Raw genomic sequence first — 56658 nt, forward strand, 5'->3', positions numbered from 1 at the left:
GAAGATGTTATCCAGGATCTTGGCGTTGTTCGGCTCCTGCTCGAACTTCACCAGCTGATTGTCGACAGTGTCCAGGCTCTCGCTGGTCTCCGTCAAAAACTCCCGCAACAGATCATCCATGAAAACAGGCCTTCATACAGGAGGGGCGCGCACGTGACGTGATGCGCCATTTCGGAATGAGGCCAGCTTCACCGCAAAGCGTTTAATAATGGTTGAGTATGTGCAAAAGAACGGAACCAACAAAGAGATAAGGCGCTCCGGACAAGCCGAAGCGCCTCGTAAAGGATAGATTAACGTTTGCGAGCGGCCGCGCGTTTACGAAGCGGTAACGGTGATGGCTTCGCCTTCGTGCGCGAGCCTCACGGTGAGCCCGCAAGCCTCTGCCAACAGCCGCGTATAATAAGGCTGGATCGCGTGCGCATCAGCGGCAGGGCCCCGCTCGCCGCTCAGAAGCTCGGAGATGTTCTGCGGCAGCCGCGCATTGTGTCCGGTCGCGGTGATGCGAAAGCTCATCGTCTCGCCCTCGCCGATCGGATCGACCGTCAGCATGCCGCCGCGCGGGATCGTGTGCTGGGAAACGACCAACATGTTGAGCAGCAGCTTGACGCGGTTCTTCGGCAGCAAGAGCCGCGGCAGATTCCACGTGATCGAGCACTTGCCGTCCTCAATGTGGCCGCGCGCCATGGTCTGGGCATCGCCGACATCGATCTGCGCGCCCGACGAGCCGGCCGCGCCAAAGGCGAGGCGGCAGAACTGGAGGCGGGCGGAGGCCGTCTTGGCGCTCTTGCGAATCAGGTCGAGCGCAAACTCGCGGTCGTCGGGCTTGGGATCGTCGTCGAGCACTTCGAGCCCATTGACGATGGCGCCGACAGGGCTGATGAGATCGTGGCAGACCCGCGAGCACAGGAGCGCAGCGAGTTCGAGCGCATCTGGAGCGGTAGCGGTAGCGGGTGACGAAGCGTCAGACATAAAGGGGTCCTGGAGGGTTCCTGGAATTGCTCGGCGCGGACGCGGCGAATCACGCATGCTTGACGAATGCCGCGGGTTCTAACATTCGCAAGCCCGTGGCAGCTAGCTTGCGATCGGTTCGAAGCGGCCATAAAGCCGCGGCGAATCACTCGGGGAGGGATGGAATTGCCGATGAATGAGGCATGCAGGTGAAGCGGATCATCGACGACGCGGCCGCATTCGGCCTGATGGAGCCGCTCACCGCGCTGGTGGTGAGAGCGGGCGAAGCCATCCTCGGCGTCAACCGCTCGGCGATGCGGGTCGACGGCAAGCAGGACGGCTCGCCGGTAACCGAGGCCGACCTTGCCGCCGACCGCATCATCGCGGACGGGCTGGCGCAGCTTGCGGGCGACGTCCCGACGCTCTCGGAAGAGCGGACTGAGCTCGCCTCGCCGCCGTTTCGCGACAGCTTCTTCCTGATCGACCCGCTCGACGGCACCAAGGAGTTCGTCGCCGGGCGCGACGAATTCACCGTCAACCTCGCCATCGTGACATCAGGCGTGCCGCTGCTGGGCATCGTCAGCGCCCCGGCGCTTGGGCTGCTCTGGCGCGGCATCGTCGGCCGCGGCGCCGAGCGTGTGAGGTTTGACGGCGCTACCATCGGCGCTGTCGAGCCGATCCAGACCCGCAAGCTGCCGGCGCCGGGCGAGCCCTGGATCGCGGCGGTGAGCCGCTCGCATGGCGATCCCAAAAGCGAGGCGTTCATCGATAACAGGCCCAATGCTGTCAGAAAGACGGTCGGCTCGGCCGTGAAATTCGGCCGGATCGCAGAAGGCAGTGCCGACATCTATCCCCGCTTCGGGCCAACCTCGGAATGGGACGTCGGGGCCGGCTGCGCGGTCGTCACCGCGGCCGGCGGCAGGGTCACCGACGGCAAGGGCGGCGAGCTCCGCTTCGGCGCGCGGCACGAGAGCGGCTTCATCATCCCGGAGTTCATCGCCTGGGGCGACCCGCAGGCGGTGGTTACTGGCTGAGCTTGTCCTGGAGGGCCGGCCAGCGCTTGCCCACTTCATAGAGGAAGCGCTCGGGATTGGCGGCGAAGGCGTCGCGATTGGCTTCCCGGCTGAACAAATAGAGCCGCTGGTCCGCGATCACATAGAAGCGGGGATTGGCGGCATTGGTCACGCCGCGGGCGATGTCGACCGGGTCGTAGCCGCCGAACTGCGGCCCGTAGACCTCGGGATGGGCGATGAAAGAGGCCCGGTTGCCCTCGTTCCGAAAGCGCCACACTGCGCCCCAGAGATTCGCCTCGAACTCCGCCGTGCCCTGTTCGGCGCCGCCATCGACGAAATAGGCCACGGGATCGAAACCCTCGATCGCCACGCCGCTGAAACGGTTGACGACGATCCGCTCGGTGGTGGCCGCCTCTGCCGGCAAGCAGATGATCCAAATGCCCGACAGCAGGCAGACCAGAAGGCCGATCAAGGCAATTCCGGGGCGCAAAGGGCTGGCTTCCTGCCGTTGTGCCGTCATAGTTGCTGCGGATAACATCCGAGTCGAGGGGACATCCGGCGCAACCTAGAGCCGTGCCTGTTGGCGCCAGGTTAAGGAAGCGACCGGATTCGATACCAGGGGTTCTTTTATGACTTTCGCATCACGCCTTGCTGCGTTCGCGCTTGCCGCGATGGTCGGCTTGATCGTGCCGGCTTCCGCCCAGCAGCCGCCGCCGCCCGATTTGCCGCCGCCGCAGCGGACGCCGACGCCCAGCACCTATGGGCCGGACGAACTCGTGGGCGCCGGTCACCGCTTCTTCGGCAACGTCTCGCGCGGGCTTGCCTCGATCATCGAGAAGGCGGTCAGCCAATGGGGCCTGCCGAACGGCTATATCCTGGGCGAGGAAGGCTCCGGCGCCTTCGTTGCCGGCCTGCGCTACGGCGAAGGCACCCTCTACACCAAGAATGCCGGCGACCTGCGCGTCTACTGGCAGGGCCCCTCGCTCGGCTTCGACTGGGGCGGCGACGGCGCGCGCACCATGACGCTCGTCTATAATTTGCCCGCCACCAACGCGATCTACCAGCGCTTCGCCGGCCTCGACGGCTCGGCCTACATCATCGGCGGCTTCGGCATGACGGCGCTCACCGCCAACAACATCGTGCTGGTGCCGATCCGCTCGGGCCTCGGCCTGCGGCTGGGAGCCAATATCGGCTATTTGAAATTCACCCCGCGCGCGACCTGGAACCCGTTCTAGGACTCGCTGTTCCGATCCAGTTTCCGGATTCACGTTAACAACAGGGCGGGGCTGGCTTTTTGCCGGCCGCCATGCATTGTCATTGGTAAATTTTTCCTTAGCTCTCGGAGTTCTGGCCGATGGTCGAACCGATCATGTACCTGGCGATCGGTTTCCTGCTCTCGATGCTGTGCGGGCTTGCGATCGTGCCGCTGGTGCATAACCGCGCGGTCCGCCTGACCACGCGCCGGCTCGAGGCTGCCACCCCCTTGTCGATGGCCGAGATCCAGGCCGACAAGGACCAGCTCCGCGCCGAATTCGCCATGTCGGCGCGACGGCTCGAGATGAGCGTCGACCAGCTCAAGAACAAGACCACGAGCCAGCTCGCCGAGCTCGGCAAGAAGAGCGACGCCATCAACCGCATGAAGATCGAGCTCGGCGAGAAGAATGCCACGATCTTCGCTCTCGAAGCGCGCGAGAAGGCGGTGAAGGAGCAGCTCCGCGCGACGGAAGAGGAATTCAACACCAAGACCGAGGCGCTGCGCGCCGCCGAGCATGCGCTGACCGACAAGCAGGGCGAGCTCGCAAAGATCAACTCCGAGCTCTCCGACCGCTCGATGATGGCGGAGAGCCGTCAGGTCGAGCTGGTCGCGGTCCGTGCGCAGATCGAAGAGCTGAAGAACCGCGTCGGCGATGCCGAGAAGGAATTTGCCGCGACACAGGCGCGGCTGGCGCAGGAGCGTACCGACTCCGAGACCGCCTCGCGCGAGCTCGGCGATGCGCGCGGCCGCGTCGAGAATCTGAGCCAGCGCGTCACCGAGCTCGATCGACAGCTGATGCTGCAGGTGAAGGAGGCCGAGATGCTGTCGAGCCGCCTCGCCGACCTCGAAGGCCGCCTTGCCACGCAGGGCAAGCTGCTGGCCGAGCGCGACTACGAGAACAACCAGCTCCGCCAGGCCAACGAGGGCAATGAGCGTACCGTCAAGGAGCTGCGCGTCGAGATCGCGGCCCTGAGCGGGGGCAAATCGTCGGCCGCAATGGAATCGCTCCGCGCCGAAAAGACCGCTTTGGAGGAGCAGCTCCGCAGCGCCCGCGACGAGCGCGCAAAACTCCAGCGCGACATCAACGCGATCCAGCAGCAGGCCGAGGGTTCCTGGGCGACCGAGCGGATGGAGAACGCGCTGCTGCGCGAGCGCATCAACGACATCGCCGCCGACGTGGCAAAGCTCGCAATGCAGCTCGAAGGCCCGAACTCGCCGATCGAGGCCCTGCTTGCGGCCGAGGCCGGCCAGCCGCCGAGGCCGGCGCCCCGCCCGGCCAATGACGCCGCGACCAACGGCGCGGCCGCAGCCACCCTGCCCGAGGGCGGCGGAACGCTTGCCGAGCGCATCCGCGCACTCCAGGCCCACGCCTCCCGCGCCCGCCAGCAGGGCGCCTAAGCGGCCCCAAAGCGGTCTCACCGCCGAATTGCGTGGCCGGGTGCGGTTTTCGGGCCGCTTTTAACGTCTTGGGGCGCCTCGAAACTTGACACCTTCGGCCCGCACTTCTAAATCGCGGGCTCCAATGCGCCGGCCGGCCGAAAGTCCAGCCTGCATGATGGTCTCGGGTGCATAGCTCAGCGGGAGAGCGTTCCCTTCACACGGGAGAGGTCCAAGGTTCGATCCCTTGTGCGCCCACCATTCAGCTTTCCAACCAACAGCTAAACGGCTTCTTCCCTTGAAGTGCGTCCCGACAAAGCTGGGGCTCACGGGGCGCTGACGGGCGCCAGCGAGGCTCACCCCCTTCCTTGTTGGCTGGTCCGAGGCCAAGCTCATTCCCGCCGCCGGCCCGACGATAGCGAAAAACCCATGACCTTCCGCCATTGATGCCGATCAGCAGGCAGAGCCCGCCACCGTCACTGTGCCGTCCAGCCGCCTTGATCTTCTTCGACTTCCTCCGCGGCGCCGAGCTTACGCAACCAGAAGGTGCGGAATTCTGCCCCCGGCTCAAGAATCCCGCTTGCACAGCATCCTCTGCTTGCTAGTGTCAGATAACGCACTTTAAAAGGGAATGGCGATTGGCCGACTTCCCCCGCTGGGCAATCTTGAGAGGACGTCCAAGCGGAAGTCACGTCTGCCGATGCCTCCTGAAGTTTGTCTTTCGCGGCTCTCCTGATTTCTGGAATTTCGTGGATATGAAAAGGGCTGAACCGCTGTGAATTGCGATAATTCGGCCAACCGCGATGGCGGCTCGGTGACACCGATCGCCAACTTGATCGTCGCAATGGCGGTGACTCCCCCAGATGAGACCTGCGCCAGCACAGGCACAACGCTGAGGCATCTCCCTGCATTGCTGGATGCCGCCGGGCAACTTCGCGGCCTGCTCGCCGCGCGGTGCGTTTCGCCGGTCCGCCGCGGCTTCTTGCAGAAGGCGAGACCCCGATTCAAGCAAGAGGACGTCAAGCTCCATTGGAGCGGTTGGCTGGGGATGCGCTAGGTCTGCGGGATGGTGAAGCGGATGATCAAGACCAATAGCAGCGCGCCGCGCATCGCGGTCATAGGCGCCGGGATGGCAGGACTCGAATCCGCGCTACAGGCGGCCAATCGTGGATGTCACGTCGAGATCTTCGAGGTTGGCCCGCGGACGCGCGCGCACCACGTCAATTGGGACACGAGCTTCCATCCGGGTGACGAGAAATCGCGGAGTTGGATCTGTGAGGGATGGGGGCCTGGCGGCGGCCTGTCCGAGCGTTTCGGTGGACGCACGCTGTGTTATCACGGCGTGCTGCTTGAGCTCGAGCCTGATGAACTGGCGGATTGGGGACCAGTATGGCAGCGCCGACTAGGCGCCGAAGGCGGACTTTATGCATCCGTCCTGTCCCGCTTGAGACGAGACTATGCTGATCTTCATTCTGACGGTTTCAACGGTGCCGCGAGTGGCTATGGGCTCCGCAAAGTGCCGCAGGCCGCGCGCGTCGATGCGGCTGGACGGTTCGAGGCATACAGCCCGGTTGCATCGATCAATGCAATGATTGAATCTGGAAAGATTGTGCTCAGGCGGGGACGCGTGCTGGCCGTATCTCCCGGGACCGACAAAAGCTGGGATGTCCAGACGTCGCAGAACGGCGGGCACGAGCGCATCGTGTGCGCGGGCTTTGACGCCTGCATCCTAGCGGCTTCCGCGATCGGCAACATCCAAATTCTGGCTCGCTCGCTTGCGCGCAACATCAGGACCACTATCACCGACCATTTCTGCGCCGGCGCCTTTTTGCGCCTTCCGGCGGGGAGTGGCCTTGCTCCATTCAGGCATTCCATGTTGTGGAGCGGGTTCGCGACCATGCCGGAACTCAACACCAATATTTTCTTCCTGGAATGCCCCTCGCTGGCAAATGGAGACCGCCTTGTCGAACTCTATGCCGTCGCGGAGCAGCAGGGCGGCGCGAACGCTTACAGTGAGCTGTTCGTCGAGCTCGCGGGAGAGGACTCGCTACGTACGCATATCAGAGCGAAAATTTCCGCGCGCGACGAAGCGCGGCTGAACGACGTGCATCGAAGAACCTCGGATTGGGCGGCGCTGTTGGCAGGCTCCAGCCTGGAGGAACTACATTCGCGGCACGACACGGCTACGGAGGCGCATAGCGACAAGCATGACGGTTCGGACATACGATGGTTCAAACACGACGCGGCGCAGATCGCAGTTCGGCAGAGCGATCGCTGCAACGCCTATTCCCGCTTCGAACTGCCCTATGGGGCCTTCGAACATGAAGCCTGCACCCATCCGATCGGCGATAAGGGGCCGGTTCCCATCTCAACAGACCTGGAGGTGATGGAGCTTCCACGCGTCTACGTTGCCGGGCCTGGAATTTTTCCGCGACTCGGGGCCGCCAACCCCGCTCTCAGCATCATTGCCACTTCGCACTGGCTTGGCAACCACGTGGCAGAGGATTTAGGCGCATGACCCGGGAGTCGAGGGCGGCGAACCTGATGCGCATCCTCGCCCCGGCGAAACGGCTAATTGCGGCGTAGGGCTGTCGTTGCGCGAGACCGAAGGATCTCCGGCCTCTCAGCGCTAAGCGTTCATGCCAAGCCGGACGCCCCATCCGCGAGCCGTCGCCGAACAGTTCGGCTCCTTCGGGCTGTTGCGCCTCTTTCCGCGCACGGCGTTCGTGCTCGTGCTTATAAAGCGGCGCCACCGCGCCATTGGATACGCTCGACAGCAAGACGCTGCCTATGCATCGCATGGCCGTCAAGGACATTGGCGGCATTGGCGCGGAACGCGCGTACGGAACGCAGTTCCGCCGTTAAGTATAAGAAGACATAGCGAAGCAGCGCAACAATACATCTACAGGTTGACTTCGACGAGCCGCACATGCGATACATATTTTCGACCAACCCGGCGTAGCGTCAGGGGACGCATATGAGCAAAGGCCAATCTTACGCAGTATCGGCGCTGCTCCTCGCCATGCTTCTCAATGCGACAATGGATGTGTTGACGAAATGGTTGGCGAGCAATCATTCCGTTCTTGAGATCATATTCTTCAGAAATCTCTTTAGTCTTCTTCCGGTCGCGGTGATTGTTGCACGTGATGGCGGCATTCCAGCTTTGCGAAGCAACCGGGTCCCCCTCAACGTACTCAGAGCTCTGTGCGGGCTCGCTGCGATGGCGCTGTATTTCATTGCTTACACTTTGATGCCGCTCGCGAATGTCATCGCGATCGGGTTCGTTGCTCCCCTGATTGTCGTCGCATTGTGCCGCCTGTTCTTGGACGAGCCGGTTTCCCTTGAGCAGTGGACGGCCGTTGTCCTTGGCTTTTGTAGCGCTCTGGTTATTCTTCAGCCCGACTACATCGTCCTGCAATGGCGGGCGCTGTTGCCCATCGCCGGCGCATTCTTTCTGGCAGGATACGTGCTGCTGCTGCGCGTTCTGTCCAAGACAGAAACGCGGAGCTCGATGGCCTTCTACTTTCCGATCGTCAGCGTTGTCTGTACCGGTGCCACGCTTCCCTGGGTTGCAAGCTCCAGCAGCCTGATGGATCTTGGCCTGCTGCTGGTCACAGGTTGCCTCGGGGGCATCTCGCTCTATCTACGCAATGAGGCCTACACTGCCGCACCCGCAAGTGTTCTTGCACCCTGTGAGTATACAGGCCTGCTCTGGGTCGCCCTGTTCGGCGTGATGATTCTTGGTGAGCACCTCTCTATGCAGCTTCTGATCGGCGCCTCAATGTTGATTGGAACCAATTTGTTCGTGCTTGTGCGAGCCTCTAGGGCAGGCAAACGCGCTGCGGCTTAATCGTTTGAGCCAGACGAAGAACGGAGGCAGTGGTGAATCCAATCTCTATGTACTTCAGCTGGATCACGGTAAAGGAAGAGGGCGCCTATTTCCCGCACGGTGAAAGCTTCCTTGACTGGCTGATCGCAGAAGGCCCGTCAGTGCCGAAGGTGCGCGAAGTGCTGTACACTTGCCGCTCCGTGTATGGCGTCGATCTGTTTGAGTTGCTGCGCGCCAAATACGATTCGAGCGTCACCTTCGCGGGCCGACCGTTCCAGGCGGCTCTCTTTGTCGCGGTGGCTCACTTCTTCGAAGAGGTCGAGCGCTCGGAAATAGGGGCGGTCGGCTTCTGGTCCGCCGGTGCGGGTCCTGCATATGTCTATTCGGACGTGTTTTCTCTTGCGACCTATTTTGAAAAGGTAATGCCGTTTCTGCGCGAGGTCCGACGCGCATTCGAGGACACCGCCAAGCGGATTCCGCTTTCCGAGGTGATGATCGAAGGCGAAGAGGGCGAACAGATAGAGGCGTATGTATCGACAATCGTGCAGGACACCGGCTTATCCGAGCGAGTGTTTCTCAAGGACCGGCGCCGGAGCAACACTGTGCATCTTGCAGGAGTTACCGACGGTGTTGCTGCTGTCCGAAAGATGATCTGGGCTCGATTTCCTGGCTCCAGACAATCAGGCTTGACCCTTCATCCAACCGTTGCGGCACATTTGCCGCTTTACGATCGACAACCAATTGACAGCATCCTGGACGGCCTCGCATTCGAGCCGCCAAGATTTCAGCTGGTGACCACGACAGGAGAGATCATAGCCCGAGGATCGTCGGATCAAGATATCCTGAGACGTCACTTTACGAATGCGTGTCAGGGACCATTGGATACCGCGGCAGCGTTCGACACTCTGGCGGCGGCAGGACGGAGTATGCTCGTGGTAGGGACGCCATTCGGCGCGAAAGTCTTGCGAAGACTTGAGCAGGGTACCTACCCGCAGCCAAAGCTGATCACCGATGCGATGCTCCAAAGACGTGGGGCTTCGCAGACAGTCTAGGGTGCTCACCTGTGCGAACTGCAGCCGTCCCGAGACTGGTGGTAATCTGACCGGGAAGAAAGCCAGCTTCTATGAGATAGATCGGCCCGATCGTGTAAAACACGTGATGCCCCTCAAAATTAGGCTGGCAGTTTTGCCGTGAAGATTGAACTCACGCGATGGAAAACAGCACGGCGGATGCGTCGTCCTTGAGCTTTAGCCGAGGATATTGTTCTGCATTTGGATCGCTATCCTCCACAGAACGAATACGGCTTATTATGCCGCCAACGCCCTCCGTCTCAACGAGCTCGAAAATATTGTCCAGGGTCGATATCCCATATAGGCTGAATGCTCTCGCAAAGCCATCAGACATGGCAAGCAACCGACCCATGGCTGAGATTGGAAGCAAGACCCGCTCGAACTGAATTCGCTCACGATCCGTCGGCTCAACGACGTTGTAGCCGAATTGGACATTGCGTTTCGCGCGATTTTTATCGAGCTTCGGCTTGAGCATGTCGAAAGCCGCAGCATAAGAAACCGTCGGATCGCGTAGTTTGCGGAATGCCGAGATCACCTCGTGATCCAGGTCAGTGACCGTGCTGTAGCCGAAGCTCGCAACGCGACCATCAATTTCATACAACAACGAACAGTCACCCATGTTTACCAGCTCGATCGACTTCTCGAAAATGCGAGCCAAACCAAGACAAGAAAATGGCTTGTCGAGCGGCTTCGCCGGCGCTTGTGCTACCAAGGCTTCATATTCGCGATGAAGTTTCTGCTGAGCAGCGACGATTGCCGTATCCGACGGCACGGAAGCGTCCAGGTGATCCATGAGAACTTGGGCGAATCGCCGGACAAACCATGTCGCGTCGTTCGCGCACGATGAAACACGTGTCGAGCCGAATGGCGTCGCACCATCCATCCAAATGATGCAATCCGGTCGAGTTGTGATCCAATCGGCATTTACTTCGCCATTTGGATCGGTGCCCTGATCCAGGATCCGGAAGTACGCCATCAGGAGCAAACTCTCCACTTGATTCAAAGGCAACTGAAGGAAGTATGAGGCGAGACGCGCCATAGCGTCAAGCGGTCAGCGATTCTTGTCGGATGTCACCAGCACGTTCGTGTGCGAATGCTGGCTAGACTTCGCGAAGGGACATCGCGCGCACGAATATCTCGCATCTCAATCGGGTCTGCCATATCCGTTTACGGCATCGACATAGGCAAGCTGCAGCCCATCGCGGGAATGGCGATCGCTTCGGAAGCGCGGGTTTCAATCCTCGGCCATCGTCCTCGTCGACGATCCTGTCGGCGCCGGCGTCTGACATCACGCCATTGACAAAGCCGGGAGCTGGCGAGGTAATGCCCGACCGTCAAGGTTAGCGTGACAAGCGCAGAGATTGGAATTCGTGGTGGATGCCGGCAATGCTCGTAGACCTTGAAAGCGGCGCCTCTCGCGCCTGCGTAGATCTTCGTGGCGGTGAACTGCGCAGCTGGTCCGCCGGCGGCAACGAACTGCTCTGGCATGGAGATCCCGTCTGGTGGGATCAATCGGCGCCGATATTGTTTCCGATTGTCGGTTGGGCCGGCGGAAGTCAGATTCTTGTCGATGGCAGCCGAAGGCCGATGGCCGTTCACGGTTTCGCACGGCAGCACGAGTTCGCCCTGTCGGGCCGCGATCGCGCCAGCGTAACGCTCACGCTGACAAGCAATCGGGAGACCCGGAAGGTCTATCCGTTCTGGTTCCAGCTCTCGGTGACCTATGCACTCGCCGGTTCGACCTTGATGGTCAACTTTTCCGTCGAGAATTTGGATCGCCGGAACATGCCTTATGCACTCGGCTTTCATCCAGCGTTCCACTGGCCTTTCAACGACGTTCCCAGGCACGAATACAAGATCCGGTTCGAAGCAGAAGAAAGCCCGCTGGTTCCCGAAGTCACACCCGACGGACTGATATCGGCACGGAGAAGGCTCCTGCCGATCAAAGGCCGGATTCTCGATCTCGCCGACGAACTCTTCGCGTCCGATGCCATGTGCTTTCTGGATGCCAAGAGCGGTTCGTTCAGTCTTGACGCAGGGAGTAGCGGCTCGAGCATCACGCTGCAAACGACGGCTTTCCGGCATCTGGCGCTGTGGTCACGCCCCGGTGCGCCCTTTGTCTCCATGGAGACATGGACGGGTCATAGCGATCCCGAAGGGTTCACCGGAGACTTGTTCGAAAAGCCCTCGATGCGCATCCTCGCTCCCGGCGAAACTGCTGATCATTGCGTGCGTTTGTCGTTTCGCCGCGCCGATTGATCGCGGGCCTCTCGGCGTCAGGCATTCATGTCCAGCCGAACGGCGCTGCCTGTGCTGTTCGAGATCGCGGCCGCCGCCAGCATCCGGTCGACCAAAATTCCGCCGCTCAAATCGCAGGCCGGCGCGTGTTGATTGCGAACCGCGAGCTCGAAGTCGCGGACCAGCGGCTCATGCAGGTTTGGAGACCCCGGCAGCTCCAGCCAATCCGTCCGACCGTCTCTCCAAGAGATCTGAGCCGTCCCTCCGTCGAGCGGGTCCAGCACCAGTCCCGCGCTCTCGAACTCGATCTCCAATCGGTCTTGGTGGTGCGCTCGCCAGGCTACATCGAGCTGTGCGACAAGGCCATCTTGCCAAGCCAAAGAAACTTGTGCGGCACGTTCGCATCCTCCGGCTGTCACGTCCAGAAACCTGGCAATCAAACTGACGGGCGGACCGAATAGAATCGACAGAATATCCAGTCGATGCGAACCGGCGTCGGCAAGAACGCCGCCGCCTGCGATCATACGGTCGTAACGCCACACCATTGGATCATTCGGCGAGGGCGTGTAGGGCATCGAGAACTGAACCAGAGCCGATCGTGATCTGCCGAATCGCCCCGAACGAATTTCTTCCCCTAGCCACCGAACGGCTGGCAGAAGACGCCGATAATACGCAACGCCGATACACAGCGATTTCGAACGAGCAAGCTGTGCCAACGGCGAGACCTGCCCAAGCCCGGCGCTGAGCGGCTTCTCAATCAGAACGTGGCAACCGGCGCCAGCCGCCAAGGTGGCTAATTCCATGTGGCTGCTGACCGGCGTTGCGACATACAGCGCATCGATACTGTCGCACAACGGGGCGATGGCATCGGTTGCGACCGTGCCGAAGCGCACGGCGGTCTCGCTTGCGCGAGCAAGTGTTCGTCCCCAAATACCCGCGAGCACGACGTTCTCTCCCGCCAGGATCGCAGGAGCGACACGCCGTTGAACAACGTCTCCGTAACCAGCGATCGCCCATCGGAATGGCTGCCGCGATGCGTCGATGCTCCGATTGCGAAGGGAGCTAGTAAACGCCTTCGACATTGCGGCTGCGCTCGTCATTTACATTCGTATAGGGACCCACGTCGGCCACGCCGCGGAATGGAAACCAGGGGTGTGGCGCCACCGACTTGGCCACGTCACGCTCCAGCAGATTTGGGATGAACAGGTCCCGATGGAGCGTCTGCAACAGCACCCGCCCGCATGCGCCCAGGTCACGCTCTGAACGCCAGTTCTCCGGATCGACGATCTTAATGAAAGCCTGCGGAGACGGTAGATAATAGGCACGTCGCCTATCGCCAGGCCGAGGATCGGCCTGGAGCGCGTGCCCCATGAGCGTATTGCCGTAGGTATCGATCCACTGGACCTCCTGGAGGAAGTTCTCGCGAAGGTATCGCTGCTCCTCGCTCGAGCAACTGGTGCCGCCCGTGCATACCGCCTTGATTCCGTAACTGGAGAGCGGCCGGTCCAGAGCGGCAACGAGAGCTATCAGAAGTTTGGACGTCGTGAACAGCAGCGCGGGCTTCTGGCTATGCAAGAGCTCGATAGTCTGACGCAACAGGTGATCGACATACGGATCGGCATCCCGCCCTTCTCGGATCAGCTCCTTGATCCAGCGCGGATCGAAATCGATGTAACAGACGTTTCCGCCCCAGGTGTCGGCCAGCCGACCGACAAAGGTCCCATAGGCATGCGGGCCGCTCGGCGTCATGGCGAGGATGTCTCCGCCCTCCAATCCACGCACCTCGAGCATCACCCGATAGAGTGCCACGTTGTAGGTCCCCATGGTCACGTCCACGACACGACAGGGTGGGCCGGATGTTCCACCCGTTTCGAAGATGCGGCGGGGTTTTCCGTCAAAGGCCTTCGGGACGAGTTCGACGACATCGATGCTGCGAAGCACTTCCTTGTCGAACAGATCGAAGAGCAACAGGTCGTCGACACGGCGAACATCCCCGATTGGGTCGAAGCCGAGGCCGCGCCGCCGCTGAACCCAGTATTGCGACCCCGTGTCATCGGAGAAATGCCAACGCATCATCATGCGGACCCATTCGTCGGGATCGACCGCAAGTTCGGGGACGCGACGACACATCTCGCCGAAGACATCCTGAGACAGGAGACTGCTCATGGTTGATCCGTAGCCGGGTCGATCGTGGTGACGGACACATGGCCCGGAAGATTCAACGTGCCGGGTCCGGAACGATCGCCTATGAGGTAGACAAAGCCGGCATCGCCGCAGAGGGATGATTGCCGTGCCTCCGGCACCTCCGCGATGCAGGCCACCGGAAATGGCAGCTCCATCCCAATCAAGGGGTGCCCTTCGGCCCTTCCAAGCTTGATCAATGTCGGCGCGAGGTACACGGCATCCCCCTCCGCGACCAGGATCGGACGCGACGTCAATTGCACGTCATCGTCGCGGATGCGCGAGTTCAGCCAATCCGCATGGCCCTGGCCTTCGTCCCGGCTCGTATGCATCGCTTGCGGATACGAGCGATCGGGCACAGGTCCCACGACGATCCGGTCCAAGGCTGTGGCGATCGAGCGGCCGAGAAGGTCCACATTGCCGGCGCACAGGATCGTGCCGACGTTGGTGCAGAACCGACCCGACTGGCTCGCAATCTGCCTGACGAGAATACGGCTCACCCGTTCGAGATCAAATGTCTCGCCGACCAACGCTCGCGTTCGGCCTGGGCCGCGGACGTCGACGTCGTTCCTGCGGTACAGGGAGCTTGGGAGCTCACTTCCGCCGAACACGATGGCACGGTCCGCGATGGCGACGCTGGCGACAAGTCCTTCGCGCCGGGTCGGGTACAGCCCCAGCCGTTCCGCCGGCCAGCCAGCTTCGAGCAGACAGGTGAGGAGACGTTGCGCGCAAAACGGCTCCCGCCGGCTCGGCCGGATCCAGACGGCATCGGAGCGCATCAATGCGGCAAGCCAGGCTTCCAGACAGACGAACGTATTTGCAGGCAGCGAGATAAGTTCGATCCCGCCGCGATTTCCGTCCGGCAGCCGATTGAGGCTGCCCTCCAGAAGATCGATCCAGTCGTCGACAAGCTGCCCGGGCAGCCCGCAGGCTCGACGCAGAAGCTCACGGAACGGATCCGCCGTTTGCGCAGAAGAACCGATCTGCACCTGCGCAGGCCGGAAGCGTTCGAGCGCCACCCTGATCAACTCGCGCCGGTCTGCGGGCGGAGGCAAAGGAGGAAGCCGTGGTAGCTCTCGCCGCAGCCATCGTGCATCATCCCCGAGCATCAAAGAAGGGGCGAGTCCGATATCGACCGATACTTTTCCGATGTCGATCACGTCGCGATCACGGGAATGATAGACTTTTCCCCGCCGAAAGATCTCGACCTGCATTGAGCCAGCCGGATCGTCGAACTCATGACGCGCAAGCACGTTCATGGACAAATCGCTACTTTCAGCGTTTCCGGCGGCGGTCCGGGATACCGCGCAGGGCCCTTCTCCGGATCGAGGACCGAGCTTTCCGATAGTTTCGCGATCGCTTTCGGCAACTCTTCGAGCGGCATGACGTGGGTCAGCATATCGGGCAGACGGATGCGGCCGGCATCGACCAGTCGCTGCGCCTGCCTCATCGCAGCCCGCCGTTCCTCGTCGGTCGCCTCCGCGGAGCTGTGCACGCGAAGACCCTTATGCTCCCACTGCACGAGATCGACGGTGACCCTTGTGTCGACGTGATGGGTACCTAGCATGACGACAAGCCCGTGATGACGCACGAGATTCACGCAACTGTTCAACGTGCTCGGCGTGCCGACCGCATCGATGGCAACGTCGATCTCGGCAACCACGTCGGCCCAAGCGGCCAGATCGGCGGCAGGCGCCTTGATCGTGTCGTCCGCACCCAGCGCAGTCGAACGCTTGAGCCGCCAATCGTCCAGATCGGCGACGATGATGTGGGAGGCCCCTCTCAGGCGCGCCACTTGCAACGCCATCAGGCCGACCGGCCCCTGACCGACGATCAGAACACGGTCGCCGAGCCTGACGCCGCGCGTGGCATTGATCGCAAGCGGAAGCAGTTGAAGGATCGCCCCCTGCTCGAACGGAATTGCGGCCGGCAGTCTTCCCAACGCGACCTCGCGGGCGGCTGCATATTCGGCATAACCTGTCGTCCGCGGCGTCCGGATGAAGACACGTTCGCCGAGCCAGCCGCGACCGACCTGCCGCCCTACCTCCACCACCGTTCCCGCGATCTCGTGGCCGAAGCATCCCTTGCCGCAATGATCCCGCTCACCCAAATAGTGATAATAGGTCAGGTCGCTTCGACCACATATCGTGCAGGCCTTCACCTGCACGAGCACTTCGTCTTCGGCAGGAGACGGTACGGCGGCGCAGGCGTTGAAATCGAGCTTCCTGCGAGCAACCAGTTCAAACCGACGCATGGACTTTTACCCCTGGCGATCTGATCGACCCGGCGCTCAGTTGAACGTCAAGCTCCTGTTGCAATCCGTGTGCGACGCGGTCCTGCTGGGCGCGCGTCATTCCGGCAAAGATCGGCAGGCAAATGTGTCGAGCGGCAAACCCGAGCGCGACCGGAAAGTCCTTTGCTTCAAATCTACCTTCAAGTGCTGGCTGCAAGCAGCAAAGAGTATCGTAAACCTCGCCCGACAGAGACACGCCGTGCCGCTCGCGCAGAGCCGACTTCAATTGGTTGCGGTCGACGCCTTCGTCGAGCAGTGCCATGTATTTGTAGTAGTTGCTGCTGGATCCAGCGGGTTCGCGCACCACGGTCAGCCCGCGCATCCCACCCAGGAGCTCGTCGTAGCAGCGCGCGGCAGTACGCCTTTCGGCGACGAAGGCCGCCAAACTTTCCATATGCGCCAACCCGATCGCTGCGTGGACCTCGCTCATGCGCCAATTGCTGCCAATGCGATCATGGACATTGGCCAAGAAGCCACGCTTGCCATGGTCCCTGAGCGAGCGCGCCACGGCGGCGTCGGCCGAATTGCGCGTTGCTATGAGGCCTCCCTCGCCGCTTGTGATGATCTTGGTCGGATAGAGCGAGAACGCCGCCATGCGGCCGAATCCGCCCGCCTTCCCACCATCGAGCAGGCTCCCCAATGCATGGGCGGCGTCTTCGATCAGCGGAATACCGTGCTCGGCGCACAGAGCGATCAATTCACCTATCCGGGGCGAGATGATGCCGCCGATATGCACCGTGATCACGGCGGCCACATCGTCCCGCCGTTCGAGTTCCTGCCGGACGCCGTCCGGGTCGATCCCGAGGCCGAGGGGCTCGGTATCGACAAAGCCGACCTCGGCTCCTGCCGCGAGGGCCGCCGACGCCGTCGCAAAGAACGTATTCGCGGGAAGTAGAACGCGCCGCCCGCGCACCCCGACAACCCTCAATGCGGTTTCGATCGCCGAGGTGCCCGAGTTGACGGCGACGGCTTCGGGAGTCCCCATCCACATCGCGGCCGCCCGCTCGAATTCAATCCCGCAAGAGCCGAGCGTCAACTCGCCCGTCACGAGCGAACGATCTATCCGCTCAAGTATCTGCCGGCGCGCGGCCGCCGAAAATTCGATGCGCACGGGCGGGACCAGCGGCCTTTGCGTCATCGCCGGCACGGAAAATGCTCGTTCAAAGAACGCAGCCGCGACATCAGAATTCGTGCCATGGCTCATCGTCAGAATGCTGGACTCGAACCGCTCCGGGACGTTGTGCCGCGCATAGATCTGTGCGGCCCGCTCGATTGCGATGCCGGCGTCCGCCATCGGCAGAAATGGATCGCGATCGCCGTGCTGAACCTGCAGGAAAGCGGGCGCCAGCGCACCCATGAGATCGGGCAAATCAGCATATTGCAGGATTCCCGGAAGCGCGTGCGCTCCTCCGGCCACCGCATCTCGCTCGAACATGCTTCGGTAAAGACCGGCACAACTTGCCAGGACAATTGGAACCGGCTGGTTGTATGCAAGGGCGGCATACAAGGCCATGTAACCGCCGAGGCTGTGGCCGATAATGCCGAGACTGGACTTGTCGACCCACGGCTCGGCGGCGAGCCAGCGGAGGGCAGCAACGGCATCGGAGGCGAGCAGAGCAGCCAGCGAGCGCCCCTTGAGCGCCATTGCATGCGCGATCAGGCTGGTCTCGTCGCGGCCGGCACGCTTTTCGTCGGAGTAGGCATCGCGCAGGCCAAAATCAATCGTCAGCGTGGCAAAGCCTGCCCGAGCCAGACGCTCTGCGACGTTGCGATCGGGGAAATCGGGAGGCTCGAGCCCAATCACCTGTTCATGCCGCCCGTTTCGGCCCGGCAGCACGAGAACGGCCCGCGACGGCCTCGACACAGAGGGATAGAGCAAAGATGCGCGAAAATGACCGTCGGGACCGGCGCCAAATGCAAGACGCTGAAGCGTGAGATCGCCAATGCGACGCTCTTCAAGCTTCGAGACCTCAGGCACGCTCTCCGTCGAATAGTCCAGAAGCCGCCGTACCGCCAGACGAACGCTTCGATTCCATTCAGCGATGACCGCGTCATCGGCTCCGTCAGGGAAGGCAAGACGCGGCGTGCCGTCAAGCATTCCGGCCAAACGATCTCCGAGAGCCGTATCCATCTCAGACGAAATCCGCGTGCAGCGTATCCGGCACCGCCAGTTGATAGCCTCGCAGCGCTTCCTCCAGCTGAATGTCGCCGCGCTTCAGGAGTTCGAGTAGCTCATTCTGCGGACGGTAGAAGCAGGTCTTGCAGAGATCGGTCCGCATCGGATTGGACGCCTCCCATACTTCTCGCGGGCCGCCGGACAGTACCGTCTCGTAGCCGAGATCCACGACATCACCGATCCTGTAGCGCTCGTTAAGATGAACCTGCGGACATGGATAGAGGTGGCCATCCGCTCCGACGGCCGTGACAAAGCGACTGTAGTGACAATGCTTGAAATCGCCTTCCACATTGTCGCTCTGATCCATGGGGCCGCGGACCAGCTTGGGGATAGAGACCTCGAACTCGGTCGTCTGGTACTCGGCCGCGCGCCGCAGGCGCTCGGCGATTTCATCCATCCGCTGTTCGATGGTTTCGTGCCCGAGGGCCGAGTAGAACTCCGGCTCGAATCGGACATAGTGTGCACCCGACTCGCCGGCCAAGCGCGCAGCCTCGGTAACTTCGGCGTAATTTTCGAGCGTGATCACGTAGTTCAGCCCGATCCTGAATTCTGGATCCGCGGCGTTGACCCGCAGGTCCCTGATTGCCCCCAACAAGCGCCCGAACGATTCAGGCCGATGATGGGTGATCCGCGCGAACGTCTCGGGCGTGCCGGCATTCATGCCGATACGGACCCACGTATGAGTCTGCTTGATGCAGTCCGCAACGTCCGACTTGTGCAACCGCGTTCCGTTCGTGATCAACCCCAGGCGGAGGCCTTTTCCGAAAGCTTGTTGGCAAATCTCGACATAGCCGGGATGAGTCGTGCACTCGCCGCTTCCGCAAAAGGTGACCGCGCGCCCGCCGTTCAACGCAAACTGGCGCATCAGGACGACGGCCTTGTCGGTCGCGATGGAGTCCTTGTAGGAGAAGCGATCGTAGAACTGGGTTTCGTAGGACGAATGGAAGTTGCAGAAATTGCAGCGCATGTTGCAAGCACCGGTGATGCCGATCCGCATATGCACTGGGTTAAAGCTCTCTCCCTCGACGAATTTCCGGAGAAGATCCGAATGCGCCAGTACCTTGAGCGGCGAATGGCTCTCATCCAACGATACGCCGGGCAGGTGATCGGGGTTTTCCGGCAAAGCAGCTGTGAATGTCTCGTCGTTCAGCCTGAGCATCGCGCACCTCCAACACAACCCGTAATAGAATTTAGCATCCTCCCCCGAGTTCGTCTAGAGGTTGTGGAGATATAAATGCACATGTCGTGACATGCCGCGCATCGCGGTTCATGCAAACGAGTTACCTGCTGCGGCAAAGATCTCATACCAATCCTGCCGGTCGAGATCGAGGAAGCATCCGCGCGCGGCTTGCGTCAGCCGTTCGGGGTCGATCGTTCCGAGCACCGGCGTAATTTTGGCGGGCAGCCGCAATATCCAGGCAATCGCGACAGCTGTAATCGTGGCACCGTACCGATGCGCAACGCTTGCCATGACGTTGATGAGCTGTTCGTTCGCGGGATCGGTGAACAAACGCCCTCCTCCCAAAGGAGACCACGCCATCGCGACAATGCCACGCAATCGAATGTCGTCGAGAACGCCGTTGCCCAGGGCATCCGTCTTGAGAACGGACAACTCGATTTGATTGGTAACGAGTGGAAACGGAAGCGCTGCCTGCAGGACAGCGAATTGCGAGGAGGAAAAATTGGATACGCCAAAGCTCCTGACCTTCCCCTGCTCCGAAAGCTGCGTGAATGCCTCGGCAACCTCTTCACATTGCATCAAGACATCCGGCCGGTGGAGCAGGAAAACATCGAGATGGTCGGTACACAGCGCTCGCAGCGATCTCTCCGCCGACGCAACAATGTGCTCCCTGCTCCCATCGAGATGCAGGACGCGATGCTGCGGACTGAGCACGGAGGCCGGGGCGATCCCGCATTTTGATATCAGCTGGATCGAGTTCCGCCGGCCGGGGCGTGCGCGCAACGCGGCACCAAACATCTCTTGTGCCTCTCCACGCCCGTAAACATCTGCATGGTCGAAAGCGGAGATGCCGCATTCGACGCTGCTCTCTATGAATGCTTCGACCCGTTTGAGTTCGCCCCGCGATTGCTGCACGATTCGCCAGCAGCCCGCCACCAGGCGCGAAATGATCACGTCGGCCGCAATCTCCATTCTTGGGACGCTGGTTGCAGCCGGCATTGAGGGCCCCATGGATCAGATCGGTTGCGAAACGTTTCGGCACAGCAGCATCGCATCGGTTGCGAATTGCGCGGCGGGATATGAGTTTCGCTCCAGCCTGCGCAAGACTTTGGCTCCAAGGGGCGTCCCGACAACGAGGCTGCTCTTCGCCGATGCCGCGAGCCACTCGAAAGCCGTTCCGGTGTCCGTCGGAGTGTGGCTTGCATCGGCGCAATATCTCCCGAGCAGACCTGCAAGATGTGCGGCATTGCGCCGACGGCGGTCCTTTAGGAACACCCGTTGGGTTAGCCCCTCTCCCCGCACAATGGTCAAGAAATGGTCTTCAATCTCCTCGCTCTCGTCGCCCTCGATCATGACTTCATCCGACGGGACATAATAGGCCACGTAGCAGCAGCAGTAACGGGATGGCTTGGGAAAACGACGACCACCATGGCGAACCGTCGGAGCGCCCCACTGTCAGACCGCACGGATGAAGCGAATGTACCGGCTCTCCGGCTCACTAGCCGGACCCTGACGCTGCGCTTTCCTACTGAACGTATTGCAGGCTTGCATCTTCGTCAACTTAAAGATCCATTCCGAAGTTTCTCTACTTTACAGTGTGGTAGCAGGTAGTCGGCTCAGGAGGAACTGCCGAGAATCTCTCGAATGCGGCCCCGCGCCCACTCCGGATCGATGTCAGGACGCGCCCGTCCAAGGCGAATCCGCTCCGCCGCCTTGATGTCACTCAGAAGGCGGCTGGACATTGGTCTCGCAACCTTGGCAATGCTTTCCATCTCGGCCATGTCGCCATTGCAGTGAAGCGCCAAGTCACAACCGGCCGCCAGCGCCTGCGTCACGCGAGCGCTCACCTCGCCCGTCAACGCGTTCATCGACAAATCGTCCGTGATCAAGATGCCCTTGAATCCGATGCGTTGCCGGATGACGTCATTGATCACGAAGGGCGACAGGGTTGCGGGGTGATCCGGATCAACCACTCGAACGAGCGCGTGGGCCGTCATGCCCCACGGCATGGAAGCGAGCGCTCTGAATGGCACAAAATCTGTCGCATCGAGCTGATCGAGACCTTCCGCAATGACCGGCAGCGCCAGATGGCTGTCGACCATCGCGCGGCCGTATCCAGGCAAATGCTTGATCACGGGAAGAACGTTGGCATCGAACAGGCCCTCGCAGACGGCCCGCCCCATCTCGCTCACCAGAACAGGATCCGGTCCATAGGCGCGACTTCCGATCATTTCGTGCGCACTGGGGATGGGGACGTCGATCGTCGGCGCGCAGTTGACTGAAATTCCGACCGAATTCAGATCGAGGCCGATCAGCATGCTGTTCAACCGGACCGCCTCGAGCGCCGCCGCGCGGTCGGCACGTGCTGCATCGCCGAATGCGCGCGCAGCCGGATAGGCAGGCCAGTGGGGCGGCTTAAGGCGAGAAACCCGCCCCCCCTCCTGATCGATCAGCACCGGCGCATCGCCACGGCCAATCGAACTTCGCAAATCGTCAACCAGCGTTTTTATCTGATCCGGGGCGACGCAATTGCGTCCGAACAAAATAAAGCCGAGCGGATTGGCCTCCCGGAAGAAGCGGACCTCAGCGTCGCTGAGCACCGGGCCGGCGCAGCCGAATACAACCGGCAAGGGGTTATTCGTCATCGTCATTTCTCCCAGCGAGTTTTCATCGCAGCACGCGATGTAATGCCCTCGATCATAATCCTTCGTCCAGCCGAACTGAAGATTGCCGCGCGAGCTTTTCGCGCATCCGGACAACTCGCCACAGGTTTTAGGTACTGTACAACCCCAATTTATGGTTGTACGCTATCTACGGTTGTTTTTTCTTAGAGAGACACAATGACCGGGACGCTGACATCCAATTCCGCCAAGATCCCGTTCAACGATCGATACTTTGGCGATCTCCGCGCAACGCCGTGGACCAACCGATCTCCCGAAAGCCTGCGGCAGGCGTTCCGTGATCAAGGCTACCTGTTCCTGAAACGCTATCTCGATCGCGGAGAGGTACTCGATCAGCGCAGCAAGTATTTTGCGGGCTTCCCATCGTCGCTTTTCAAGCCGGGAACCAGGCAAGAGGACGGCATCTTCTCCGGCGCATTCCCGACCGATCTGCCACCGCACGGCGCATCCGATCATCCGGCGCATCCCTTCGTGCGCACCAGAGAGTTCGAGCGCTTTGTCGACTCCGAGCGACTGCAATTCCTTTCGCAAATCCTGCTGGAGCACTCGGTGACGCGCCTGCGGCGCACACCGCTTCGCCATTTTGTTCGCGGGCGCAGCGTCGCGTCGCGTGCGCATATCGACTTTTCCTATCTCGATTGCGGCACGTCCGAGCTTGTCACCATCTGGATTCCAATCGGCGATTGTCCGCTGCGCGCAGGCGGACTGATCTATCTTGAGGATTCTCAGCAAATCGAATTCGCGTCGGTGCGAACGGCACTCTCGTCGGATCGCGCGCATGATCACAGACCCCTCACACACGAGTTGCAGGAGCTCGCCGACCTCACCGGCCGACGTTGGCTCTGGGCGGATTTCGAGGCGGGCGATATCGTCGTCCATTCGCCCTTCATGGCGCACGCTTCGGTGAACAGCGAGACCGACTTGATGAGGGTGTCTACCGACGTCCGATATGCACGCAGCGATGCGCCGGTCGACCCCAGATGGAGAAGTGACTGGAGCGCGACCGATGGTTTCTGAGTCGGGCTGGCGATAATGACCGTGCTGGTCACGGGTGGCGCAGGCTATATCGGTAGCCATACCGTATTGGCCTTGCTGGACGCCGGAGAGCCCGTCGTCGTGGTCGACAACCTGTCTACCGGCTCTCCCGACGCATTGCCTCGACACGTCCCCTTGCTCGTGCAGGACATCGGGGACGAGGCAATGATGGCGGGGATCATACGATCGTACGGCGTCGATGTTATCATCCACCTCGCCGGATCCGTCGTCGTGCAGGACTCGGTTCGCGATCCCCTCGCCTACTACCGCAACAACACGGTGGCGGCTCATGGTCTGCTAAGTGCGGCAGTCCGGTGCAAGGTCAAGCACTTCGTCTTCTCCTCGACAGCGGCTGTCTACGGAAACCCCGCCCAGCTGCCTGTCCCGGAAACAGCGGCGACGGATCCGCAATCGCCCTACGGTGCATCAAAGTTGATCGTCGAGCGAATGTTGCAGGACGTCGCGGCTGCGCACAGCATGCGATACGTAATTCTGCGATACTTCAATGTGGCGGGGGCAGACCCGGACGGTCGAGCCGGTCTTTCGGCTGCAAACGCGACACATTTGATCAAGATCGCAGTCGAACTCGCGACCGGACAGCGCTCGCAAATGGATATATTCGGGACCGACTATCCGACTCCGGATGGCACTTGCATCCGAGACTTCGTCCATGTGAGCGATCTCGCCCAAGTTCATCGCATCGCCGTGTCGCATCTTGCCCGGGGTGGCCGATCCGCGATCCTAAACTGCGGGTATGGACGAGGATACTCCGTCCTTGAGGTACTCGCTTGCGTTCGCAAGCTGTCTCGGAAGGATTTCACCATAAGACACGCTGAGCGCCGCCCCGGGGACATCGTCGCGATGGTTGCCGACGTCAGACGGATCCGGAGCGAACTCGGATGGGTGCCGCAACATGACGATCTCAACGCCATGATCGCCGACGCGCTTGCATGGGAAAACAAACTGGTTGCGCTCCGCAACCTCCGCAAGGATAGCGCTGCCTCCGCTTGAAATGACGACAGACATGTCACTTCGCCCCGCTCTCCAGCCGAATGCCTCTCGCGATGGCGCCATGCCTTCTCCTGGCGCCGCACCGCCATGAGAGAGCCCCGCTGCACAGAACCGCAGGTCATCGTGCCCAACTTGCACTGGCACTACTCCGGGGTGACAGCAACGAGCCAGGCGTTGCTGCCGATCATCGGCCGCATGATCAACACCGCTTGGTTCGGGCCGGACGCCCCGGCTGGTGCCAGCCGGCTAGGCCTCGCAGCCCTCCTCAGGCTTCGGGCCAAACGCGGGCTCGTCGTTTGGCACGCCCGGCGCAACAACGACATGATCGTCGGTGTGCTCTTGAAATCGCTGGGTTGGCCACTCAGACTGGTCTTTACCTCGGCCGCGCAGCGAAAACATAGCAGGATGACCCGCTGGCTCATTTCGCGCATGGATGCCGTCATATCTACCAGCCAGATATCGGCATCGTACCTCGCCCGACAGTGTACAGTGATTCATCATGGCGTGGATCCGGAGAATTACAAGCCGGCCGACGATCGCGCCGTTGCCTACGCGGAGACAGGTCTGCCGGGTCGCTACGCGATCGGCTGCTTTGGGCGCGTACGAAAGCAAAAAGGCACCGACATCTTCGTGGATGCCATGTGCAGCCTTCTGCCGCGCTACCCCGAGTTCAGCGCCGTCGTTGTCGGCGCGATTGCAGCCGATGAAGCCGGATTCGCGGCCGAGCTCAAGGCGCGGATAGCGGACGCGCATCTCCAGTCACGCATCGTTCTTTGCGGCAATCTCTCCACCGAGGAAGTTCGGCGCTGGTATCAGAGAATTGTGATATTTGCCTTCACCTCACGGAACGACGGATTCGGGATAACCCTGATCGAGGCGATGGCGGCAGGTGCCGCAGTGGTGGCTTCGAGAGCCGGCGCGGCGGAGATCGTCATAGAGAACGGCAGCCTCGGGATTTTGGTGCCCGCAGGCGACGCGCAGGCGCTCGGCTCGGCAATCGAAACGCTCATGCAAGACCCCGTTGCACGGGCAGCCATGGGAGCCCGGGGAAGAACGCATGTCGTCTCAAAATTCAGCCTCGACGCCGAGGCCAGCAGGATTGTGGAGGTCTATCGCTTGCTGCTCGCATCCCCAGGCGTATGCGAGGCCGAAGGCTACGCGGAGAGCAGCCGATGACCGTCATATCGCCTCGATCGACAGGACTTCTGCGCGCCGCGAACGTGGCAACGTATGTGCGGCTGTTCCTGCTCGCTCTGGTATGGCTTCTCGCTCACAACGGGCTGATGGCCTCCGCCGGGGCCGTGGCGGCGGCGTGCCTCGCCTTGGGCCTTCTGACCGGATTCATTTCCCGACGTGACGGGCGAAGGGAGACGAGCGAGGCGCGACTTACCGCTGCACCTGACGTCGTCATGCTGATATCCGCGCCGGTGTGGCTCTATTGGCTGGATCCGAAAGCGGTCAGCGAACACGCCGGCCATTTCGCACTGTTCTGCAGCTATCCCATTTCGGCCTGCGTGCTCGTGCTCATCAGGCGCCGCCGCAATATCAGCGGATACTCCTATCTCGGAAAGCTCGGAACGTTCGTCGTGTGGGTCTTCATGATCTACATATTCGAGACGGGATTGAGCTGGCCGATCATGATCGGCGCGGTGATTCTGTCCCATATCTACCTGGCGGAAGACCTGATGCTCCTCGCGCTGAATGACGATCTCGATGACGAGTCCAAGCAGATCATGTTCGGACGGGTGGTGCTTTCACGCCTATTTCAGAAGAAATCCGACGGGAGGGAGCTGGAAAGCTAGCCGGGCCAGCCCGGGTTGTCCGACTCGAATTTGTTGACTGATAGAATCCTTGTCGCAATAGTTACGCCGGTTGTACAAGAGCAGGGCTGGGTCAATGAGCGGACCGATGATCGGCATCGACATCGGCGGCAGCAAGATACTTATTTGCGTCATTTCGCCGTCCGGTGACATCTGCGTCAAGTTCAGTGGACCAACCACATTGGGGACATCCAGCGAAGACCTCGCCGGGGTTATCAATGATGTTATCGGTCAGCTGCCCAATCCGCCGGTGGCGATCGGCATTGCCGTGCCGGGGCTTGTTCAAGACGGCAGAATCGTCGTTTCCGACGTCTTGCCGAAGCTATCCGGCTGGAGTCCCGCCAGATCGGTTGCCTTCAAATGTCCGATAGTCGTCCTAAACGATGCCGAAGCAGCGCTCGTGGAAGCTGCGACCGGTCTTCCTCAAGGATCCACTGCAGCGATGGTGATGGTCGGCACCGGAATCGGTGTCGCTCTCCAGATTGAAGGGCGTATTTTTCGCGGAGCGCGCGGTTGGGCCGGTGAGCTCGGCAGCGTTCCGACGTCTCCAGAGGGACCGCTTGTCACGCTCGACAGTGTTGCCGCCGGAGGGCCACTCCTTTGTGAACTCGGAATCGAAACCGCTGGTACGCCGTTCGGTCCCGATCGCGTTACCCAGTCCGACCGGACCAAGATCGAGCGCGCCGGCAGAGCGCTTGGTTTCGGCCTTGCTACGCTGATCAATATTCTCAACCCGGACCGGATCATCCTGGGGGGCGGCACGTTTCGCTTTCCCGGATATCTCGACAGCGCACTCGAAGCCACCAGGATTCGCTCGCTTCCACAGCTATGGGATGCATGCGTCATCGAGATGTCGAGTGAAAGTGAAGCGCTCGTTGCGCGAGGGGCAGCCAAGCACGCACGCAGCCTGCTTTGACGCGGCGTTTTCGACCTAAAGTGCAGCCCCATGTTTCGGGAAGCCACGTGCGGCACGTTGATGGCTGGCGACCTTCGGAACAGAGGCCCGTCCAAGCCATGAAAATTTGCGGTGGCCATTTGGCGGACGTTTACATCAGGTAGTAATAGGAGCACATCACAACCGAGCGCGTTTTTGCTCAATCATTCGCTCTTGATGGAGACCTTCGATGGCAGACAAGATCGGAATGAACGACCTGGCCGAACTCTATGCCAAGGCGGCAAAAGAGAGGCACGAAAATCTTCAAGCGATCATCATCGAAACCGCGCAACAGCTTAGCGCTGCCGAAGGTGCGGAAGCTTTCGTCGCGGAGGCAAGAACCTTGATCGACCGCGAGATCGCGGTGGGAGAGACTGCCGCGGTCGAAGCGGGCGAAGCTGCCGCAGCCGAAGCGTTGGCGATAGAGGCTGGCGACATGAAGGCCGCCGAAACCGCCGGCGCCAAGGCGAGTGAATTTGCATTTGCAGAGTCGATCGCTATCGAAGCCGCCGAAGCAATTGGAGCCGAGGCTGCCGTTGCGGAAGCGACCTTTGCCGAGGCTTCGGAAGCAACTGAAGCAATCGGCTCATTCCTGAAGCAAATCTAGACTGCGCGGTATATTGGTGACACCTTCCGGCCGAAGGCCGGAGGTGTTCCCTGATCCTCTCACGGTGCCTGGGTGAGCGAGCGTCAATCCTCTTCCATTTCGAACTTTCGTGACGCGCTTTTGCGCGACACGTTTCAATGGTGCGTCGAGCACTCTGCATTCTACCGCCGGAGATTTTCAGCCATTTCCCAATTCGGCGGCCTCTGCGATCTGCAGCGGCTGCCGATCTTGCGTCGGGACGAGATTATCGCCGAGCATTCGGACTTCCTTTGCGATGCCGGCCCACCTGCCTATGTGCAGTATACGACCGGCACAACTGGCACGTTCCTTCCACTCTTTCGCAGCTACGCGGAAGCAGCCTTCATCAGCGAATTCTACAATGCGCGTGCCATGGGGCATCCGGGAATCACGCGCTCCAAACGCCCGCTCCACTTAACGTTGACCAGCGCCTACCATGGCGCAGGAACTCCGATTCCGGGCGTCGCGTATGTTCTTAGCGCGGGTGTGTATGATCGCACCCAGGCAGTTCAGGCAAGGAACCTGCTCGAAAGCACGTATCGGTTTCCCGGGGTTGAGGAACGTGTCTCCGCTATCGTCGGCGGGGATATTCTGATTCGCGCGCTGACGGCCTTCTTGATGGACGAAGGCATCGATCCCTCCTGTTTCTCGGTCAAGACGCTGATATTGACGGGCGGGTACACTTCGACCCGCACCAAGTCGCTGCTCGGCAACCTGTGGAACGCGACGGTGATCGATCGCTACAGCTTGTCAGAGATATTTGGAGGCGCAGTCCAGGCCTATCCCGGCGGTCCCTGGATCTTCGACGTGGAGATCATTCCGGAATTGGTAAATCCCGTGACGCTTCAGCCCGTTGCTGCGGGAATTGGTGTGCTGGTCCTCACGAGCTTGTTTCCGTTCTCACAGATGATGCCGATGGTTCGGTACTACACGGGCGACCTCGCCGAGATCGTCGCGGGGAGGAGCGCCGGCGACGATTTTGCGATACGCCTGCTCGGCCGAGAGAGGCGGTCGGCAATCGAGAGCAGGTGCAGCACCGTGAGTCCGCTGGTGCTGTCCGCGGATCTTCACGACATCCTCGAATCCCTTCCGGACGTCGCCGCGACGCCGCGCTTCGCAGGCGTCGCATCGGACGCGGCGATGGAGTTTGCAGGCAAGCACCATTATAATTTGGATGTTCATAAGGATGCGCACGGCCTGATCGACAAGATCCGCATCGATGTTGGCCTGCGCTATTCGCCATGGCTCCACAGGGATCGTGCGGATCTCATCGCAACCCAAGTCAGGGATGCGCTTTACGAAAAATCGCCGCGGTTGCGCGAGAGAGTCCTGACCGACGACCTCGAATTCACGGTCAATCTCCTGCATGGCGGAAAGGTCGCTCCTTTCTCGATGAAATAGGTTCGCTCCTCATGCTGCGGATGCATCTCATTCGTCACGCCATCTACGAGGGCTATTGTCCAGGTTCGGCGCGCTACATCGGACGTACTGACCCGCCATTGTCCGCGGAAGGCCGCACGCAGGCTATGCAGCTCGGACAATCCATGCCGGAACTCCCGAACGTGCAGGTCTTCGCGAGTACCGCACGGCGGGCCAGCGAGACCGCCGCGCTGGCGTTTCCCCGGGCCAACATCCGGAGGATTAGCAACGCAATGGAAATCGACTATGGAAGGATCGAAGGCCTCAGTGTGCCGGAAGCCGCGCGTCTCTATCCCGAACTATTCTTGCCAGCTCCTGGGCGCGACAGCCCGATCGATTTCAGGTCGGTTGGCGGCGAAGCGATAGGCGATCTGATCGTCCGCGTCAGGCAAGTGGCCGCCGACGCGGAGCCATTCGACGAGGTAGTCCTGGTCAGCCACGCCATCTTCCTTTCAGCGATGTGCCACCATCTCCTAGGCGGCATCCCCACAGACATCGCGTTCGGCTTCTGCACCCGGGTAACACTGGACAAAAAGGGAGGCGAATGGTCGCGCGCACGCTAGCGGCTTCCACAACGTCGCATGAGACGGCTGGGTTGGCCCCGGGCCATCCGCGCAGCCGTGCCACTTCCGCATAGTGCCCGTTTCGACATTGATACGCTGATTGAGACTATCCCAAGCCGTGGCCGTCTCAGGCGATATGGCTCTGGGTCCGTGCGTGTCGACGTCGACATCGCCCAGATGCAACTCCATTTTGGAAGAAGAGGCCAGGCGCCGCAATTGGATCGGCCCCGGTCGTCTTCCACGATCTGACTTCCGCACCGTCTGCCACAAGGCAAAGGTGCGGCAACTTTTCCGGTCTCGTCTCCCGCGCCACGCCCTCCGGATGGCCGTCGAAGGGCCGGCACCTCGCGGATGCCGAAGTGCGACGACAGGGAACGCACGGGATGCAGCCACGGCGGACGGCTGTCCGGACCCGTCCGATTAAAAATCGAAAAACAACCCCATGCACAGTAGCCGGGGCGAGCGAAAACAATGGGTTACGCATTTTCCGAACTGAATTTGACCCGTCGGGCAAAACAGGGGCAGGATGCGATCATCTGCAATGATTGAAGGCTGCTTCGCGCCTGCCCGAAACAGGAGGCCGACTTGATGGCTTTGACGCCAAACGCGTGTGCAAAGCGCTCCGGTGGGCTTGCAAACGTCGTGTCCGAAGATTCCGGGCTGATCGCGTTTGCTCTGGATCGAATGGCCGATGGCGTGGATTTTGCCGACGCACTCCACTTGGGCGAGCTGCTTCCTGCGATGCCTTCCTGACGTTTGATCAGCGCTTCGTCAGATCAGCGAAGGCACTTGGCTTGGCCAAGGTCCGGTTGCCGTAATCGCGTTCTGCGCGCCAGAGGCTGCGACATCTCCAACGGCCTTCCACCATCAGAGACCTCGCGAGCGGCGCCGCGAACGAGATCAATCCCGCCGCCATGCCGCGTAGAGACCGACGAGAGTCCCGATGGCGACCAGCCCTGCCGCAAGCAGCACCTGCAACTGCCCATCGTCGGTGGCGCCTACGGAGGACACCAGTCTGGTCGCGACGACGAACAGAATGCCCACAGCGGCCGCTGCACCCACGCTGAGATAGGCGAGCTCTCGCGCCAGGTTGCGGCCGAGAAGTCCGAGTGCCGTGAAATACATCGCGCAAGCGTTGGGATGAACGAACAAGGCAATTCGCGCGTAAGGACCGTAGGCGTCGAGGAAGGACTCACATCGGCTCAGTCCCGCTTTAGAGGCAACCCGCTGCAACAACGGTCTGAAAAAACGAGCCTGTCCATAACTCAGGACGGCGCCCACAATGATGGCCAGCCACGCCATCATGAAAACAGAGACATCCGCAGGTTTCGGATTGAGCGCCACGGACATCAGGATGAGGGCGGTTCCGGGAAAATAGCCAAAATACGGGAAGACCGACTCCAGGAGCACGCAGACGAACATGAAGACCGGAAACCATGGTGAACCGGTCGCACCCTGGACGATGGCGTTCAAGTCGAAGAGATCAGTCTTGTACAAGACGATGTACATGCACATGGCCAATCCGGCCAGCGCGTAAAACGGCAAGGCTCCCGACAGAAACCCTCTCATCCAACGGGGCTTTGCTTCGCGGACACAGCGGGGATCATCGATATCAGCCCGACGTGATCGAGAGAATCTCGATCTCCTGCGCACCTGAGCCCACGACGTCGCCAACCGCTTTTCCCATCAGCGACTTCGCGACTGGTGCTACGAACGAAATCGAGCCCTCCTTCGGATCGGCTTCGTCCTCACCGACGATGCGATAGGTCTGCACGCGGCCGTCGGCGCGGCTGAAGGTCACCGTGCTGCCGAAGGCGACGATATCGGTCGAGGCGGGGGTGGCAATGACCTGCGCCGTGCGCAGTCTTTCCGTCAGATAGCGGGCGTCCCGCAAGGGCACCGCCGACTGCCGGCGCTTTTCGTTGACGTCCTCGATTCGTTGCGCGGCTTCATAGGCCTCGCGCGCGGCTTGAAGCTGCGTCTGCAACGCCTGCAAGCCTGCTTCCGTCACGAGGTTGGGATGAGGCGAGACCGGCCGATCGGGCAACAGCGTCTCGGCGGCGGTCTCTGCGCTCTCTTCTTTGGTAAAGGCGACGCTCAACTGATATCCCATCGAACTGTATCGAGTGAAGGCTTTGTCCCTCGGTTTCCAGCAACCGAAGCGATTAATGAGCGCGAGAAACCGGGGCAATCCCGTCGTTCTGCCACAGCATAACGCTCAGAATTTGACGCCCGGTCGTGCAATTGGCGTTCAAAAAACCGGCTTGCCTTCCTGGTTCCATTGTTTCATATTGCAATGCAATATTTCTGTGCTTTTGTGCTGAATTTCGGTAGGTTTTGATGTCTGGCGTGACGATTGCGGCTCGTATCGACGAGGTTAACGGGCGTTCCAGCGGCTTCGATTATCTGCGCATCCTTCTCGCGTTCGGGGTGGTTGTCTATCACACCCTTCTCACGACCTATGGGCTGGACGCCGAGGACGAATTTGTTTCCGGCGTTTTTCATCCGCTTATCGCGCTGATCCTGCCCTGTTTTTTCGCGTTGAGCGGCTTCCTCGTCGCGGGAAGCCTGGAACGATCAAGGAATCTGGCGGAATTCCTGGCATTGCGCGTGCTGCGGATTTTTCCGGCGCTATCTGCCGAGATCTTGCTGTCGGCTCTCTTGGTCGGTCCCGCGGTCACGAGCCTGGCTTGGAAGGATTATTTCTCCGATCCACTCTTCTTCAGATACTTTTTCAACATTGTCGGTCACGTCCAGTTCAAGCTTCCGGGCGCCTTCGATAGCAATCCATTTCCGCAGATCGTGAACGGCCAACTCTGGACAGTGCCATTCGAGCTCGAGTGCTACATCGCGCTCAGCGTCATGACCCTGATCGGCGCGGTCAGATACAGATATGTTCTGCTGCTGCTCGTTGCCGGCCTGAATTTGGCGTTCGTTGCGAAAAATATCATCTCTCCGCCGATTGTCGGCGTTCATGGCGTTCTCACCGGACGTCAACTCGTCATGACATTCTTCTACGGCGTCATGATCTACCGCTTCAAGGACAAGCTGGTCTGGAGCAGCTGGGCCTTCGCGATTTGCGCGCTCGCGTCAGTCGCCCTTCTTTGGCGGCAATCCACTGCCTGTGACTACCTGGCCCTTCCGTTCATCGCGTATGTCACGGCATATTTGGGGCTCACTGATCCGAAGCGCCTCCTGATCGTCAAAATTGGCGATCTGAGCTATGGCGTCTTCCTGTACAGCTTTACGATACAGCAGTTGGTGGTTCACCTTGGGGCAAAGCAATGGTGGACAAATCTGTTGGCAACCATTCCGCTTTGCCTGCTGTTCGCTCTGTTTTCGTGGACATGCGTTGAAAAGCCGTTCCTCGGATTCCGCAAGCATCTGGTCAAGCTAGATCCGCTCGTGGATTTTTGCACCACCACGTTTGGCAGGTTCATCGATCTCGTCACGAAGAAGCGTACGTCCTTACCGCCCGGCGGCGAACGCCTGGCAGACGGTTAGTTCTGACTGCGTGCTGAGCGAAATTCAGTCCGAACAAACCCGGTGTCGCTCGCGTTAAGGAACGCGCCCGGAGATTTCCGGATCATATCTCAAGTTCGACGAAACGGCGCAGCTTGAAGACGAGGTCCGGCATGGTCTGGCGGAACCGCGTTGCATTCTGAAAACTGGTCGAGAACGGCGCGAAGGTGATCATCGCGTTCCAGTGCCTGTAACCGTAGACCGTGACGGACGCACCCGTCGCCGGAAAATTCTCCATCTTGCGCAGCTCGCTCAGCACGAGATCGGCGATCGCTTCAGCAGGGAGCAATTGCTTGCCATCAGGCGTCGTGGCGATCTTCGCTGGCGGCTCGACCGGCTTGGTGACAGCCGGCGCGGCGTCGGACGTGTTCTTGGGCGTGGCCGGCGCTGCATCGGCGATGGGCGGCTCGACCGGCTCAAATCCGTTCGCGGGCGCTATCGGCGGAACATCGAAGAGCGGCGGCGGAGCAACGAGGTCTGCGCGCTTGCTGCCTCCCAGGATGCTGCTGATCATGGCCACAAGGCCAGCATCCTTCACGTCGTCGCTCATTACTCCCCCCAAGCTTCGGCCTACTCTAGCACCGCTCGCGCCGACCGCCACCGGGGATGTATGGCAGGATTCCGCCCGGCCAAGGCGCTATCTTAAAAGCCGTCACGCGATGGCACCGGCGGCGCAACGCCTGATCACGACGCGCCGCCTGCGATCCGCTACTGCTTATCGAACGGAACATATTGCTGGTACTGCTTGGGCACCGAGCTGCGGTAGCGCGCGGGCACAGTGCCGCTGTCGACCGAGTGATCGATCTCCTGCTGCCGCGTCATCTTCTTCTTCGCCGGCTTCTTCGACGCGCTCTTCTTGGAGTCGGTCGGCTGGCTGGAAGCGTCGTTGGTGACAGCCGGCGCTGTCGTCGTCGCTGTTGGCGCGGTGGTTGTCGTCGCAGGCGCTGCGGCTCCGCCGGCGGCTGGTGCGCCCTGGGCCTGCGCGAACGATGTTTGAATGAGAAGCGCCAGCGCTGCTGTCGCAGCCAGCAAGTATGACCTTTGCATTAGTACCTCCAAAATACCTGATCCGAATGAGACAAGCGTAGTTCTCCGGGAACGACGCGTGCAACTCTAGTCACGTGAAGCCTGTCCACGTGAAGTCTGCTCACGATAGGCCGGAACCCCATCGTGAACTGTGGCCGAGATCACATTGCCGGCTGCCGGCTGCGTCATGATGTACCTCGTCGCGAACGCAAGCCATTCCGCCGACACCAAGACAGGCAAGACCATGCATCAGACGAGCTCTTGAGGCGAGATCCTGAAGCATAGAACTTGGCTGATCGTCCTATCCACCCGCTCTCGAAGGAGACTGAAATGCGTCGCACCATCCTCACTCTCGCATCGCTCGCGGCCCTGATGGCCGTAGCATCTCCGGCCGCCCAGGCACATCCTGCGAACGATCGATATTGCCTGCAGGGGCGCATGTGGGGCTTCCCCGGCAACTGCCAGTTCTCGAGCTATCAGCAGTGCCTCGCCACCGCCTCCGGCACGTCGGCTTATTGCGGCGTCAATCCGCGCTACGCGTTCTCGCAGCAGCGCGACTACTGACGACGTGGCGGCGTGCGCGCGCATGACGCGCACGCCGCCACGATTTTTAGGTGAAGACTTCTTCCTTAAACTTGCCGCTTCGCCGACGGTCCGGCGAATTGACACGGCACGAACTGCTCGCGCCGGTCGATGACGAGAATGTTATCCGTCATCCTTCCGGGAAAATCTGCAAGGCGCGCCCGCAGCTTGTTCGCAATGCCCTCCTCCAAAACAGCACGATGCCGCGCGTTGTGTGAAGCAGTTCGCTTGTGGCGTCGCGTCCCCTGATCTAGCCTGAACTGCATATTATGCTGAAAACAACTTTAGCTTTATTGGCACCGTCGTGACTTTTCAGGGAGGTTTTTCAAATGAGCAGCCGCCACGCAATTGTTCCGCGCGGACTGAACGCAACGCGTTCACCGCTTTCCCAAGGCCGCTTCGGCCGCATGTTCCGCATCAAAGCCGCGACGTTCGGCCAGAATGATGCCGACAATGTCGCAAACCTGTCGGCCCTGGCCGACAAGATGGTCGCCAGCTTCGACGTACCGAAGAACGGGCCGGACGCGGAGGAGAGCGGCATTCCCGCGCTCTACACCTATTTCGGACAGTTCATCGACCACGACATTACCTTCGATCCGGTAAGCTCGCTGACCAAACAGCAGGATCCTGACGGGCTCGTCGACTTCCGCACGCCGTCGCTGGACCTGGACAATCTTTATGGCCGCGGTCCGAACGACCAACCCTATATGTATGACGGCATCAAGTTCCGCCTCGGCGAGACGTTGAGCGGCGCCGGGGTGCCGGATGCCATCGACCTGCCCCGCTTCAAGGGTCGTGCGCTGATCGGCGATCCCCGCAATGACGAGAACACCATCGTCTCGCAGTTCCAGGCCTTGATGCTGCGCTTTCACAACCGCATGGTCGACGATAACGACAGCCTGTCGTTCGAGGACGTGCAGCGGCGCGTCCGCTTCCACTATCAATACGTGGTTCTGAACGACTTCCTGCCGCGCATCGTCCACGCCAGCGTGCTCGACGCGCTGAAGACCGGGGGCAGATACGACCGCAGCAAGCTCGCCCACTACCACTGGAAGACCTATCCGTTCATGCCGGTCGAGTTCTCGGTCGCGGCCTACCGGCTCGGGCACTCCATGATCCGTCCGGGCTACCGGCTGAACGACGCGGACAACATGCTGCTGCAGATCTTCCCGGACCCCAACAATCCCGACAAGAACGCACTGACCGGCTTCCGCGCGATGGGCCCGGGACGCGCCATCGACTGGGGTCGCTTCATCGACCTCGACATGCGCGCTTTTGGTGACGAGAACGACGACACCAGTCCCGACAACAAGCGGCGGCTTCAGTTCGCCTATCGCATCGATACCTCGCTGGTCGATCCGCTCCGCAAGCTGCCGCCGGAAGTCGCCTCTAATCCGTCGTCGCTGGCGCTGCGCAATCTCGAACGCAGCTGGCGGCTCGGACTGCCGTCCGGCCAGGACGTCGCCAGGGCGATGCAACTGACGCCGCTGACCGACGACAAGATCATCATTGGCAAGGCCGTCGACGAGGCAGGGCCGGGCGACCCGCAAACCAAGATCGCGACCATCGCGAACGGCGTATTTGCCGGCAATTGTCCGCTCTGGGCCTACATCCTGGCCGAGGCGCGGCACTCGCAGGCCGACGTCCCGATCCCCGTCACCGGAGGGCCCGGCACCGTCAAGACGCCGCAGCTCGGCCCCGTGGGCGGTCGCATCGTCGCCGAAGTCTTCCTCGGCATGATGTTCGGCGACCACTCCTCCGTGCTGTCGCTCGATCCGCAATGGACGCCGGTGACCGGCCCCGGCTTCGCGCTGAAGGATATCGTCGCCTACGCTCTCGGCCAAGGCGATCCGCTGCACTGAGCGCGTGACGATCGATGATACAAGGGCCGCTCGTGTCATGCGAGCGGCCCTTTTGCCACCCGGTCCCGACGGGAGGGCTATCGCATATGAAGAAAAACGTGGCGGGCAGCTTACCCGCGGCGCATCCTTCGAGACGCCCGCCTACGGCGGCCCTCAGGATAAGGACGGAGTGCGTGGCAACATTTCGACCGGCAAAGCTGCCGCTCAGCCTCATCCTGAGGAGACCGCAAAGCGGTCGTCTCGAAGGACGAGGCACTTGCTCAGGCCCTTCCGAGATGTAGCATCTGCCATGCCTCAGAAGCTGACTTGAAAGCGACGACTTGAATGGCCTTCTTGTCCTCAATTGCAGACCGAGGATTGAGCTACTGAACCTCGGCGATCTTCGGTCCGGATGACGGCGTCTGCGCGTTGGCTGCCGAGAGCCGTTTCGGCAGCGATGCCGGGTCCGGCAATCGGAAAGCGGCGTCGGCCGGCGCCGGCTGGAATGGCCGGCGGGCAGCATTTGCCGGAAGCACGATCACTTTCGCGCCGACTTTCACCCGCTCGTAGAGGTCCACGACGTCGTCATTGGTCAGCCGGATGCAGCCGGACGACACCTTCTTCCCGATCGTATCGGGGTTGTTGGTGCCGTGAATGCGATATTCGGTCTCGCCGAGATACATCGCGCGGGCGCCGAGCGGATTGCCGGGACCGCCGGCCATGAAGCGCGGCAGATAGGGCTGACGTCCGATCATCTCCGTCGGCGGATGCCAATCCGGCCATTCCGCCTTGCGGGCTACGGTCTGCTCACCGGACCATGTGAAACCTTCGCGGCCGACACCGATGCCGTAGCGCAGTGCTTGCGCGTCGTTCAGAACGAAATAGAGGAATGTGTTCTTGGTATCGATGATCACGGTGCCCGGCGTCTGGCGGCTGGCGTAATCAACCACCTGCCGAACCAATGCCCCGGGACCGTCAGCGGCTTTTGGTGGCTCGACCAGAGGCGCAGGGATCGGGGCCGGAATCGGAGCCGGAGCCGGCGCCGATGCATGAACTGGCGTTGCCACGTAGACCGGGGTTGACGATGCCATGGCTTGGTGCGCTGACGGCTTCCCTATCGGCTGCACGCTCGCCGGCCGAGACAGCCAGCCGTACCCCACCGCGGCGACGGCTACGACGCCAACTGCGACTCTCGCGGCCATCGGTAGCGCGAACGTCTTCGCCTTTCCACGTTTGGCTCGCTTGCTCATATCTTTCCCCAGGTCACCATGCCCAAGAGAGGTACCCGGCAAGATTTAAGAAACCTCGAAACGATTTCGCTCCGGCTGGAACCGTTAGCCGTGGTTAACGCCGGATTCTTGTTGGGCAAGTGGGACGAGTTCCGCTTCGCCCTAATGCGCGGCTCCGAGTCCGATCTCCGCGAGCCGGGTCGCGAACCAGCGCGACAGCGGCTGATCGATGACGCCGCTGACATACACCTCCGAAACCGTCACATGGTGCCTGTCCAGCACCAGCAGCACGCCGATCCAATAGGCGAACCAGACATGCGCATCGGTCAGCGCCATCAGCTTGTGCCGGTCGTGCTCGAGCGAGGTGTGATTGCTCGCCTTGCGTATCTCGACGGTGAGGAGGTTGTTCGGGATCTCGCGCTGATGCACGACGACATCGGGATAGATCGACTTGCCCAGATGATCATCGGTGGAGATGATGGTGCCGTGCGGCAGATGCAGCGTGCGCTCGCCGAGCCGGTCGTAGTTGCAGTCGACCGACCAGCCGGAGAATTGCTTCTCCAGATGCACGGCGAAGCGGTGCGTGATCGCACGCTCGCCGATGTCCTTCTCGAACAGGAATGCTTCGTGCGCGTAGAAGTCCCGGAGCGCCGCGATCACCTTGTTCAGCTCGGTCTGCATCGTGCCTCCGGGCCCTCGCGCGCATTCCGATGCGCCGTCACCAGACCCTCATGGTGAGGAGCGCGGAACGCGCGTCTCGAACCATGAAGGCCCGTATCCCGCCTGTCACCATCCTTCGAGACGCCCGCGTAACGCGGGCTCCTCAGGATGAGGGCCGGAATTCGCGGCGCGATCGACCAGTCCCTACATCTGGACTTCGATCAGCCGCGGCCCGGGCTCGGCGACGGCTTCGGCCAGCGCCTTGTTGAACTCGTCGGCGTTGGTGACGGCGCGGCCGGGCACGCCCATGCCCTTGGCCAGCGCCACGAAATCGAGCGTCGGACGGTCGAGCCGGAGCATGTCGTTGGCGCGCTGGCCGGGCTCGCCGGCGCCGACATTGTCGAACTCGCCGCGCAGGATCTGGTAGATGCGGTTGGCGAACACGATGGTAACGATGTTGAGGTTCTCTCTCGCCTGCGTCCACAGCGACTGGATCGTGTACATCGCGCTGCCGTCGCCGACCATGCAGATCACCTTGCGGTCCGGACAGGCGATCGCGGCACCGATCGAGAGCGGGGTCGAGAAGCCGATCGAGCCGCCCATGTTCTGGAGCCAATCGTGCGGCGCGGCGGCCGCCGTCGGCGGGAAGAAGGCGCGGCCGGTGGTGAGCGATTCGTCGACCATGATCGCGTTCTCGGGGATCGCGTACGCAATTGCCTGCGCGATCGAGGCGTGGGTCAGCGCGCCGGTCGGCTTGAGCAGTTCAGCCAGGGCCTGCGGCTTGACGTCCTTGGCGCTGGCCTTCACCGCGCCCGCAAGCGCCTCGAGCGCTGCGACCGAATTCTCACCCCAGGAGGTCATGCGATGCACGTCGCAGCCCTCGGGCTTGAGGATGCTCGGCTTGTTCGGATAGGCGAAGAAGGCCACGGGATCGTCGGACTCGACCAGCACGATGTGGCGGAACTTCGCCAGCATCGAGAGCGCGTTGTCGATCACGTAATGGATGCGGTCGATCGAGAAGCGGCCGCGGCCGCGCGCCATCCTCGGACGGAAGGTCGGGCCCATCACGGTGCAGCCGGTCTTGGCGGCGATGCGCTCGGCCAGCGCCAGGCCCTGCTCGCTCAGCGCACTGCCGGTCATCAGCAGCAGCGTGCCCTCGCCGTCGCCATGCAGGATTTTTGCGGCCTGCTCGACCGCCTGCGGCGAATAGCTCGCGCGCTGCTGCTCGGCGGGAACCTCGGCGATGCCGTCGGCCTCGTTCCAGGCGGTGTCGGCCGGCAGGATCAGGGTCGCGATCTGCGGCGGCGCGCTTTTCGCGGCGGCAATCGCTGCGGCCCCGTCGGCGGCGACCGATTTGGCGTTCGGCGAGGTGCGGACCCAGGACGACATCGGCCGGGCCAGGCCCTCGATGTCGGAGGTCAGCGGCGCGTTGTAGCCGATGTGGTAAACGGCGTGCTGGCCGACGATGTTGACGATGCCGGAATTCGCCTTCTTGGCGTTGTGCAGATTGGCAAGGCCGTTGGCGAGGCCGGGACCGAGATGCAGCAGCGTCGAGGCAGGCTGGCCCTTCATGCGGAAATAGCCGTCGGCAGCACCGGTCACCACGCCTTCGAACAGGCCGAGCACGCAGCGCATGCCGGGCACCCGGTCGAGCGCTGCGACAAAATGCATCTCGGAGGTACCGGGGTTGGAGAAGCAGACGTCGACCCCGCCCTTGACCATCGTCCGCACCAGACTTTCCGCACCGTTCATCCCAAGGCTCCCGTCATTTCAAGGCTCCCGCAACCGGCAATGTCCAAAGATCCGTTCGATCAATCATTGTTCGCCGCCTCCGTCAAAGCAATAGCAGGCCTTGCGGCCCTGCCCCGCGTCGGGATGCGCCGGTTTGGCTAACGTTTTTCGGCAAACTGGTCTGGTTGCCGATTTGGTAACGCCAATCGTTAAGCATGGCCTTTCTCCAAAGACGGGCCTCACGGGGCCGTGGCTTGCGAAAAGCCCGCAAATATGGCCTGTAACTTCAGTTGAATCGATTTTTTGCTGGGGGAAACAATGATCCGGTTTTTTGCCGCGCCGATTGCCGCCATCGCACTGCTGTCGGCCACCGCCGGCGGCGCATTGGCCGAGGAATTCGACTCGCGCGACATCATGGGCGGCGGCCCGAACTTCTTCCGCGGCGGCTCGAGCCCGGTCCCTCGGACCACCGTCATGTACAACGGCAATTACGCCCCCGGCACGATCGTGGTGAACACCTCAGAGCGCCGGCTCTATCTGGTGCTCCAGAACGGCCAGGCGCTGCGCTACGGCATCGGCGTCGGCCGCGACGGCTTCCGCTGGGGCGGAGTGCACAGGATCACCGCCAAGAAGGAATGGCCGGACTGGACGCCGCCGTCGCAGATGCTGGCCCGCCGGCCGGACCTGCCGCGTCACATGAAGGGCGGCGTCGAGAATCCGCTCGGCGCGCGCGCGATGTATCTGGGCTCGACGCTCTACCGCATCCATGGCTCCAACGAGCCGGAGACGATCGGCCAGGCGGTCTCCTCGGGCTGCTTCCGCATGACCAATGACGACGTCAGCGACCTCTATGGCCGCGTCGGCGTCGGCACCACCGTGGTCGTGCTCAACAACTAGCGGGCGGCCATCTGCGGGAACCCGCGGCCGCGTGAATATGCGGTCTTGTGCGTCGCTTCCGAATACGGCAGCGTCATCTGGCAATGAGCGCATTGGCCCAGCCTTCGTCCGGCTTTCGCATCGCCCTGCTGGCGCTCGCCACCGCCGCGTTCGTCCCTGACACCGCTACCATCGCCGTCGCGGGCGAGCTGCCCGCGATCGCCTCGCGCCAGCGCGCCGAGAAGAAAAGCTTTACCGACGGCGAGATCGTCGATGGCTTTCTGAAGACGGCGTTCGGCGCCGAATACCACCTTGCCGGCCGCGTCGACCGCATTCGCAAGTTCGACGGTCCGGTGCGCGTGTTCGCCGACAGCGACCGCGCGGACCGCAAGGCGCAGCTCGCAAAAGTCGTGGCCGACATCGGCAAGCACGTGGAGCATCTCGACATCGCCATGACCGGGACCAGCGAGGCGGCCAATGTGCGGGTGAAGCTCGTGCGCGACCGCGATCTGTTTCGCACCATCTCGAGCTTCTACGGCGCGGAGAAGGCGCGCGAGATCCGCACCTCGCTCGATCCGCAATGCCTGTCCGGTTTTCGCAAGAACGACAATTTCGAGATCGAGCATTCCGACGTCATTCTCACCGTCGACAACGGCGATTTTACCTTCCTCGACTGCGCCTATGAGGAACTGCTGCAATCGCTCGGGCCCATCAACGACACCGCGAGCGTGCCGTGGACGATGTTCAACGACAACGTTTCGATGGGCTATTTCGACGTCTACGACCAGTACATCCTCAATCTGCTCTACGATCCCCGCATCAAGCCGGGCATGACCGTGCAGGAGGTCAGGGCGGTGATGCCCGAGGTGCTCATCGATGTACGCGCCTGGGTGAAGCGCGTGAACGATCTGAAAGAGTGAGGCCTTCTCCCACAAGGGGAGAAGGCAAAGCAGTCACGCTTTCCTCGCCTTTGTCATCAGGAACTGCTGGCGCATCACGTTGTTGCTTCCGTCGAAATATTCGGAGATCAGCGCCTCGAACTCGCCGCGGAAGCTCCGCAGCTTGTCCGGCTCGTCCTTGTACTGGGCGAGGAGCTTGATCAAAGGCCCGATCGTCGTTTCCATGGTGCGACGGAAATGCTGCGGGCTCAGTGCGGACGGATTCATGATGTCCATCTCGAAGGAGATGTCCTTCACTTTTCCTGCGAGACGTTCGGCGACGATCTTCGGATCACCCCACGACACCGGTGACGCCACGCCCTCCGGCGGCGGCATGTGGCGGCCGATCAGCGCGAACATCCGTCCGACGTAGAGATGCGGCGGCCAGCTGGAGAAGGCGATGGTGCCGCCGGGCTTCAGCACGCGCAGCATCTCGCCGATGGCGACGTCCGGACGCGGCGCGAACATGTGGCCGAACTGGCTGAGCACCACGTCGAACTCGTTGTCGCCATAGGGCAGGCTTTCCGCGTCGCCTTCGGCGAAGTCGAGATCGAGGTTCGCCAGCTGCGCATGCTCGCGGGCGCGCTCGATCAAAACGGGCGACAGGTCGAGGCCCCTGACCTTCGCACCGCGGCGCGCCGCCGTGATCGCGGCAACGCCGGTGCCGCAGCCGACGTCCAGCAGCCTTTGGCCGGTCGCGACCCCGGCGAAGTTCACGAGCTTGGCGGCCGACGGTGTCGTGAACACTTCCATCGGCGTGAACAGCGACCAGGCTTCCTTCTGGACTGCCTTGAAACCGGCAAACGGGTCTTGCGCGGTCATGGAACTCTCCCTTCGCTCGATGTCAGTTTTCATGAGGCTGACGATGAGCGCCAAAGGTTCAACGCGAGCTCACGATGGCGACGGCACAGCTTCGCATCCTCGCGGTCCTACTGCACGAGATCGGCAACTGTGGTTGCGGCCTTGAGGCCCGTGCCGGTGAGGACCGCGACCGTGGTTTCGCCCGCCTTGATGGCGCCGGTGGCGGATAGTTTGTCCAGCGCCGCGGCGGCACTTGCGCTGGTCGGCTCGGCGAACAGGCCTTGCCGCGCAAGACGGCGCAGGGCGGCGACGATCTCGTCCTCGGTGAGCGCAACCGTGCCGCCGCCGCTCTCGCGCAAGGCGCCGATGATCTCGCGCAGGCGCAGGGGAGCCTTGATCGCGGTGCCTTCGGCGATGGTCTTGCTGACCTCGCGGGCGACAGGCGTGTCGACGCCGGCCCTGAAGCTCGCATCGATCGGCGAGCAATTGAGTGGCTGCGCCGCGAACAGCCGCGGCAGCTTTGCGATCTGGCCTGTCTTGAGCAGCTCGCGGAAGCCGAAGGCGCAACCGAGCAGGGAGCTGCCGGCGCCGACCGGGACGATGACGTTGTCCGGCGCGCGAAAGCCGAGGTCCTCCCAGATCTCATAGGCGAGCGATTTTGTGCCTTCGAGGAAGAAGGGTTGCCAATTGTGACTGGCATAGAAGGTCAGCTGCGACTGGCGGATGGCCTCGGCCTCCGATTCCTCGCGCGGGCCCTCGACGAGTTGCACCGCGGCGCCATAGGCGCGGACCTGCGCGATCTTGGCCGGCGAGGTCGATGCCGGCGCCAAAATCTTCACGCGCATGCCGCCGGCGGCACCTAACCCCGCCATCGACGAGCCGCCATTGCCGGAAGAGTCCTCCAGAATGGCGTCGACACCGATCTGGCGCAGGAAGGACAGCATCACCGCCGAGCCACGGTCCTTGAAGCTGCCGGTCGGGTTGAACCATTCGAGCTTGAAGAACGGGCGCAGCTCGCCCCAATCCTGCTGGACCAACGGCGTGCAGCCTTCACCGAGCGTGATCGGCTTGGCGATCTCGACCGGCAACGCCGCCCGATAGCGCCAGAGCGAGCGCGTGCTTCTGTCGATGTCCTCGCGCGATATCCCCGCCCCCGACGTCACCAGCAGCGGCGTGCGCTCGTCCGAGCACCAGCGCGGCTGGTCGAGCGGATAGAGCTTTCCGTTGCGGGGGTCGACGTAGCTGGCGGCAGGCATGGCGGTCTCCAAGGCAAAGGCGGATCGATACGATTGGTCTGATGACACGATTTGTCCAGAAACTCGACGCCCGTCGGGCAAAACACGCCGCGCCCCTTGAAAACATGAAAAACATAAATACTTCAGTCTCTTACGTCGATCGCGCAGGCAGAATAGCGAGGTCGTCCGATGCGGCGCTGTGCGCTTCCGTAGGCCCTGCCGGCTCGCTGATGACGGGAATTTGGCAGCGAACGGCCCAGCCCGCGCCGCACGATTAACTTGTCTGTCGCGACTGCCCGCTACAATATGTTGGATTGATCTTGCGTCGCCGGCGCTCCGCAGCCGGCAACGCGACCGAGCCAGGCCCGTCCGAGCGGCGGGCCGTTGGCTTTTTGGGAGTTTGGTCATGAGCCGCGCGAACCGTACCGACCACATCCGCCTGACCTCCCATCCGGAGCCGGGCCGGAAGGCTGCCTTCCCGATCCACTGGGGCGCCGCCGACGCGCGCGCCCGCGGGCCGATCATCGGCACGGTGTCGCGCGCTGGGGATCGCAACGTGATCGGCAGCCATGGCGGCTCCTATGCGATGTACCGGGCGCTCGCGGTGTCCGCCGGCGCGCTCGATCCGATTCGCAGACCCGATCTCACCAACACGTTTCCGGCGGCGACCATCGGGCCATTCCCGCAATGGAGCGATCCCGCAAAAATCGTCGCACTCGATCCCTGGGGGCATCTGGTCGCGGAGAATTTCGGCAAGGAGATCGCCGAAGGGTCCGACATCAGGCCGAGCATCGCGGTGACGCGCGCGCGGCTCGACCTGCCGGAGATCCGCGAAGCGCTGGCGAAAAAGCGCCTCCGCGCCGATGGCGACGTCGTGCACGCCAATGGCAGCGTGTCGGTGGTGAAGATCGCGATCGATCCGGTCTGGTATCTGCCGGGCCTTGCGCAACGCTTCGCGACCAACGAGACCGAACTGCGGCGCACGATGTTCGAGCAGACCGCCGGCATGTTCCCCGAACTCGTGACCCGGCCGGACTTGAAGGTGTTTTTGCCGCCGATCGGCGGCACCACAGTGTACATGTTCGGTGATGTGACAAAACTGCCGGACCATCGCACCAAGATCACCTGCCGCGTGCATGACGAGTGCAACGGCTCCGACGTGTTCGGCTCCGACATCTGCACCTGCCGTCCCTATCTCATCCACGGCATCGAGGAATCCGCGCGCGGCGCCCAGGAGGGCGGCCTCGGGCTCGTGATCTACAACCGCAAGGAAGGCCGCGCGCTTGGCGAGGTCACGAAATTCCTGGTCTACAACGCGCGCAAGCGCCAGGAGGAGGGCGATGCGGCCGCGACCTATTTCGAGCGCACCGAATGCGTCGCCGGCGTCCAGGATGCGCGCTTCCAGCAATTGATGCCAGATACCATTCACTGGCTCGGCCTGAAGCGCATCGACCGCTTCCTGTCGATGAGCGACATGAAATATGACGCGCTGACCTCGCAAGGCATCGACATAGTCGAGCGCGTGCCCATCCCGCCGGAACTTATTCCCGCTGACGGTTATGTCGAGATGGCCGCGAAGAAGGCCGCCGGCTACTACTCGACCGACATCGCGCCCGAGAAGGACGTGAACGGTGTGGTCGGGCGTTCGCTGGAAAAATACTGATACGTGATGGCGGACGCTTCAGAACTGCAGGCATGCTCGCTGCTCACCGCAAAGGCGGTTCGCGCGCGGGCCGGCGAGATGCTCGAACTCGGCTTGAACGGCGGGCTCACGCATTTCACCATTGATCTCGATCGCATGGACGGCGTCGCGGAGGCCGTGGTGGCGGTAACGCGAAAAGCCTATCCAACGCTGGAGATTCCCTTCCATGCGCGGTGGCGGCACTTCGTGCTCGGCGGCGTCGACCGCTGGGCGCGGTTTGCGGACGCGGCCTCATGGCCCGATCGCGCAGCGCGGGCGCGCGCGGAGTTCGACCTCGCGATCGTCAGCGTGCTGCTCGATGCCGGCGCTGGCCCTGTCTGGCGATACCGCGACGCCGTGACGGGACAAGGCATCGGCCGATCGGAGGGGCTCGCGATCGCAAGTCTCGACATGTTCGCCAGCGGTCTGTTTTCCGGCGAGGGCCGCGCGCCCTTCAGGGTCGATGCGGACGCGCTCGCGCAACTGCCGCTCGCAGCGCTTACAGCCGCCTTTCAGGTGAGCGACACCAATCCGCTGCTCGGGCTTGAGGGGCGCACCGATCTGCTGCGGCGTCTGGGCCGGCTGGTGGCGGAGCGAGCGGACGTGTTCGGCTCGCACGACACGCCGCGGCCGGGCGGCCTGTTCGATCACATCGCCGCGCAGGCCAAGGGCGGCGCGCTTCCCGCGCCCGCCATCCTGTCCGCCGTGCTCAACCAGCTTGGGCCGATCTGGCCATCGCGACTCGAGCTCACGGGGATTCCGCTCGGCGATTGCTGGCGCCATCCGGCCATCAAGGCTGACGACGCGACCACGGGCCTCGTGCCTCTGCACAAGCTGTCGCAATGGCTGAGCTATTCGCTGATCGAACCGCTCCAGCGCGCCGGATTTAATGTCACCGACATCGACGGCTTGACCGGGCTTGCCGAATATCGCAATGGCGGCCTGTTCGTCGATCACGAGGTGCTGCGGCTGCGCGATGCGGCTGATGCCGAGCGCGCGCATGCGGTGGATTCGTTACTCATCGTGGAATGGCGTGCGCTCACCGTCGCGCTTTTGGATCGGCTTGCCGCATTGGTTCGCGCAAAGCTCGGCCGCTCGCCGGAGTCACTGCCGCTCGCCAGCATTCTGGAAGGCGGCACCTGGGCTGCTGGCCGAGCCATCGCCTTCGCGCGCCGGTCCGACGGCGCGCCGCCGCTCAAGGTGATCAGCGACGGGACGGTTTTCTAATCCATTCATCCGCAGCGACATTCATTGCGTATCGATGAATTTCAGGAGCATCCGATCATGGAAGGCGTCACGATCGTCGATCATCCGCTGGTGCAGCACAAGCTGACGCTGGTGCGGGACAAATCCATCTCGACAAAGTCGTTCCGCGAGCTGATCAAGGAGATCGGCATGCTCCTGTGCTACGAGGTGACGCGCGATCTGCCGCTCACCGATACCGTGATCGAGACCCCGCTGGCGACGATGCACTCGGCCAAGATCGCGGGCAAGAAGCTGGTGTTCGTGCCGATGCTGCGCGCCGGCACGACCTTCGTCGACGGCATGATGGATCTGGTGCCGACCGCGCGCGTCGCCCATATCGGGCTCTACCGCGAGCCGCACAGTTTTGCGGCCGTCGAGTATTTCTTCAAATCGCCGTCCGATCTCAGTGAGCGGCTTGCGATCGTGGTGACGCCGGTGGTTGCCACCGCCAACACGGCCGTCGCCGCAATCGACCGGCTGAAGGAGCGCGGCGCCAGGGACATCCGCCTCGCATGCCTGATCGCCGCCCCGGAAGGCCTGGAACGTCTCCGCGGATTGCATCCTGATGTCCCCATCTGGACGGCCGCGATCGACGAGGGTCTCGACGAGAACGGCTTTATTTTGCCGGGCCTCGGCGATGCCGGCGACCGCGCCTACGGCACGAGATAAGCCGCGTCGGGCACCCTTCCCTGCGGCGTCAGGTCGGCGGCCTCGCCGGCAGATCCTTTGCATCTGTCGGCGCCGGGTTTGTCTTCAACTCGGCGATCAGCTTCTCCATTTCACCGATCTCCCTCACCTGGGCTTCGATGATTCCGTCGGCCAGCTTGCGAACGCGCGGGTCCCTGATGTGCGCGCGTTCGCTCGTGAGGATGGCGATCGAGTGATGGGGGATCATCGCCTTCATATAGGCGACATCTGTCACGGTCTCTTGGCTACGGACGAGCCAGAGCGAGAGCATGAACACCAAGACGCTGGCGGCCATCACGGCGATATTCGCCGCCCGGTTCCCGTACATCTCCCACATGAAACCTAGCATCACGAGAGCCATGACGGCGCCCATCAGCAATGCCATCCATGTTCGGGTCTGGCTGTACCAGACGTGATCCACTGCAAAAGTGTTAAGATACATCAGGCCGAACATGATGATGGTGGAAGCAGCGATCATCGCGGCGAAGCGACCGTAAGTCATGCGCAAGATCCCAATCCTTGTTCGCAAGGATAAGCCCTCCCGGAAGAATTGTTCCTCTGCGGCAGACGAATTTGGCCGTCCGTCCGGGCCGATCAGATCTTCCCGCTGCCGCAAATTCCCTTCAGCGACTGCCACTCCGCATCCGTCAGCAGCGGCGGGCCGCTGGCTGCGCGATCTTCCTTCGTCATGCGGGCGAGACGATCCTCGGTCAACGGGTGGCTGGCGAGGATTGTGATGAGGCCCCCGCCTTCCTTGCCGGTGATGCGGAACATCAGTTCGGCCGCAGGCTTCGGCGAGCGGCCGAGCGCATGCATGATCTCGATCGCGAATGTATCGGCAGCGGTCTCCGCCTCGCGCGAATAGGAGGCCTCGACCACGCTGCGCGAGGCGAAGATCACGGCGCTCGAGCCGGTGACGTCGCCGAACAACAGGCCGATCAGGAACGAGGTGCCGCCATTATAAATCAGGCCGCGCATGTTGTCGTGGTGCTTGAGGTGACCGAGCTCGTGGGCGAGGATGCCGGCGAGCTCGTCCGGGCTTTCGGCCTTGTCGAGCAGGCCCTTCAGCACGAAGACCTTGCCGCCGGGCAACGCGAACGCGTTCGGCACCGGGGTCGGCAGCACGCCGGCGGTCATGGAATCGTCGTCGAGACCGGCGGCATCGCGCAGCCGATTGACGAGCTTGATGAAGGCCGCTTTCCCCGCCGCACCCTCGCATACCTTGGGGCCGAAGATGGTCTTCACCTGGACCTCTGACGCATCGCCAATGCGCCGCTCGATCGGTTTCGGGACCAGCGGCGCGAGACGGTCGGCAGCGAGCGGCACCCCAAACACCACGACGCAGACAATGGAGACGGCGGCGGCCATCGACCAGCCGACGACTTTTGCGATGCCCCGTCGCGAGGTCTGGTGCTCGTCGAGCCGTACGCAACGGGCGGTCACGTCTGACGCAAGCAAAGCGTCGCGGATTTCGAGCCGCGCCAGGGACGGCGCGGTTGTGCAGGCAAGACGCAGGACGCCGCCCGGACTGTCGGCACGCCGGATGTCGGCATAGGCCCAGCGCACCGACGCTCCGCCCTCTTCAAGGATCTCGAGCGCGTCGCCGAGCGTCAGCGCCACCTGCCGCTTGCGGCTCGACACGCCGTCGAAGAAGATCGTCGATTTTGCGGACTGCGCCGGGGCCTCGTTGGACAACTCACTCACAGCTCAGAATCCCGCGACATCGAGTCCATCGGCAAAACCTTCGCCCAGTGCGCTGGCAAGCTCACCGCTGCCACGCACATCCGCCGCGGCCCCGATATCGTGCACCTCGGCGGTCTCCAGCACCTTGGCCCAGAGATCGCGCTGGAGATAGACGCGCATGACGATATTGAGGGCAAGGGCGAGAGCAGAGTAACCGACGACCATGATCACCAGCAGCGGGATGTTCTCGAAGGCACGGCCGGGGCCGTACATCTGCTCGGGTGAACGGCCGCTCAGCTTGACGACGAGCAAGGTGGCCCCGCCAAGATAGAATGCGAAGATGGTCGAGAGCAGTATCCACCAGCCGATCACCTTCCAGTAGAGGCCGTAGAAGGCATTGTGCGGCAACTGCGACGACAGGCTGACGCCGCCGATGCGGATGCCGTCGAGCCACCAACGCCATTCGCGCGCCTTGAACTCGGCATAGAAGAACGGCGCGATCGGGAAAATCAGGACTGCGATCGGGCTGAGCAGCCACAGCCACCAGCCACGCTTGAAGAACGTCCAGCCGTTGCCTGCGAAATCGCCGCGCAAATCGCCGTAATGGGTGTGCCGCATCTTGTAGCGTTCGAGCGAAGCCTCGCGCCAAGGCAGTGCGAGACCAAGCGTCAGGAACACCAGCAGGCCCCACAGCATGGCGCGGAACGAATAGGCCCAGCCCGAGCCGTCCATCCAGAACCGCACGCCGCGCCAGACGGTGCGCGTCAGGCGATAGCGCCGCGCGCGAAAAATCGCGAACTGACCGAAGGCGTAGAAGCTGATGAACAGCGGCGTCGAGGCAAAGCCCTGCCAGCGCTCGAACTCGATGCCGACGAGGAAATAGGCGAGGTAGATCGGCACCAGGATCGCGAGCGCGAACAGGAAGCCGACCAGCAGCTCCTTGGCCCGGCCGGTATATTCGGCGGCATCGCCGTCGATCGCGGTGTTCGCCCACAGATGACGGCGGATGTCGGTGACGAGCCAGAACCGGTAGAAGCCAAAGGTGACGAGCTCCAGCAGGGCACCCTTGGTGACCAATTTGCGAAACTCGGTACGGTCGCCGGTGAAATCGACCCGCGTGGGCGGCAGCGGCGGGGGTAAGGGTTCGGAACCGATGGGGGTCCATTGCATGTCGTTCACGGCGGCAACCTCGGGGTGCAGACCTGTTACGGTCAAACTATAGATCAGAGATTGGTCGATCCCCAAGATGGGCGGGTTCGATTTCCCTCGATTCCAGTCGATTTCTTGCACGATTCCTGGTCAAACGGCGTGCGCAAGATCACGTTCGCATGGCGGCGTGACGACCGTCCGACGCTCTCGTAAGGGTTGGATGTGGCAAAACTCTCTCTTGCTCCGGCGCAGACAACCGGCTGTAATTGCAAATCAAATACCGCAGCGCAGAATTCAACGAGAACGCGCGGTTCATGTCAGGGAGAGCGGTCATGCATGGGACCATCGAGAGCGCGGCAAAGCTCGACGCGTTACGCGAGCGCGCATCATCACTTCCGCTGGAGCGGTTCGATCCGGGCGATCCCGAATTGTTCAGGACCGATACGTTCTGGCCCTATTTCGATCGCCTGCGCCGCGAAGATCCCGTGCACTATTGCAAGGATTCCATGTTCGGACCGTATTGGTCGGTGACGCGCTACAACGACATCATGGAGATCGAGACCAATCATTCGGTATTCTCCTCGGCCTCCTCGCTCGGCGGGATCACCATCCGCGACATCGATCCGGATCTGCGCCGCGAGAGTTTCATCTCGATGGACCCGCCGCGCCACGCGGCGCAGCGCAAGACCGTGGCGCCGATGTTCACGCCGACGCATCTGGATAATCTCGCCCTCAACATCCGCGAGCGTTCGGCCGAGTGCCTCGACAATCTGCCGCGTGGCGAGGTGTTCGACTGGGTCGACCGCGTCTCGATCGAGCTCACCACGCAGATGCTCGCCGTGCTGTTCGATTTTCCGTGGGACGACCGCCGCAAGCTGACGCGCTGGTCGGATATCGCGACCACCATTCCCGGGCCCGACGGCCTCGTCGCCACCGAGGACGAGCGGCAGGCCGAGTTGACGGAATGCGCCGGCTATTTCGCGCGGCTGTGGAAGGAGCGCATCGCGCAGCCTCCGAAGAGCGACCTGCTGTCGATGATGGCGCATGGCGCCGCGACGCGCGACATGGACGCGAAAAACTTCCTCGGCAATCTCGTGCTTTTGATCGTCGGCGGCAACGACACCACCCGCAACACCATGTCCGGCTCGCTCCACGCGTTGAGCCAGCATCCGGAACAATATCGCAAGCTGCGCGAAAATCCCGCGCTGCTCGACAGCTTCGTGCCGGAAGTGATCCGCTGGCAGACGCCGCTGGCGCATATGCGGCGCACCGCGCTCGCGGATTTCGAGTTCCGGGGCAAGCAGATCAGGAAAGGTGACAAGGTCGTGATGTGGTACGTCTCGGGCAACCGCGACGCCGAGGCGATCGAAAAGCCCTACGATTTCATCATCGACCGCGCCCGCCCGCGCACGCATCTGTCCTTCGGGTTCGGCATCCACCGCTGCGTCGGCTTGCGGCTTGCCGAACTCCAGCTCAAGATTATCTGGGAAGAGATCCTCAGGCGATTCGACCATATCGACGTGGTCGGTGAGCCCAAGCGGGTCTATTCGAGTTTCGTGAAGGGACTCGAGACGCTGCCGGTGAAGATTGCGGCGTGAGTTTTCTCCGTCGCCCCCCGGGGAGAGGCGAAGGAAGAACCAACTGGAGCCACGACCATGAACATTCAAGCGCCGGTTCAAGTGGACAAGGCCGAACGCATGCGCAAGGCGCGCGAGGAAGCCTATGCGACGCCGCTTTCGCAATTCCACCCCGGCGCGCCCCGGTTGTTCCAGGACGACACCTTGTGGCCGTGGTTCGAGCGGCTGCGCAAGGAAGAGCCGGTGCATTACTGCACCAACGCGCCGATCGAGCCCTATTGGTCGGTGGTGAAGTACAACGACATCATGCATGTCGATACCAACCACGGCCTGTTCTCCTCCGATTCGACGCTCGGCGGCATCGGGATCCGCGACGTGCCGGAAGGGTATGACTGGCCGAGCTTCATCGCCATGGACCAGCCGCGGCATTCGTCGCAGCGCAAGACGGTGTCGCCGATGTTCACCCCGACCCATCTGGACGAACTGTCAAAACTGATCCGCCAGCGCTCGCAGACCGTGCTCGACAATCTGCCGCGCAACGAGACCTTCAATTTCGTCGAGCGCGTCTCGATCGAGCTGACGACGCAGATGCTGGCCACCCTGTTCGACTTCCCCTGGGAAGAACGGCGCAAGCTGACGCGCTGGTCGGATGTCGCGACCGCCCTGCCCAAGAGCGGCATCGTCGCGTCCGCCGAAGAGCGCCGCCGCGAGATGGACGAGTGCTACGCCTACATGTCCAAGCTCTGGAACGAGCGCGTCAACTCGGCGCCGCGCAACGATCTGCTGTCGCTGATGGCGCATAACGACGCCACGCGCTTCATGGACCCCGACAACCTCATGGGCAACATCATCCTGCTCATCGTCGGCGGCAACGACACCACCCGCAACACCATGACCGGCTCGGTGCTGGCGCTGAACGAGAACCCGGCGCAGTACGAGATGCTGCGGCAGAACCCGGCGCTGATCGATTCCATGGTGCCGGAGGTGATCCGCTGGCAGACGCCGCTGGCGCATATGCGGCGCACCGCGCTCGCCGACACCGAGATCGGCGGCAAGCACATCAAGAAAGGCGACCGCGTCGTGATGTGGTACGTCTCGGGCAACCGCGACGAGGAGATGTTCGAGAGGCCGAACGATTTCGTCATCGACCGCCCGCGACCGCGCAGCCACCTCTCCTTCGGCTTCGGCATTCACCGTTGCGTCGGCATGCGGCTGGCCGAGCTGCAGCTCAAGATCGTCTGGGAAGAGATGCTCAAGCGCTTCGACCGCATCGAGGTGGTCGGCGAGCCGAAGCGGATCTATTCGAGCTTCATCAAGGGATATGAGTCGCTGCCGGTGCGGATCCCGGGGTAGAGCGCTCGCTATTCGGCAGGTGCTTCCTCAACCTCAGCTGTCATGCCCCGCGAAGGCGGGGCATCCAGTACGCCGCGGCTCCTCGATTCTAGCCGCGCCGTCTCTGGAATACTGGATTGCCCGCCTTCGCGGGCAATGACAGTTGAGCGCGAGGCGCGATGAACCCCAGCTATAAAATTTCGGCATGACAGGTCGCGCCAGATGCGAAGGCAAGGCGGCGCGCGGCTGTTCTAGGACATGAGTGCATCTAACTCAACTTGATGTCCCACACGCCTTCCTTGCGGCAGGCGGCGACCTCCTCGCGCAGGAGGGCGGTGACGGCGAGCGAGGCCGTCGAGACCTGACGGTCGATCGGAGAGGCGAATATGAGCTCGCGCGTCATCGGCTTCGAGACCACAGCGGTTTCCAGCCGCCCGTCCGCGACTTCGCCGTGGACCGACGACGGCGGCAGCAGTGCGAAGCCGAGGCCCTCCTCGACGAGACTCGTGAGCACGCGGAACGAATCCGCTTCGAGCTGGACGGTGAGCTTGATCTTGCGTTGCGCGGCCGCATGCTCGATCAACGCGCGGAGACCGTGCGAATGACTGGGCAGCACCAGCCGCTGCCGCAGCAGCCAGCCGATATCGACATTCTTCTTGCGCGCGAGACCGCAGCCGCGCGGACCGACCGCAACGATGTTGTCGCGACCGAGGCTCTGCACATTGAGGTGCAGATCGGCGGAACGGCCGTAGAGGATGGCAAGATCCATCTCGCCGCGATGCAGCCATTCGACGATATGCCCGCTGTAGCTCTCGACGATGCGCAGCGAAATTCCGGGATACTTTTCGACGCAGCGCCGCGCGAAGCGTGCCGACAGCACGCAGCTCACGGTCGGGACCAGACCGAGCACCACCCGGCCGGACGGCGGCCCCTTGGCCGACTGAATGTCGTCGCGGATCTGGTCGAGTTGCCGCACGATGCCGGAGGTGCGCGCCAGCAACAGCTGCCCGGCTTCGGTCAGCACCATGCCGCGGCCGTTGCGGGTGAACAATTCGGTGCGCAGCTCGTGTTCCAAGAGCTTGATCTGGCGGCTGAGCGCCGGCTGCGCCACACGCAATGTATCGGACGCCTTGGAGAGGCTGCCGAGCTCCGCCACGCAACTGAAGGTTCTGAGTTGACGGAAATCCATGCTTGCCAATCCTGGAAGGCTACTCCATACGCTATAGCAAATGAGCATAGGGGGCTGGCATTGTTTTCACAACGCCAGAGGATCGGCCGGCGTTATCTTAACTGCCGCACATACGGGAAACCCCATGAGTGAAGACCACCACGCCGAAGATCATTCCGACATCCGCGAAGCCGTCGCTAAGCTCTGCGCGCAGTTTCCCGGCGAATATTGGCGCAAGCTCGACCGCGAGATGGCCTATCCCACGGCGTTCGTCGACGCGTTGACCGAGGCCGGCTATCTCTCGGTGCTGATCCCCGAGGAATATGGCGGCGCGGGGCTCAAGCTTTCGGCGGCCGCCGCGATCCTCGAAGAGATCCAGCGCGCGGGCTGCAACGGCGGCGGCTGTCACGCCCAGATGTACACGATGGGCACCGTGCTGCGGCACGGCAACGACGAGCAGAAGGCAAAATATCTACCGAAGGTCGCGAGCGGCGAATTGCGCCTGCAGGCCTTCGGCGTCACCGAGCCGACCAGCGGCACCGACACCACCTCGCTGAAGACTTTTGCACGCAAGGACGGCAATGCCGGCTACATCGTCAACGGCCAGAAGATCTGGACCAGCCGCGCCGAGCATTCCGACCTGATGCTCCTGCTGGCGCGCACCACGCCGAAGGACCAGGTCAAGAAGCGCACGGATGGTCTTTCGGTGTTCATCGTCGACATGCGCGAGGCCAAGAGCAAGGGCCTCGAGATCCGCCCGATCCGCACCATGATGAACCATGCCACCACCGAAGTGTTCTTTACCGACATGAAGGTGCCGGCGGAGAATCTGATCGGCGAAGAGGGCAAGGGCTTCCGCTACATTCTCTCCGGCATGAATGCCGAACGCATCCTGATCGCGGCCGAATGCGTCGGCGACGCCAAATGGTTCATCGCCAAGGCCACTGCTTACGCCAAGGAGCGCAGCGTTTTCGGCCGGCCGATCGGCCAGAATCAAGGCATCCAGTTCCCGATCGCCAAGGCCTACGCCGCGATGCGCGCCGCTGAACTGATGGTGAAGGAAGCCACGCGCAAATACGAAGCCGGGCTCGACTGCGGCGCCGAGGCCAATATGGCCAAGATGCTCGCGGCCGATGCGTCCTGGGAAGCGGCGAATGCCTGCGTCCAGACCCATGGCGGCTTCGGCTTCGCCGAGGAATACGACGTCGAGCGCAAATTCCGCGAGACGCGGCTGTACCAGGTGGCGCCGATCTCGACCAACCTCGTGCTGTCCTTCATCGCCGAGCATGTGCTCGGCATGCCCCGCTCGTATTGAGGCCGCATCATGGGAGCTCTTGACGGGATCAGGGTGATTGCGGTCGAGCAGGCCGTGGCAGCGCCGTTCTGCTCGTCGCGGCTGGCGGATGCCGGCGCGGAGGTGATCAAGATCGAGCGGCCCGAGGGCGATTTCGCCCGCGGCTATGACGCGGCGGCCAAGGGCCAGAGCAGCTACTTCGTGTGGCTCAACCGCGGCAAGCAATCCGCCGTGGTCGATCTCGCCACCAAGGAGGGCTGCGCCGAGCTGGAAGGGCTGATCGCGAGCGCGGACGTGCTGATCCAGAACCTCAAGCCCGGCTCGATGGACAAGCTCGGCTTTTCGCGCGAGCGACTGGTGAAGGATTATCCCAGGCTGATCTCCTGCACGATCACCGGCTATGGCGACGAGGGGCCCTATGCGCATCGCAAGGCCTATGATCTGCTGATCCAGGCCGAGAGCGGCCTTGCCTCGATCACCGGCAATCCCGACGGCGCCTCGCGCGTCGGCATGTCGATCGTCGATGTCGCCACCGGCGCCACCGCGCATGCGGCGATTTTGGAAGCGCTGATCGGGCGGGGGCGCACCGGCAAGGGCGCCGACATCCGCATCTCCATGTTCGACGTGATGGCGGACTGGTGCACGGTGCCACTGCTCAATTCCGAGGCCGGAAATCCGCCGAAGCGCATGGGGCTGCGTCATCCCTCGATCGCGCCCTACGGCGTGTTCACCTCCAGCGACGGCAAGGACATT

54 protein-coding genes and 1 tRNA gene (1 of these 55 only partly in view) are annotated in these 56658 nt (G+C 62.1%); 29 read left to right on the plus strand and 26 right to left on the minus strand.

Annotated elements, in window-relative coordinates; genetic code table 11:
- Positions 1-315: 315 nt before the first annotated feature.
- Positions 316-969, minus strand: coding sequence for a histidine phosphotransferase family protein (locus IVB31_RS07435; RefSeq protein ID WP_247320392.1), 654 nt, complete (start codon positions 967-969; stop codon positions 316-318).
- 182 nt (positions 970-1151) lie between these two features.
- Here IVB31_RS07435 and IVB31_RS07440 point away from each other — a divergent pair, with 182 nt between their 5' ends.
- Positions 1152-1982, plus strand: a complete 831-nt coding sequence (locus IVB31_RS07440; RefSeq protein ID WP_247320394.1) for a 3'(2'),5'-bisphosphate nucleotidase CysQ — start codon at positions 1152-1154, stop codon at positions 1980-1982.
- On the opposite strand, the gene IVB31_RS07445 is transcribed toward IVB31_RS07440, so the two are convergent.
- Positions 1972-2451: a YHS domain-containing (seleno)protein gene (locus IVB31_RS07445; protein ID WP_247320880.1), complete on the minus strand. Its 480-nt coding sequence runs from the start codon at positions 2449-2451 to the stop codon at positions 1972-1974. The genes IVB31_RS07440 and IVB31_RS07445 overlap by 11 nt on opposite strands.
- A gap of 139 nt (positions 2452-2590) precedes the next feature.
- On the opposite strand from IVB31_RS07445, the gene IVB31_RS07450 reads away from it, so the two are divergent.
- The 3 genes from IVB31_RS07450 (at position 2591) to IVB31_RS07460 (ending at position 4854) form a co-directional block, all read left to right on the plus strand.
- Positions 2591-3196 carry a DUF1134 domain-containing protein gene (locus IVB31_RS07450; protein ID WP_247320396.1) on the plus strand — a complete coding sequence of 202 codons (606 nt, stop codon included), beginning with the start codon at positions 2591-2593 and terminating at the stop codon, positions 3194-3196.
- Between the two features lie 119 nt (positions 3197-3315).
- The gene (locus tag IVB31_RS07455; RefSeq protein WP_247320398.1) at positions 3316-4614 is read left to right on the plus strand and encodes a hypothetical protein; all 1299 of its coding nucleotides are present in this window, start codon (positions 3316-3318) and stop codon (positions 4612-4614) included.
- Between the two features lie 165 nt (positions 4615-4779).
- Positions 4780-4854: transfer RNA gene (locus IVB31_RS07460), tRNA-Val, on the plus strand.
- Between the two features lies 1 nt (position 4855).
- Here the strand turns inward: IVB31_RS07460 and IVB31_RS33655 are convergent.
- On the minus strand, positions 4856-5179 hold the full coding sequence (locus IVB31_RS33655) for an Arm DNA-binding domain-containing protein (protein WP_346730857.1): 324 nt from the start codon (positions 5177-5179) through the stop codon (positions 4856-4858).
- Between the two features lie 492 nt (positions 5180-5671).
- Here IVB31_RS33655 and IVB31_RS07465 point away from each other — a divergent pair, with 492 nt between their 5' ends.
- The 3 genes from IVB31_RS07465 to IVB31_RS07475 all read left to right on the plus strand — a co-directional run bounded on the left by IVB31_RS07465 (position 5672) and on the right by IVB31_RS07475 (position 9474).
- Positions 5672-7111, plus strand: coding sequence for a GMC oxidoreductase (locus IVB31_RS07465; RefSeq protein WP_247320400.1), 1440 nt, complete (start codon positions 5672-5674; stop codon positions 7109-7111).
- A gap of 459 nt (positions 7112-7570) precedes the next feature.
- Positions 7571-8443: a DMT family transporter gene (locus IVB31_RS07470; RefSeq protein ID WP_247320402.1), complete on the plus strand. Its 873-nt coding sequence runs from the start codon at positions 7571-7573 to the stop codon at positions 8441-8443.
- 32 nt (positions 8444-8475) lie between these two features.
- Positions 8476-9474: a hypothetical protein gene (locus IVB31_RS07475; protein WP_247320404.1), complete on the plus strand. Its 999-nt coding sequence runs from the start codon at positions 8476-8478 to the stop codon at positions 9472-9474.
- Between the two features lie 151 nt (positions 9475-9625).
- On the opposite strand, the gene IVB31_RS07480 is transcribed toward IVB31_RS07475, so the two are convergent.
- Positions 9626-10531, minus strand: coding sequence for a protein phosphatase 2C domain-containing protein (locus tag IVB31_RS07480; protein ID WP_247320406.1), 906 nt, complete (start codon positions 10529-10531; stop codon positions 9626-9628).
- Between the two features lie 347 nt (positions 10532-10878).
- Here IVB31_RS07480 and IVB31_RS07485 point away from each other — a divergent pair, with 347 nt between their 5' ends.
- Positions 10879-11751, plus strand: coding sequence for an aldose 1-epimerase family protein (locus tag IVB31_RS07485; RefSeq protein ID WP_247320408.1), 873 nt, complete (start codon positions 10879-10881; stop codon positions 11749-11751).
- Between the two features lie 17 nt (positions 11752-11768).
- On the opposite strand, the gene IVB31_RS07490 is transcribed toward IVB31_RS07485, so the two are convergent.
- The 9 genes from IVB31_RS07490 to IVB31_RS07530 form a co-directional block, all read right to left on the minus strand.
- A complete protein-coding gene (locus IVB31_RS07490; protein ID WP_346730858.1) occupies positions 11769-12830 on the minus strand; it encodes a Gfo/Idh/MocA family oxidoreductase in 1062 nt (353 codons plus the stop codon).
- Positions 12793-13896 (minus strand): hypothetical protein, encoded by a 1104-nt coding sequence (locus IVB31_RS07495; RefSeq protein ID WP_247320411.1) that lies wholly within the window; start codon positions 13894-13896, stop codon positions 12793-12795. Before IVB31_RS07495 ends, IVB31_RS07490 begins: the two co-directional genes overlap by 38 nt.
- A complete protein-coding gene (locus IVB31_RS07500; protein ID WP_247320413.1) occupies positions 13893-15170 on the minus strand; it encodes an aldehyde dehydrogenase family protein in 1278 nt (425 codons plus the stop codon). Before IVB31_RS07500 ends, IVB31_RS07495 begins: the two co-directional genes overlap by 4 nt.
- Positions 15167-16165, minus strand: a complete 999-nt coding sequence (locus tag IVB31_RS07505; RefSeq protein ID WP_247320415.1) for a zinc-binding dehydrogenase — start codon at positions 16163-16165, stop codon at positions 15167-15169. Before IVB31_RS07505 ends, IVB31_RS07500 begins: the two co-directional genes overlap by 4 nt.
- Complete coding sequence (locus tag IVB31_RS07510; RefSeq protein WP_247320417.1) at positions 16152-18302, minus strand: aminotransferase class I/II-fold pyridoxal phosphate-dependent enzyme; 2151 nt, start codon at positions 18300-18302, stop codon at positions 16152-16154. The genes IVB31_RS07505 and IVB31_RS07510 overlap by 14 nt, the downstream gene beginning before the upstream one ends.
- Positions 18303-18336: 34 nt before the next feature.
- On the minus strand, positions 18337-19539 hold the full coding sequence (locus IVB31_RS07515; protein WP_247320419.1) for a radical SAM protein: 1203 nt from the start codon (positions 19537-19539) through the stop codon (positions 18337-18339).
- Between the two features lie 108 nt (positions 19540-19647).
- Entirely contained in the window at positions 19648-20559 is a 912-nt protein-coding gene (locus IVB31_RS07520; RefSeq protein WP_247320421.1) for an aldo/keto reductase, read from the minus strand.
- Positions 20560-20574: 15 nt separating this feature from the next.
- Entirely contained in the window at positions 20575-20913 is a 339-nt protein-coding gene (locus tag IVB31_RS07525) for a hypothetical protein (RefSeq protein ID WP_247320423.1), read from the minus strand.
- Between the two features lie 263 nt (positions 20914-21176).
- On the minus strand, positions 21177-22205 hold the full coding sequence (locus tag IVB31_RS07530; RefSeq protein WP_247320425.1) for a glycoside hydrolase family 3 protein: 1029 nt from the start codon (positions 22203-22205) through the stop codon (positions 21177-21179).
- Positions 22206-22400: 195 nt separating this feature from the next.
- On the opposite strand from IVB31_RS07530, the gene IVB31_RS07535 reads away from it, so the two are divergent.
- From IVB31_RS07535 to IVB31_RS07575, 9 genes are all read left to right on the plus strand, one after another.
- Positions 22401-23258 carry a phytanoyl-CoA dioxygenase family protein gene (locus IVB31_RS07535; RefSeq protein WP_247320427.1) on the plus strand — a complete coding sequence of 286 codons (858 nt, stop codon included), beginning with the start codon at positions 22401-22403 and terminating at the stop codon, positions 23256-23258.
- 15 nt (positions 23259-23273) lie between these two features.
- Complete coding sequence (galE, locus tag IVB31_RS07540) at positions 23274-24287, plus strand: UDP-glucose 4-epimerase GalE (protein WP_247320428.1); 1014 nt, start codon at positions 23274-23276, stop codon at positions 24285-24287.
- An 87-nt stretch (positions 24288-24374) separates the two neighbouring features.
- Positions 24375-25463 (plus strand): glycosyltransferase family 4 protein, encoded by a 1089-nt coding sequence (locus IVB31_RS07545; protein WP_247320430.1) that lies wholly within the window; start codon positions 24375-24377, stop codon positions 25461-25463.
- Positions 25460-26089 (plus strand): hypothetical protein, encoded by a 630-nt coding sequence (locus IVB31_RS07550; RefSeq protein ID WP_247320432.1) that lies wholly within the window; start codon positions 25460-25462, stop codon positions 26087-26089. The genes IVB31_RS07545 and IVB31_RS07550 overlap by 4 nt, the downstream gene beginning before the upstream one ends.
- 106 nt (positions 26090-26195) lie before the next feature.
- Positions 26196-27023, plus strand: coding sequence for an ROK family protein (locus tag IVB31_RS07555; RefSeq protein WP_247320434.1), 828 nt, complete (start codon positions 26196-26198; stop codon positions 27021-27023).
- Positions 27024-27231: 208 nt separating this feature from the next.
- Entirely contained in the window at positions 27232-27648 is a 417-nt protein-coding gene (locus IVB31_RS07560) for a hypothetical protein (protein ID WP_247320436.1), read from the plus strand.
- A 72-nt stretch (positions 27649-27720) separates the two neighbouring features.
- Positions 27721-29067 (plus strand): hypothetical protein, encoded by a 1347-nt coding sequence (locus tag IVB31_RS07565; protein WP_247320438.1) that lies wholly within the window; start codon positions 27721-27723, stop codon positions 29065-29067.
- Positions 29068-29078: 11 nt separating this feature from the next.
- The gene (locus IVB31_RS07570) at positions 29079-29648 is read left to right on the plus strand and encodes a histidine phosphatase family protein (protein ID WP_247320439.1); all 570 of its coding nucleotides are present in this window, start codon (positions 29079-29081) and stop codon (positions 29646-29648) included.
- Positions 29649-30233: 585 nt separating this feature from the next.
- Positions 30234-30401 (plus strand): hypothetical protein, encoded by a 168-nt coding sequence (locus IVB31_RS07575; RefSeq protein WP_247320440.1) that lies wholly within the window; start codon positions 30234-30236, stop codon positions 30399-30401.
- Between the two features lie 147 nt (positions 30402-30548).
- Here IVB31_RS07575 and IVB31_RS07580 read toward each other — a convergent pair whose 3' ends face one another.
- Both IVB31_RS07580 and greA read right to left on the minus strand, forming a co-directional pair.
- Positions 30549-31217, minus strand: coding sequence for a hypothetical protein (locus tag IVB31_RS07580; protein WP_247320441.1), 669 nt, complete (start codon positions 31215-31217; stop codon positions 30549-30551).
- Positions 31218-31260: 43 nt separating this feature from the next.
- Positions 31261-31749 carry a transcription elongation factor GreA gene (gene greA / locus IVB31_RS07585; RefSeq protein ID WP_247320884.1) on the minus strand — a complete coding sequence of 163 codons (489 nt, stop codon included), beginning with the start codon at positions 31747-31749 and terminating at the stop codon, positions 31261-31263.
- 239 nt (positions 31750-31988) lie between these two features.
- Here greA and IVB31_RS07590 point away from each other — a divergent pair, with 239 nt between their 5' ends.
- Positions 31989-33152, plus strand: a complete 1164-nt coding sequence (locus IVB31_RS07590; RefSeq protein WP_247320442.1) for an acyltransferase — start codon at positions 31989-31991, stop codon at positions 33150-33152.
- A gap of 82 nt (positions 33153-33234) precedes the next feature.
- Here IVB31_RS07590 and IVB31_RS07595 read toward each other — a convergent pair whose 3' ends face one another.
- Positions 33235-33720 (minus strand): hypothetical protein, encoded by a 486-nt coding sequence (locus IVB31_RS07595; RefSeq protein WP_247320443.1) that lies wholly within the window; start codon positions 33718-33720, stop codon positions 33235-33237.
- Between the two features lie 158 nt (positions 33721-33878).
- Positions 33879-34217 (minus strand): hypothetical protein, encoded by a 339-nt coding sequence (locus tag IVB31_RS07600; RefSeq protein ID WP_247320444.1) that lies wholly within the window; start codon positions 34215-34217, stop codon positions 33879-33881.
- Between the two features lie 309 nt (positions 34218-34526).
- On the opposite strand from IVB31_RS07600, the gene IVB31_RS07605 reads away from it, so the two are divergent.
- Together IVB31_RS07605 and IVB31_RS07610 are read left to right on the plus strand one after the other, a co-directional pair.
- Positions 34527-34760: a DUF3551 domain-containing protein gene (locus IVB31_RS07605; protein ID WP_247320445.1), complete on the plus strand. Its 234-nt coding sequence runs from the start codon at positions 34527-34529 to the stop codon at positions 34758-34760.
- Positions 34761-35107: 347 nt separating this feature from the next.
- Positions 35108-36640, plus strand: a complete 1533-nt coding sequence (locus IVB31_RS07610) for a heme peroxidase family protein (protein ID WP_247320446.1) — start codon at positions 35108-35110, stop codon at positions 36638-36640.
- 362 nt (positions 36641-37002) lie between these two features.
- Here the strand turns inward: IVB31_RS07610 and IVB31_RS07615 are convergent, their stop codons facing one another.
- The 3 genes from IVB31_RS07615 to IVB31_RS07625 form a co-directional block, all read right to left on the minus strand.
- Complete coding sequence (locus tag IVB31_RS07615; RefSeq protein ID WP_247320448.1) at positions 37003-37869, minus strand: L,D-transpeptidase; 867 nt, start codon at positions 37867-37869, stop codon at positions 37003-37005.
- A 141-nt stretch (positions 37870-38010) separates the two neighbouring features.
- Complete coding sequence (locus IVB31_RS07620; RefSeq protein WP_247320450.1) at positions 38011-38529, minus strand: hypothetical protein; 519 nt, start codon at positions 38527-38529, stop codon at positions 38011-38013.
- 183 nt (positions 38530-38712) lie between these two features.
- A complete protein-coding gene (locus tag IVB31_RS07625; RefSeq protein ID WP_247320452.1) occupies positions 38713-40260 on the minus strand; it encodes an acetolactate synthase large subunit in 1548 nt (515 codons plus the stop codon).
- A gap of 297 nt (positions 40261-40557) precedes the next feature.
- On the opposite strand from IVB31_RS07625, the gene IVB31_RS07630 reads away from it, so the two are divergent.
- Complete coding sequence (locus IVB31_RS07630; RefSeq protein ID WP_247320454.1) at positions 40558-41136, plus strand: L,D-transpeptidase; 579 nt, start codon at positions 40558-40560, stop codon at positions 41134-41136.
- Between the two features lie 83 nt (positions 41137-41219).
- Positions 41220-42035 carry a DUF2927 domain-containing protein gene (locus tag IVB31_RS07635; protein ID WP_247320456.1) on the plus strand — a complete coding sequence of 272 codons (816 nt, stop codon included), beginning with the start codon at positions 41220-41222 and terminating at the stop codon, positions 42033-42035.
- A 33-nt stretch (positions 42036-42068) separates the two neighbouring features.
- Here the strand turns inward: IVB31_RS07635 and IVB31_RS07640 are convergent, their stop codons facing one another.
- Both IVB31_RS07640 and IVB31_RS07645 read right to left on the minus strand, forming a co-directional pair.
- Complete coding sequence (locus IVB31_RS07640; RefSeq protein WP_247320458.1) at positions 42069-42875, minus strand: class I SAM-dependent methyltransferase; 807 nt, start codon at positions 42873-42875, stop codon at positions 42069-42071.
- A 107-nt stretch (positions 42876-42982) separates the two neighbouring features.
- Positions 42983-44110 (minus strand): threonine synthase, encoded by a 1128-nt coding sequence (locus IVB31_RS07645; protein ID WP_247320461.1) that lies wholly within the window; start codon positions 44108-44110, stop codon positions 42983-42985.
- Between the two features lie 385 nt (positions 44111-44495).
- Between IVB31_RS07645 and IVB31_RS07650 the strand changes: the two genes are divergently transcribed.
- The 3 genes from IVB31_RS07650 to upp are packed head-to-tail and all read left to right on the plus strand — an operon-like array spanning position 44496 to position 47684.
- Positions 44496-45752, plus strand: a complete 1257-nt coding sequence (locus tag IVB31_RS07650) for a GTP cyclohydrolase II (RefSeq protein ID WP_247320462.1) — start codon at positions 44496-44498, stop codon at positions 45750-45752.
- 6 nt (positions 45753-45758) lie between these two features.
- Positions 45759-46997 carry a URC4/urg3 family protein gene (locus tag IVB31_RS07655; protein ID WP_247320465.1) on the plus strand — a complete coding sequence of 413 codons (1239 nt, stop codon included), beginning with the start codon at positions 45759-45761 and terminating at the stop codon, positions 46995-46997.
- Between the two features lie 57 nt (positions 46998-47054).
- Entirely contained in the window at positions 47055-47684 is a 630-nt protein-coding gene (gene upp / locus IVB31_RS07660) for a uracil phosphoribosyltransferase (RefSeq protein WP_247320466.1), read from the plus strand.
- A 28-nt stretch (positions 47685-47712) separates the two neighbouring features.
- Here upp and IVB31_RS07665 read toward each other — a convergent pair whose 3' ends face one another.
- From IVB31_RS07665 to IVB31_RS07675, 3 genes are all read right to left on the minus strand, one after another.
- On the minus strand, positions 47713-48204 hold the full coding sequence (locus tag IVB31_RS07665; protein ID WP_247320467.1) for a DUF305 domain-containing protein: 492 nt from the start codon (positions 48202-48204) through the stop codon (positions 47713-47715).
- A gap of 92 nt (positions 48205-48296) precedes the next feature.
- Positions 48297-49406 (minus strand): M48 family metallopeptidase, encoded by a 1110-nt coding sequence (locus IVB31_RS07670; RefSeq protein ID WP_247320468.1) that lies wholly within the window; start codon positions 49404-49406, stop codon positions 48297-48299.
- A 3-nt stretch (positions 49407-49409) separates the two neighbouring features.
- A complete protein-coding gene (locus IVB31_RS07675; RefSeq protein ID WP_247320469.1) occupies positions 49410-50564 on the minus strand; it encodes a YjgN family protein in 1155 nt (384 codons plus the stop codon).
- Positions 50565-50866: 302 nt separating this feature from the next.
- Here IVB31_RS07675 and IVB31_RS07680 point away from each other — a divergent pair, with 302 nt between their 5' ends.
- Together IVB31_RS07680 and IVB31_RS07685 are read left to right on the plus strand one after the other, a co-directional pair.
- Positions 50867-52132, plus strand: a complete 1266-nt coding sequence (locus IVB31_RS07680; protein ID WP_247320470.1) for a cytochrome P450 — start codon at positions 50867-50869, stop codon at positions 52130-52132.
- Positions 52133-52189: 57 nt separating this feature from the next.
- Positions 52190-53464, plus strand: coding sequence for a cytochrome P450 (locus IVB31_RS07685; RefSeq protein WP_247320471.1), 1275 nt, complete (start codon positions 52190-52192; stop codon positions 53462-53464).
- Between the two features lie 247 nt (positions 53465-53711).
- Here IVB31_RS07685 and IVB31_RS07690 read toward each other — a convergent pair whose 3' ends face one another.
- The gene (locus tag IVB31_RS07690; protein WP_247320472.1) at positions 53712-54632 is read right to left on the minus strand and encodes a LysR substrate-binding domain-containing protein; all 921 of its coding nucleotides are present in this window, start codon (positions 54630-54632) and stop codon (positions 53712-53714) included.
- 124 nt (positions 54633-54756) lie between these two features.
- Between IVB31_RS07690 and IVB31_RS07695 the strand changes: the two genes are divergently transcribed.
- Together IVB31_RS07695 and IVB31_RS07700 are read left to right on the plus strand one after the other, a co-directional pair.
- A complete protein-coding gene (locus tag IVB31_RS07695) occupies positions 54757-55926 on the plus strand; it encodes an acyl-CoA dehydrogenase family protein (RefSeq protein ID WP_247320473.1) in 1170 nt (389 codons plus the stop codon).
- Positions 55927-55935: 9 nt separating this feature from the next.
- Positions 55936-56658, plus strand: partial view of a CaiB/BaiF CoA-transferase family protein gene (locus IVB31_RS07700; protein WP_247320475.1) — the 5' portion only. Its footprint extends 381 nt past the window's final position; only the first 723 of its 1104 coding nucleotides appear in the window; its start codon is at positions 55936-55938; its stop codon lies beyond the right edge, outside the window.

Origin of the sequence: Bradyrhizobium sp. 21, from assembly GCF_023073335.1 — a bacterium.
In the GTDB taxonomy this organism is placed as follows: Bacteria; Pseudomonadota; Alphaproteobacteria; order Rhizobiales; family Xanthobacteraceae; genus Bradyrhizobium.

Coding starts and splice junctions, on each gene's coding strand:
- IVB31_RS07680 (WP_247320470.1), top strand. CDS start 50,867: ATGCATGGGACCATCGAGAGCGCGGCAAAGCTCGACGCGTTACGCGAG.
- IVB31_RS07610 (WP_247320446.1), top strand. CDS start 35,108: ATGAGCAGCCGCCACGCAATTGTTCCGCGCGGACTGAACGCAACGCGT.
- IVB31_RS07630 (WP_247320454.1), top strand. CDS start 40,558: ATGATCCGGTTTTTTGCCGCGCCGATTGCCGCCATCGCACTGCTGTCG.
- IVB31_RS07665 (WP_247320467.1), bottom strand. CDS start 48,204: ATGACTTACGGTCGCTTCGCCGCGATGATCGCTGCTTCCACCATCATC.
- IVB31_RS07455 (WP_247320398.1), top strand. CDS start 3,316: ATGGTCGAACCGATCATGTACCTGGCGATCGGTTTCCTGCTCTCGATG.
- IVB31_RS07655 (WP_247320465.1), top strand. CDS start 45,759: ATGGCGGACGCTTCAGAACTGCAGGCATGCTCGCTGCTCACCGCAAAG.
- IVB31_RS07480 (WP_247320406.1), bottom strand. CDS start 10,531: ATGGCGCGTCTCGCCTCATACTTCCTTCAGTTGCCTTTGAATCAAGTG.
- IVB31_RS07515 (WP_247320419.1), bottom strand. CDS start 19,539: ATGCTCAGGCTGAACGACGAGACATTCACAGCTGCTTTGCCGGAAAAC.
- IVB31_RS07435 (WP_247320392.1), bottom strand. CDS start 969: ATGTCTGACGCTTCGTCACCCGCTACCGCTACCGCTCCAGATGCGCTC.
- IVB31_RS07615 (WP_247320448.1), bottom strand. CDS start 37,869: ATGAGCAAGCGAGCCAAACGTGGAAAGGCGAAGACGTTCGCGCTACCG.
- IVB31_RS07520 (WP_247320421.1), bottom strand. CDS start 20,559: ATGCCGGCTGCAACCAGCGTCCCAAGAATGGAGATTGCGGCCGACGTG.
- IVB31_RS07605 (WP_247320445.1), top strand. CDS start 34,527: ATGCGTCGCACCATCCTCACTCTCGCATCGCTCGCGGCCCTGATGGCC.
- IVB31_RS07505 (WP_247320415.1), bottom strand. CDS start 16,165: ATGCGTCGGTTTGAACTGGTTGCTCGCAGGAAGCTCGATTTCAACGCC.
- IVB31_RS07490 (WP_346730858.1), bottom strand. CDS start 12,830: ATGACGAGCGCAGCCGCAATGTCGAAGGCGTTTACTAGCTCCCTTCGC.
- IVB31_RS07685 (WP_247320471.1), top strand. CDS start 52,190: ATGAACATTCAAGCGCCGGTTCAAGTGGACAAGGCCGAACGCATGCGC.
- IVB31_RS07450 (WP_247320396.1), top strand. CDS start 2,591: ATGACTTTCGCATCACGCCTTGCTGCGTTCGCGCTTGCCGCGATGGTC.
- IVB31_RS07640 (WP_247320458.1), bottom strand. CDS start 42,875: ATGACCGCGCAAGACCCGTTTGCCGGTTTCAAGGCAGTCCAGAAGGAA.
- IVB31_RS07590 (WP_247320442.1), top strand. CDS start 31,989: ATGTCTGGCGTGACGATTGCGGCTCGTATCGACGAGGTTAACGGGCGT.
- IVB31_RS07600 (WP_247320444.1), bottom strand. CDS start 34,217: ATGCAAAGGTCATACTTGCTGGCTGCGACAGCAGCGCTGGCGCTTCTC.
- IVB31_RS07650 (WP_247320462.1), top strand. CDS start 44,496: ATGAGCCGCGCGAACCGTACCGACCACATCCGCCTGACCTCCCATCCG.
- IVB31_RS07560 (WP_247320436.1), top strand. CDS start 27,232: ATGGCAGACAAGATCGGAATGAACGACCTGGCCGAACTCTATGCCAAG.
- galE (WP_247320428.1), top strand. CDS start 23,274: ATGACCGTGCTGGTCACGGGTGGCGCAGGCTATATCGGTAGCCATACC.
- IVB31_RS07635 (WP_247320456.1), top strand. CDS start 41,220: ATGAGCGCATTGGCCCAGCCTTCGTCCGGCTTTCGCATCGCCCTGCTG.
- upp (WP_247320466.1), top strand. CDS start 47,055: ATGGAAGGCGTCACGATCGTCGATCATCCGCTGGTGCAGCACAAGCTG.
- IVB31_RS07510 (WP_247320417.1), bottom strand. CDS start 18,302: ATGCTTGACGGCACGCCGCGTCTTGCCTTCCCTGACGGAGCCGATGAC.
- IVB31_RS07570 (WP_247320439.1), top strand. CDS start 29,079: ATGCTGCGGATGCATCTCATTCGTCACGCCATCTACGAGGGCTATTGT.
- IVB31_RS07500 (WP_247320413.1), bottom strand. CDS start 15,170: ATGAACGTGCTTGCGCGTCATGAGTTCGACGATCCGGCTGGCTCAATG.
- IVB31_RS07535 (WP_247320427.1), top strand. CDS start 22,401: ATGACCGGGACGCTGACATCCAATTCCGCCAAGATCCCGTTCAACGAT.
- IVB31_RS07580 (WP_247320441.1), bottom strand. CDS start 31,217: ATGAGAGGGTTTCTGTCGGGAGCCTTGCCGTTTTACGCGCTGGCCGGA.
- IVB31_RS07695 (WP_247320473.1), top strand. CDS start 54,757: ATGAGTGAAGACCACCACGCCGAAGATCATTCCGACATCCGCGAAGCC.
- IVB31_RS07495 (WP_247320411.1), bottom strand. CDS start 13,896: ATGAGCAGTCTCCTGTCTCAGGATGTCTTCGGCGAGATGTGTCGTCGC.
- IVB31_RS07620 (WP_247320450.1), bottom strand. CDS start 38,529: ATGCAGACCGAGCTGAACAAGGTGATCGCGGCGCTCCGGGACTTCTAC.
- IVB31_RS07465 (WP_247320400.1), top strand. CDS start 5,672: ATGATCAAGACCAATAGCAGCGCGCCGCGCATCGCGGTCATAGGCGCC.
- IVB31_RS07525 (WP_247320423.1), bottom strand. CDS start 20,913: ATGATCGAGGGCGACGAGAGCGAGGAGATTGAAGACCATTTCTTGACC.
- IVB31_RS07485 (WP_247320408.1), top strand. CDS start 10,879: ATGCTCGTAGACCTTGAAAGCGGCGCCTCTCGCGCCTGCGTAGATCTT.
- IVB31_RS07470 (WP_247320402.1), top strand. CDS start 7,571: ATGAGCAAAGGCCAATCTTACGCAGTATCGGCGCTGCTCCTCGCCATG.
- IVB31_RS07550 (WP_247320432.1), top strand. CDS start 25,460: ATGACCGTCATATCGCCTCGATCGACAGGACTTCTGCGCGCCGCGAAC.
- IVB31_RS07625 (WP_247320452.1), bottom strand. CDS start 40,260: ATGAACGGTGCGGAAAGTCTGGTGCGGACGATGGTCAAGGGCGGGGTC.
- IVB31_RS07645 (WP_247320461.1), bottom strand. CDS start 44,110: ATGCCTGCCGCCAGCTACGTCGACCCCCGCAACGGAAAGCTCTATCCG.
- IVB31_RS07555 (WP_247320434.1), top strand. CDS start 26,196: ATGATCGGCATCGACATCGGCGGCAGCAAGATACTTATTTGCGTCATT.
- IVB31_RS07595 (WP_247320443.1), bottom strand. CDS start 33,720: ATGAGCGACGACGTGAAGGATGCTGGCCTTGTGGCCATGATCAGCAGC.
- IVB31_RS07530 (WP_247320425.1), bottom strand. CDS start 22,205: ATGACGAATAACCCCTTGCCGGTTGTATTCGGCTGCGCCGGCCCGGTG.
- IVB31_RS07690 (WP_247320472.1), bottom strand. CDS start 54,632: ATGGATTTCCGTCAACTCAGAACCTTCAGTTGCGTGGCGGAGCTCGGC.
- IVB31_RS07545 (WP_247320430.1), top strand. CDS start 24,375: ATGAGAGAGCCCCGCTGCACAGAACCGCAGGTCATCGTGCCCAACTTG.
- IVB31_RS07440 (WP_247320394.1), top strand. CDS start 1,152: ATGCAGGTGAAGCGGATCATCGACGACGCGGCCGCATTCGGCCTGATG.